The organism is Streptomyces sp. NPDC047525 (assembly GCF_040643025.1).
Classification (GTDB): domain Bacteria; phylum Actinomycetota; class Actinomycetes; order Streptomycetales; family Streptomycetaceae; genus Streptomyces; species Streptomyces durmitorensis.
This window is the reverse complement of the sequence record NZ_JBEYTL010000003.1, coordinates 285,303-341,606: the sequence shown is the minus strand read 5'-3', so window position 1 is coordinate 341,606 and position 56,304 is coordinate 285,303. Positions and strand designations below refer to the sequence as shown.

46 protein-coding genes and 1 pseudogene (2 of these 47 running past the window's edge) are annotated in these 56,304 nt (G+C 71.6%); 20 read left to right on the top strand and 27 right to left on the bottom strand.

Annotated elements, in window-relative coordinates; genetic code table 11:
- The 3 genes from ABZ833_RS10510 to ABZ833_RS10500 all read left to right on the top strand — a co-directional run.
- A protein-coding gene (locus ABZ833_RS10510) for a phosphocholine-specific phospholipase C (protein WP_361043881.1) crosses the window boundary here: on the top strand, positions 1-1,774 show its 3' portion. The gene continues 284 nt to the left of window position 1, outside the view; only the last 1,774 of its 2,058 coding nucleotides appear in the window; its start codon lies beyond the left edge, outside the window; the stop codon is at positions 1,772-1,774.
- 127 nt (positions 1,775-1,901) lie between these two features.
- Positions 1,902-4,472, top strand: a complete 2,571-nt coding sequence (gene valS / locus ABZ833_RS10505; RefSeq protein ID WP_361043878.1) for a valine--tRNA ligase — start codon at positions 1,902-1,904, stop codon at positions 4,470-4,472.
- Positions 4,473-4,537: 65 nt separating this feature from the next.
- On the top strand, positions 4,538-5,497 hold the full coding sequence (locus tag ABZ833_RS10500; protein ID WP_361043876.1) for a phospholipid scramblase-related protein: 960 nt from the start codon (positions 4,538-4,540) through the stop codon (positions 5,495-5,497).
- 135 nt (positions 5,498-5,632) lie between these two features.
- On the opposite strand, the gene ABZ833_RS10495 is transcribed toward ABZ833_RS10500, so the two are convergent.
- Both ABZ833_RS10495 and ABZ833_RS10490 read right to left on the bottom strand, forming a co-directional pair.
- Entirely contained in the window at positions 5,633-6,559 is a 927-nt protein-coding gene (locus ABZ833_RS10495) for a DMT family transporter (RefSeq protein ID WP_361043873.1), read from the bottom strand.
- Positions 6,556-7,368 (bottom strand): phosphatase PAP2 family protein, encoded by an 813-nt coding sequence (locus tag ABZ833_RS10490; RefSeq protein WP_361043871.1) that lies wholly within the window; start codon positions 7,366-7,368, stop codon positions 6,556-6,558. The genes ABZ833_RS10495 and ABZ833_RS10490 overlap by 4 nt, the downstream gene beginning before the upstream one ends.
- Before the next feature lie 153 nt (positions 7,369-7,521).
- On the opposite strand from ABZ833_RS10490, the gene ABZ833_RS10485 reads away from it, so the two are divergent.
- Complete coding sequence (locus ABZ833_RS10485; RefSeq protein WP_361043869.1) at positions 7,522-8,157, top strand: TetR/AcrR family transcriptional regulator C-terminal ligand-binding domain-containing protein; 636 nt, start codon at positions 7,522-7,524, stop codon at positions 8,155-8,157.
- Between the two features lie 164 nt (positions 8,158-8,321).
- On the opposite strand, the gene ABZ833_RS10480 is transcribed toward ABZ833_RS10485, so the two are convergent.
- Both ABZ833_RS10480 and ABZ833_RS10475 read right to left on the bottom strand, forming a co-directional pair.
- Positions 8,322-9,341, bottom strand: coding sequence for a DUF2510 domain-containing protein (locus ABZ833_RS10480; protein WP_361043866.1), 1,020 nt, complete (start codon positions 9,339-9,341; stop codon positions 8,322-8,324).
- 145 nt (positions 9,342-9,486) lie between these two features.
- Entirely contained in the window at positions 9,487-10,656 is a 1,170-nt protein-coding gene (locus tag ABZ833_RS10475) for an anhydro-N-acetylmuramic acid kinase (RefSeq protein ID WP_361043864.1), read from the bottom strand.
- Between the two features lie 120 nt (positions 10,657-10,776).
- Between ABZ833_RS10475 and ABZ833_RS10470 the strand changes: the two genes are divergently transcribed.
- Positions 10,777-11,763 carry a hypothetical protein gene (locus tag ABZ833_RS10470; protein WP_361043861.1) on the top strand — a complete coding sequence of 329 codons (987 nt, stop codon included), beginning with the start codon at positions 10,777-10,779 and terminating at the stop codon, positions 11,761-11,763.
- A gap of 67 nt (positions 11,764-11,830) precedes the next feature.
- Here the strand turns inward: ABZ833_RS10470 and ABZ833_RS10465 are convergent, their stop codons facing one another.
- Positions 11,831-12,829 (bottom strand): acyl-CoA dehydrogenase family protein, encoded by a 999-nt coding sequence (locus ABZ833_RS10465; protein WP_361043858.1) that lies wholly within the window; start codon positions 12,827-12,829, stop codon positions 11,831-11,833.
- Positions 12,829-13,983: an acyl-CoA dehydrogenase family protein gene (locus ABZ833_RS10460; RefSeq protein WP_361043855.1), complete on the bottom strand. Its 1,155-nt coding sequence runs from the start codon at positions 13,981-13,983 to the stop codon at positions 12,829-12,831. Before ABZ833_RS10460 ends, ABZ833_RS10465 begins: the two co-directional genes overlap by 1 nt.
- A 137-nt stretch (positions 13,984-14,120) precedes the next feature.
- On the opposite strand from ABZ833_RS10460, the gene ABZ833_RS10455 reads away from it, so the two are divergent.
- From ABZ833_RS10455 to ABZ833_RS10440, 4 genes are all read left to right on the top strand, one after another.
- Positions 14,121-14,903, top strand: a complete 783-nt coding sequence (locus ABZ833_RS10455) for an SDR family oxidoreductase (protein ID WP_361043853.1) — start codon at positions 14,121-14,123, stop codon at positions 14,901-14,903.
- A 99-nt stretch (positions 14,904-15,002) separates the two neighbouring features.
- The gene (locus ABZ833_RS10450; protein ID WP_361044767.1) at positions 15,003-15,590 is read left to right on the top strand and encodes a TetR/AcrR family transcriptional regulator; all 588 of its coding nucleotides are present in this window, start codon (positions 15,003-15,005) and stop codon (positions 15,588-15,590) included.
- A gap of 60 nt (positions 15,591-15,650) precedes the next feature.
- Positions 15,651-16,808, top strand: a complete 1,158-nt coding sequence (locus ABZ833_RS10445; protein ID WP_361043850.1) for an acetyl-CoA C-acetyltransferase — start codon at positions 15,651-15,653, stop codon at positions 16,806-16,808.
- 129 nt (positions 16,809-16,937) lie between these two features.
- Entirely contained in the window at positions 16,938-19,586 is a 2,649-nt protein-coding gene (locus ABZ833_RS10440; protein ID WP_361043848.1) for an AAA family ATPase, read from the top strand.
- Positions 19,587-20,070: 484 nt separating this feature from the next.
- Here ABZ833_RS10440 and ABZ833_RS10435 read toward each other — a convergent pair whose 3' ends face one another.
- From ABZ833_RS10435 to ABZ833_RS10420, 4 genes are read right to left on the bottom strand one after another with little or no spacing between them, the layout of a single operon-like run.
- Positions 20,071-21,117: a nitronate monooxygenase gene (locus ABZ833_RS10435; protein WP_361044764.1), complete on the bottom strand. Its 1,047-nt coding sequence runs from the start codon at positions 21,115-21,117 to the stop codon at positions 20,071-20,073.
- Between the two features lie 17 nt (positions 21,118-21,134).
- Positions 21,135-21,938, bottom strand: a complete 804-nt coding sequence (locus ABZ833_RS10430; RefSeq protein ID WP_361043845.1) for a CoA-transferase — start codon at positions 21,936-21,938, stop codon at positions 21,135-21,137.
- Positions 21,935-22,798 carry a CoA-transferase gene (locus tag ABZ833_RS10425; protein ID WP_361043843.1) on the bottom strand — a complete coding sequence of 288 codons (864 nt, stop codon included), beginning with the start codon at positions 22,796-22,798 and terminating at the stop codon, positions 21,935-21,937. The genes ABZ833_RS10430 and ABZ833_RS10425 overlap by 4 nt, the downstream gene beginning before the upstream one ends.
- On the bottom strand, positions 22,795-23,592 hold the full coding sequence (locus ABZ833_RS10420) for an enoyl-CoA hydratase family protein (protein WP_361043841.1): 798 nt from the start codon (positions 23,590-23,592) through the stop codon (positions 22,795-22,797). The genes ABZ833_RS10425 and ABZ833_RS10420 overlap by 4 nt, the downstream gene beginning before the upstream one ends.
- Positions 23,593-23,659: 67 nt before the next feature.
- Here ABZ833_RS10420 and ABZ833_RS10415 point away from each other — a divergent pair, with 67 nt between their 5' ends.
- Both ABZ833_RS10415 and ABZ833_RS10410 read left to right on the top strand, forming a co-directional pair.
- Positions 23,660-24,427 (top strand): SDR family oxidoreductase, encoded by a 768-nt coding sequence (locus ABZ833_RS10415; RefSeq protein WP_361043839.1) that lies wholly within the window; start codon positions 23,660-23,662, stop codon positions 24,425-24,427.
- Positions 24,428-24,465: 38 nt separating this feature from the next.
- On the top strand, positions 24,466-25,398 hold the full coding sequence (locus tag ABZ833_RS10410; RefSeq protein ID WP_361043837.1) for an SDR family oxidoreductase: 933 nt from the start codon (positions 24,466-24,468) through the stop codon (positions 25,396-25,398).
- Between the two features lie 64 nt (positions 25,399-25,462).
- On the opposite strand, the gene ABZ833_RS10405 is transcribed toward ABZ833_RS10410, so the two are convergent.
- Together ABZ833_RS10405 and ABZ833_RS10400 are read right to left on the bottom strand one after the other, a co-directional pair.
- A complete protein-coding gene (locus ABZ833_RS10405; RefSeq protein ID WP_361043834.1) occupies positions 25,463-26,965 on the bottom strand; it encodes a SulP family inorganic anion transporter in 1,503 nt (500 codons plus the stop codon).
- A 121-nt stretch (positions 26,966-27,086) separates the two neighbouring features.
- Complete coding sequence (locus ABZ833_RS10400; RefSeq protein ID WP_361043832.1) at positions 27,087-27,461, bottom strand: hypothetical protein; 375 nt, start codon at positions 27,459-27,461, stop codon at positions 27,087-27,089.
- Between the two features lie 267 nt (positions 27,462-27,728).
- On the opposite strand from ABZ833_RS10400, the gene ABZ833_RS10395 reads away from it, so the two are divergent.
- Positions 27,729-28,745, top strand: a complete 1,017-nt coding sequence (locus ABZ833_RS10395; protein ID WP_361043828.1) for an alpha/beta fold hydrolase — start codon at positions 27,729-27,731, stop codon at positions 28,743-28,745.
- Positions 28,746-28,761: 16 nt separating this feature from the next.
- On the opposite strand, the gene ABZ833_RS10390 is transcribed toward ABZ833_RS10395, so the two are convergent.
- The 8 genes from ABZ833_RS10390 to ABZ833_RS10355 form a co-directional block, all read right to left on the bottom strand.
- Entirely contained in the window at positions 28,762-30,447 is a 1,686-nt protein-coding gene (locus ABZ833_RS10390; protein WP_361043825.1) for a serine/threonine-protein kinase, read from the bottom strand.
- A 67-nt stretch (positions 30,448-30,514) separates the two neighbouring features.
- Positions 30,515-31,627 (bottom strand): 3-oxoadipate enol-lactonase, encoded by a 1,113-nt coding sequence (gene pcaD, locus ABZ833_RS10385; RefSeq protein ID WP_361043822.1) that lies wholly within the window; start codon positions 31,625-31,627, stop codon positions 30,515-30,517.
- Positions 31,624-33,120 carry an adenylosuccinate lyase family protein gene (locus ABZ833_RS10380; protein ID WP_361043819.1) on the bottom strand — a complete coding sequence of 499 codons (1,497 nt, stop codon included), beginning with the start codon at positions 33,118-33,120 and terminating at the stop codon, positions 31,624-31,626. The genes pcaD and ABZ833_RS10380 overlap by 4 nt, the downstream gene beginning before the upstream one ends.
- Positions 33,117-33,671: a protocatechuate 3,4-dioxygenase subunit alpha gene (gene pcaG, locus ABZ833_RS10375; RefSeq protein WP_361043816.1), complete on the bottom strand. Its 555-nt coding sequence runs from the start codon at positions 33,669-33,671 to the stop codon at positions 33,117-33,119. Before pcaG ends, ABZ833_RS10380 begins: the two co-directional genes overlap by 4 nt.
- Positions 33,671-34,441: a protocatechuate 3,4-dioxygenase subunit beta gene (pcaH, locus tag ABZ833_RS10370; RefSeq protein WP_361043814.1), complete on the bottom strand. Its 771-nt coding sequence runs from the start codon at positions 34,439-34,441 to the stop codon at positions 33,671-33,673. Before pcaH ends, pcaG begins: the two co-directional genes overlap by 1 nt.
- A gap of 55 nt (positions 34,442-34,496) precedes the next feature.
- Positions 34,497-35,699 (bottom strand): thiolase family protein, encoded by a 1,203-nt coding sequence (locus ABZ833_RS10365; protein ID WP_361044761.1) that lies wholly within the window; start codon positions 35,697-35,699, stop codon positions 34,497-34,499.
- A gap of 2 nt (positions 35,700-35,701) precedes the next feature.
- Positions 35,702-36,373, bottom strand: a complete 672-nt coding sequence (locus ABZ833_RS10360) for a CoA transferase subunit B (RefSeq protein WP_361043811.1) — start codon at positions 36,371-36,373, stop codon at positions 35,702-35,704.
- Positions 36,373-37,155, bottom strand: coding sequence for a CoA transferase subunit A (locus ABZ833_RS10355; RefSeq protein ID WP_361043809.1), 783 nt, complete (start codon positions 37,153-37,155; stop codon positions 36,373-36,375). Before ABZ833_RS10355 ends, ABZ833_RS10360 begins: the two co-directional genes overlap by 1 nt.
- Before the next feature lie 178 nt (positions 37,156-37,333).
- On the opposite strand from ABZ833_RS10355, the gene ABZ833_RS10350 reads away from it, so the two are divergent.
- Positions 37,334-37,801, top strand: a complete 468-nt coding sequence (locus ABZ833_RS10350) for a MarR family transcriptional regulator (protein ID WP_361043806.1) — start codon at positions 37,334-37,336, stop codon at positions 37,799-37,801.
- A 38-nt stretch (positions 37,802-37,839) separates the two neighbouring features.
- Here the strand turns inward: ABZ833_RS10350 and ABZ833_RS10345 are convergent, their stop codons facing one another.
- Both ABZ833_RS10345 and ABZ833_RS10340 read right to left on the bottom strand, forming a co-directional pair.
- On the bottom strand, positions 37,840-38,787 hold the full coding sequence (locus ABZ833_RS10345; protein ID WP_361043803.1) for a DUF3048 domain-containing protein: 948 nt from the start codon (positions 38,785-38,787) through the stop codon (positions 37,840-37,842).
- Positions 38,788-38,858: 71 nt separating this feature from the next.
- Positions 38,859-40,652 (bottom strand): FAD-dependent oxidoreductase, encoded by a 1,794-nt coding sequence (locus tag ABZ833_RS10340; protein WP_361043800.1) that lies wholly within the window; start codon positions 40,650-40,652, stop codon positions 38,859-38,861.
- Positions 40,653-41,052: 400 nt separating this feature from the next.
- Here ABZ833_RS10340 and ABZ833_RS10335 point away from each other — a divergent pair, with 400 nt between their 5' ends.
- The 4 genes and pseudogenes from ABZ833_RS10335 to ABZ833_RS10320 all read left to right on the top strand — a co-directional run bounded on the left by ABZ833_RS10335 (position 41,053) and on the right by ABZ833_RS10320 (position 45,330).
- Positions 41,053-42,117: an ABC transporter substrate-binding protein gene (locus tag ABZ833_RS10335; protein ID WP_361043797.1), complete on the top strand. Its 1,065-nt coding sequence runs from the start codon at positions 41,053-41,055 to the stop codon at positions 42,115-42,117.
- Positions 42,114-42,968: an ABC transporter permease gene (locus ABZ833_RS10330; RefSeq protein WP_361043794.1), complete on the top strand. Its 855-nt coding sequence runs from the start codon at positions 42,114-42,116 to the stop codon at positions 42,966-42,968. The genes ABZ833_RS10335 and ABZ833_RS10330 overlap by 4 nt, the downstream gene beginning before the upstream one ends.
- A pseudogene (locus ABZ833_RS10325) lies at positions 42,944-43,666 on the top strand (ABC transporter ATP-binding protein); the annotation flags it as partial. The gene ABZ833_RS10330 and the pseudogene ABZ833_RS10325, both read left to right, overlap by 25 nt.
- Before the next feature lie 329 nt (positions 43,667-43,995).
- Positions 43,996-45,330: an LLM class flavin-dependent oxidoreductase gene (locus ABZ833_RS10320; protein ID WP_361043792.1), complete on the top strand. Its 1,335-nt coding sequence runs from the start codon at positions 43,996-43,998 to the stop codon at positions 45,328-45,330.
- Positions 45,331-45,334: 4 nt separating this feature from the next.
- On the opposite strand, the gene ABZ833_RS10315 is transcribed toward ABZ833_RS10320, so the two are convergent.
- On the bottom strand, positions 45,335-46,396 hold the full coding sequence (locus ABZ833_RS10315) for an ATP-dependent DNA ligase (RefSeq protein ID WP_361043789.1): 1,062 nt from the start codon (positions 46,394-46,396) through the stop codon (positions 45,335-45,337).
- A 73-nt stretch (positions 46,397-46,469) separates the two neighbouring features.
- On the opposite strand from ABZ833_RS10315, the gene ligD reads away from it, so the two are divergent.
- Together ligD and ABZ833_RS10305 are read left to right on the top strand one after the other, a co-directional pair.
- Entirely contained in the window at positions 46,470-47,483 is a 1,014-nt protein-coding gene (ligD, locus tag ABZ833_RS10310; protein ID WP_361043785.1) for a non-homologous end-joining DNA ligase, read from the top strand.
- Between the two features lie 59 nt (positions 47,484-47,542).
- Positions 47,543-48,478, top strand: coding sequence for a DUF6183 family protein (locus tag ABZ833_RS10305; protein WP_361043782.1), 936 nt, complete (start codon positions 47,543-47,545; stop codon positions 48,476-48,478).
- Positions 48,479-48,574: 96 nt separating this feature from the next.
- On the opposite strand, the gene ABZ833_RS10300 is transcribed toward ABZ833_RS10305, so the two are convergent.
- Positions 48,575-50,782 carry a family 16 glycoside hydrolase gene (locus ABZ833_RS10300; RefSeq protein ID WP_361043779.1) on the bottom strand — a complete coding sequence of 736 codons (2,208 nt, stop codon included), beginning with the start codon at positions 50,780-50,782 and terminating at the stop codon, positions 48,575-48,577.
- A complete protein-coding gene (locus tag ABZ833_RS10295) occupies positions 50,779-53,193 on the bottom strand; it encodes a ThuA domain-containing protein (protein WP_361044758.1) in 2,415 nt (804 codons plus the stop codon). Before ABZ833_RS10295 ends, ABZ833_RS10300 begins: the two co-directional genes overlap by 4 nt.
- A 356-nt stretch (positions 53,194-53,549) precedes the next feature.
- On the opposite strand from ABZ833_RS10295, the gene ABZ833_RS10290 reads away from it, so the two are divergent.
- Entirely contained in the window at positions 53,550-54,617 is a 1,068-nt protein-coding gene (locus ABZ833_RS10290; RefSeq protein WP_361043777.1) for a multicopper oxidase domain-containing protein, read from the top strand.
- Here the strand turns inward: ABZ833_RS10290 and ABZ833_RS10285 are convergent.
- Positions 54,614-56,170: a HEAT repeat domain-containing protein gene (locus tag ABZ833_RS10285; RefSeq protein ID WP_361043774.1), complete on the bottom strand. Its 1,557-nt coding sequence runs from the start codon at positions 56,168-56,170 to the stop codon at positions 54,614-54,616. The two genes, ABZ833_RS10290 and ABZ833_RS10285, sit on opposite strands and share 4 nt — an antisense overlap.
- A gap of 82 nt (positions 56,171-56,252) precedes the next feature.
- On the bottom strand, positions 56,253-56,304 hold the final stretch of the coding sequence (locus ABZ833_RS10280) for a hypothetical protein (RefSeq protein ID WP_361043771.1). It continues 908 nt past the right edge of the window; only the last 52 of its 960 coding nucleotides appear in the window; the start codon falls outside the window, past its right edge; it ends in the stop codon at positions 56,253-56,255.

Here is a 56,304-nt window from a genome sequence, read left to right as displayed (position 1 = left end):
GCCCTTCCACCCGGACGCCGAGGACCTCGGCATGCAGTTCATCGCGGGTCTCGACCACGACTGGGCGGGCGGCCACAGCGCCTTCGCAGGCGGCAAGTACGACAACTGGATCGCCGCCAAGTCCGAGCGGACGATGGCGTACCTGACGCGCGACGACATTCCCTTCCACTACGCCCTCGCCGACGCGTTCACCGTCTGCGACGACTACCACTGTTCGTTCATGGGGGCCACCGACCCCAACCGCTACTACATGCTGACGGGCCACGTCGGCAACGACGGCAAGGGCGGCGGCCCGGTCCTCGGCAACCAGGAGGCGGGCTACGACTGGACGACGTACGCCGAGCGCCTGGAGCAGGCCGGGGTCTCCTGGAAGGTCTACCAGGACATCGGCGACGGCCTGGACGCCGCAGGACACTGGGGCTGGATCGACGACGCCTACCGCGGGAACTACGGCGACAACTCGCTGCTCTACTTCAACAAGTACCGCAACGCCAAGCCCGGCGACCCCCTCTACGACAAGGCACGCACCGGCACCAACGCGAAGGCGGGCGACGGCTACTTCGACCTACTCAAGGCCGACGTCAAGGCCGACAAGCTCCCGCAGGTCTCCTACATCGCCGCGCCCGAGGCCTTCTGCGAGCACCCCAACTGGCCCGTGAACTACGGCGCCTGGTACATCGCGCAGGTCCTGGACGCCCTCACCTCCAACCCCGACGTGTGGGCCAAGACGGCGCTGTTCATCACCTACGACGAGAACGACGGCTACTTCGACCACGTCGTCCCGCCGTACACCCCGAAGGACGCGAACCAGGGCAAGTCGACGGTCGACACAGCGCTCGACTACTTCCCGGGCAACGCCTCCTACGCCGCGGGACACTACGGCCTGGGCCAGCGCGTCCCGATGGTCGTCGTCTCGCCGTGGAGCACCGGCGGATACGTGAACTCCGAGGTCTTCGACCACACGTCGATCATCCGGTTCATGGAGACGCGCTTCGGCGTCAAGGAGCCGAACATCTCGCCGTGGCGGCGCGCCATCTGCGGTGACCTCACCTCCGCCTTCGACTTCGGCGGCAAGGACACCGACCCCGCGCAGCTGCCCGACACCGGCGCCTACGAGCCGCCGGACCACGAGCGTCACCCCGACTACGTGCCCAAGGCGCCCGCGAAGGCGAACCTGCCCAAGCAGGAGTCCGGCTCCAGGCCCGCGCGCCCGCTGCCGTACGCCCCGCTGGTGGACGGCTCGGCAGCGCCCGCCGACGGCAAGTTCACGCTGACCTTCAGCGGCGGCGACACGGCGGGTGTCTGCTTCCACGTCCGCTCCGGCAACCGCACGGACGGCCCCTGGACCTACACCACGGAGGCCGGCAAGAAGATCTCCGACACCTGGAACTCGGCGTACTCGAAGGACGCGTACGACCTGTCGGTGTTCGGCCCGAACGGCTTCCTGCGCGTCTTCAAGGGACCCGGCAAGACCGCGGGACCCGAGGTCACCGCCCGCCACGACAAGGCGACGGGCAACCTCAAGCTCACCCTGAAGAACGCGGGCGGCGCCGACGTGAACCTCAGCGTCTCCAACGCCTACGGCGGCGCGGCCCAGACGTTCAAGGTGAAGGCGGGCGGCACCGTCGAGCACACCGTCGACCTGCGGTCGAGCAAGCGCTGGTACGACGTGACGGTGAAGTCCGACGCGGACGGCACCTTCCTGCGGCGCCTGGCCGGGCACGTGGAGAACGGCCAGGCCGGGGTCAGCGACCCCGCGATCGTCTCCGCCTGACCCACCCGGCGACCTCGGGCGGTCAGGATCTCTGAGGGGCCGCCGCCGGACCACAGCTCCGGCGGCGGCCCTCGGCGACCGAAATCCGGAGGCCGTCACATCCCGCCTGCGCCTAGCATGCGGATGCATGACCTTCCCCCATCGCACGAGCGCGGACGGCGTCCCCGGCAAGCCTGTTCTCGACGGGCTCGAAGAGAAGTGGTCGCGGCGATGGGACGAGACGGGCGTATACGCCTTCGACCGCTCCAGGACGCGTGAGGAGATCTTCTCCGTCGACACCCCGCCGCCCACGGTCAGCGGCTCCTTGCACGTCGGACACGTCTTCTCGTACACGCACACCGACACCGTCGCCCGCTATCAGCGCATGCGCGGCAAGGAAGTCTTCTATCCGATGGGCTGGGACGACAACGGCCTGCCGACCGAACGCCGCGTCCAGATGCACTTCGGGGTGCGGTGCGATCCGGCGCTGCCGTACGACCCGTCGTTCGAGCCGCCCGCGAAGCCGGGGAAGCAGCAACTCCCCATCTCCCGGCGGAACTTCATCGAGCTGTGCGAGCGCCTCACCGTCGAGGACGAGAAGGCCTTCGAGGAGCTGTGGCGGCTGCTCGGTCTCTCCGTCGACTGGTCGCGTACGTACCGCACGATCGGCACCGAGGCGCGCGCCACCGCGCAGCTCGCCTTCCTCAACAACCTGGCGCGCGGCGAGGCCTACATCGCCGAGGCACCCACCCTGTGGGACATCACCTACCGCACGGCCGTCGCGCAGGCCGAACTGGAGGACAGGGAGCGCCCCGGCGCCTACCACCGGCTCACCTTCCACGGTCCGGAAGGACGGCCGGTCGCGATCGACACGACCCGGCCCGAACTGCTCCCGGCCTGCGTCGCCCTGGTCGTGCACCCCGACGACGAGCGCCATCGGCAGCTGGTCGGAGCGACGGTCCGCACCCCGCTCTTCGGCGTCGACGTGCCCGTCGTGGCACACCGCGCGGCGGTCCCGGAGAAGGGCACGGGGATCGCGATGATCTGCACGTTCGGCGACACGGCCGACGTCACCTGGTGGCGTGAGCTGCGGCTCGCCACGCGCCCGGTGATCGGCTGGGACGGCCGTTTCCTCGCGCAGCCGCCGAGCGGTGTCGAATCGGCGGCGGCCGTCGCGGCGTACGCGAAGCTGGCGGGCGCCACGGCGCACACCGCGCGGGAGCGTGTCGTGGAACTGCTGCGGGCGAGCGGTGAACTGGAGGGCGAGCCGCGGCCCGTCACGCACGCCGTGAAGTTCTACGAGAAGGGCGACCGGCCCCTGGAGATCGTCACCACCCGGCAGTGGTACCTGCGCAACGGCGGCCGTGACGAGCCCTTGCGGGACGAACTCATGGCGCGCGGCGGCGAGTTGACCTGGCATCCGCCGCACATGCGGGTGCGCTACGAGAACTGGGTCGGCGGCCTCAACGGCGACTGGCTGGTCAGCCGTCAGCGCTTCTTCGGCGTGCCGATCCCGGTCTGGTACCCGCTGGACGGCCACGGCGAGCCCGACCACGGCCGCCCGATCGTCCCGGACGCGTCCGCCCTGCCCGTCGACCCGAGCGCGGAGGCGCCGCCCGGATACGAGGAGGCCCTGCGCGGCGTGCCGCACGGCTTCACCGGCGACCCGGACGTCATGGACACCTGGGCCACCTCCTCGCTCACCCCGCAGATCGCGGGCGGGTGGCGCTCGGACCCCGATCTGTTCGCGCGGGTCTTCCCGATGGACGTCCGGCCGCAGGCGCACGAGATCATCCGTACCTGGCTGTTCTCGACGGTGGTGCGCGCGCACGCCGAGCAGGGGGAACTGCCGTGGCGTCATGCCGCGATCTCCGGCTGGATCCTCGACCCCGACCGCAAGAAGATGTCGAAGACCAAGTCGAACACGGTCACGCCCGGGGACCTGCTCGTGAAGCACGGCTCGGACGCGGTCCGCTACTGGGCGGCGAGCGGGCGGCCCGGCACGGACACGGCGTTCGACGTCGGCCAGATGAAGGTCGGCCGCCGCCTCGCGACGAAGGTCCTGAACGTCGGCAAGTTCGTGCTGAGCCTCGGTGCGGCGGACGGATCGGACCTGACTCCGGTCACCGAGCCGCTGGACCGCGCGCTGCTCGCCGAACTCGCCGCGACGGTCGAGGAGGCCACCGCGGCCTTCGACGACTTCGACTACGCGCGGGCGTTGGAGCGTACGGAGCGGTTCTTCTGGCGCTTCTGCGACGACTACGTGGAGCTGGTCAAGGCGCGGGCGTACGGCGACCAGGGGGAAGGCGCAGGGACGGAGTCGGCGCGGGTGACGCTGCGGGCCGCCCTCGACGCGCTGCTGCGCCTTTTCGCGCCGGTCCTTCCCTTCGTGACGGAGGAGGTGTGGTCCTGGTACGCGACCGGCTCGGTCCACCGTGCGGCGTGGCCCACCCCGGAGGTCCCTGCCGGAGCGGACGCCTCGGTCCTGGCGACGGCCTCGGAGGTGATCGCGGCGATCCGCAGGGCGAAGTCGGAGGGGCGGCTCTCCATGCGGGCGGAGGTCGCGGGAGTGGTGGTTTCCGGCCCGCGCGCGAGCCTGGACCGCTTCGCGCTCGCACAGGCGGACGTCCGGGCCGCGGGACGGGTCGGGGCGGTGGAACTCAGGGAGGGCGAGGCGCCGCTGAGGGTCGAGGTCGACGTCGAGAACGCGCCACGGTGAGGCCGACGTCACAGGGGCCGCGCAGGGCTGGCGGACCGCCCCCGCCTGCGGGGTAGTGTGCCCGGGTGACGACGCATTCGAACACTCCTGCAGGCTGGTATTCGGACCCCCAGGGCGCGGCCCAGCTGCTGCGCTGGTGGGACGGTTCCCAGTGGACCCAGCACACCAGCCCCAACCAGCAGGCCGGCGGTCAGCCCGCGCAGGCGCAGCAGGTGCCGCAGCAGGCCCAGCAGCAGTCGGCTCAGCAGCAGCAGGCTCAATACGGCCAGCAGCAAGGGCAGTTCGGCGGTCAGCAGGTGCATCAGCAGCCTCCGCAGCAGGCCCAGTACGGTCACCCCCAGCAGGCGGTCCCGCAGGCCGACCCCGCCAAGGTGCAGCGTCAGGTCCAGCAGCAGGCGGGCGTCGCCCCCTCGTCGCAGGGCGGCGGCACGCTCTTCACCGAGCCGGTCCTGGTGGTGAACCAGAAGGCCAAGCTCATCGAGCTGACGAACGAGTACAGCGTCATGGACCAGTCGGGCAACGTGCTCGGCTCGGTCGTCCAGGTCGGTCAGAGCACGCTGAAGAAGGTCGCGCGCTTCGTCTCCAGCATCGACCAGTTCATGACCCACAAGCTCGAGATCCGCGACGCGTACGGCCAGCCGGTGATGCAGCTGACGCGGCCCCGCAAGTTCATGAAGTCGCGGGTCGTCGTCGAGCGGGCCGACGGCCAGCCGATCGGTGAGATCGTCCAGCAGAACATGATCGGGAAGATCAACTTCGCGATCATGGTCAACGGCCAGCAGGCCGGCGCGATCAAGGCCGAGAACTGGCGCGCCTGGAACTTCTCGATCGTCGACCACGCGGACAACGAGGTCGCCCGGATCACGAAGACCTGGGAAGGCCTCGCCAAGACGATGTTCACGACCGCGGACAACTACGTCCTGCAGATCCACTACCAGCTGCCCGAGCCGCTCCTGAGCCTCGTCGTGGCGACGGCCCTGACGGTCGACACGGCCCTGAAGCAGGACTCCCGCGGCTTCGGGTGAGGTTGTTCCTCTCGGAAACGGCATCGGCGGCGCCCTGGATCCGGGGGCGCCGCCGATGCCATCTCTGTTTCTGCGTCTGCGGGTGCGTCGTGGCTTGTCGCGCAGTTCCCCGCGCCCCTTACGGGGCGCCCCCGTTCAGGGGCTCGAGAGGTGTAGGGCGGCGGGTTCCGGTTGGCCGGGGATGGCGGGCATGAAGTCCTCCGAAGACAGCTCCGAAGGTGCCTTCGCGTGCACCTCGTCCCTGGGTGACCGGGTGAGCACCACCACGCCGTACGCCGCGATCGCCGCGCCCCCGGCCGCCAGGAACAGCCCGGCCACGCCGCCCTGAAGCCGCTCCCCGAGCAGCAGCAGGCCGATGGCGGCGGCGGCCACCGGATTGGCCAGGGTGACGACGGCGAGCGGCGCGCCGAGGCCCCCGCGGTAAGCGGTCTGGGACAGGAAGAGGCCGCCCACGGCGAACGTGGCGACGAGCAGCGCCACGACGATCACCTGCGGGCTCAGGAGCGGACCCGAGCGGTCCGTCGCGGCGACCGTCACGGTCTGGGTGAGCGCGGACGCGACGCCCGAAGCGAACCCGGAAGCCGTCGCGTGACGCAGCCCCGGCCGCGCACCCGGACGGGAGAGGACGCCGATCACGGCCATCGTGAGGCCCGCGACGGCCAGCGCCTCCGTCAGGGTCAGCGTGTCGTCGGGCGCGGGCCCCGACGCGGTGAGGAGCAGGGCGCCGAGGCCGATCAGGGTGAGCCCCGTGCCACGCCACTCCAGCGGGGTGACCGACCGGCCCGCGATCCGCGCGCCCAGCGGCACGGCGGCGACCAGGGTGAGCGCGCCCAGCGGCTGGACCAGGGTGAGCGGACCGTACTTCAGGGCCGCCACGTGCAGCAGCGCCGCGCACGCGTTGAGCCCGACGGACGACCACCAGGCCCCGCTGCCGAGCAGCCGCAGGAAGCCGTCGCCGGTGCCCGTGATGCGGGCGGCGAGGCGTTCCTGGGCCACGGCGGCACTGGCGTACGCGGCGGCCGACACCAGCGAGAGCGCGACGGCGAGGAGGGTGGCGTTCACCGTCGTACCCCCGGGGCCGCGAGCTCGGGCGCGGGCGTGTGCCGCCGCACGACGCGCGAGCGCGCGGGATCCGGCAGCTTGATCACGGCGAGCGCGATGCCGAGCAGCACGGTCACCGCGATGGCGTCGAGCCAGTAGTGATTGGCGGTCCCGACCACCACGAGCAGGGTGATCAGCGGATGCAGCAGCCACAGCCAGCGCCAGCGCGACGAGGTCGCCGCGATGAGACCGACGGCGAGCATCAGCGCCCACCCGAAGTGCAGGGACGGCATCGCGGCGAACTGGTTGGCCATCGAGTCCGTCTGCGGGGATGCGCCGTAGACCGTCGGCCCGTACACCTGCCCGGTGTCCACGAGCCCCGCCGCCTCCAGCATCCGGGGCGGTGCCAGCGGGAACGTCAGGTGCAGCACGAGGGCGGCGGCGGTGAGAGCGGCGAGCACCCGGCGGCTCCACACGTAGTGCCGGGGCCGGCGCAGATAGAGCCAGATCAGGAACAGCGCGGTGGCCGGGAAGTGCACGGTCGCGTAGTAGGTGTTCGCGATGTGCACCAGGGTGTCGCTGCTGAGCAGCGCGTCCTGCACGGCGCCCTCGCCCGGCAGGTGGAGGGTGCGTTCGGCGTCCCACACGTGGTGGGCGTTGCGGAAGGCCTCACCGGTGTGACCGTTGGCCAGCTGCCTGCCGAATTTGTAGACGAGAAAGAGTCCTACGACGAGGAGGAGCTCGCGGACGAGGGGCGGTCGGGCAGATGTGTCCGGCTCCCGGACGGCTATGTCCGGTTCCCTTTCGGCAGGCTCGGTTCGGGATTCCATCCCCCGGCCCCTTTACGTGATGACTGGGTGGTGCGGGTAGTGAGTGGGGGAGCGCCCCGCTCATCGATACGCCAGTGTACCGATACGGAGGCGTACCGGTACACTGGCGTATCGATAGGGTCGGTCGAAGCCGCCGCACCGAGGAGAAGAGTCATGACGTCGCCGGATCAGGCAGCAGACGCAGGCACAGCGGACCCCGTGGGTTCGTCGCGCCGATCCAAGATCACGCCCGAGCGTGAGCAGGAGTTCTACGACGCCGTCCTCGACCAGCTCCGCGAGTGCGGGTACGACGCCGTGACCATGGAGGGCGTGGCCTCGACCACCCGGTGCAGCAAGTCCACGCTCTACCGCCAGTGGAAGACGAAGCCCCAGTTCGTCGCGGCCGCGCTGCGCGCCAACCGCTGCGTGCGCTTCGCGGGCATCGACACCGGCACGCTCGCCGGGGATCTGCGCGAGGCGGCGCGGGCCGCGGGGGAGTGGTCGACCCAGGACAGCATGCTGGTCCAGGCGCTCAGCCACGCGGTCCTGCAGGACGAGGACCTGCGCAGCGCGCTGCGCGAGGCGCTGGTGGAGCCGGAGACCCGGGCGCTCGACGAGCTGGTCGCGCGGGGAGTGGCCCGGGGCGAGATCACCGCGGACCATCCGGCCACGAGGTTCATCACGGCCCAGCTCATGGGCGTGGTCCGGGCCCGCCCGGTCCTGGAGGGCAAGCACGCGGACGAGGAGTACCTGTCCGACTTCGTGGAGGCGTGTCTGCTGCCTGCACTGGGTCTGACCAGACCCACCTGATCGTGGACCGGGGCCCGATGGATGACGGGCCCCGATCTGCCTGAGCCGCGCCGCACCGTGGGGACGGGGGTGGCGTGGCCGCCCTTGGCCGGGCGGGCCGGAACCCCCGTGGTTCCGGCCCGCCCGGCTCTGACGTTCTGGGGACCCGTCCGTTCCCGTCCCGGTCAGACTTCCTGGCCGTTGCCGCCCCCGCCGCCCGCCGCGGCCTTGATCCCCTTGGTGATCTCGTCCATGACGGACAGCTTCGGGGACTTGTCGTTGACGTCGATGCCGAAGCGGACGATGACGAGCTCGGACTTCACGGTGGGAGAGGGGAAGGCGAGCGACTGGACGTAGCCGTCGTCGCTCTTCTCGGTGACGGCCTTCCAGCGCACGAGGTAGCCCTTCTGGCCCGCGACGGTGACCGCCTTGGACTCCAGCTCCTTGTGCGAGGTGATCTTGCCGTAGGTCTTGCCGCCGTAGGACTCCTTGGCGTTGACGGCGATGTCCGCCTTGGCGGCCGCCTCGGCCGTCTTGGCGTCGACCTTGAATCTTTCGGCGGGCCCCGAGTACGCGCCGCCGCGGGTGCATGTCTTGGAGGCTTCCCTGGGGCAGGGGTAGGGCCCGGTCGTCACCGAGGCACCGCCGCCGGCGGCCTCGCCGGTCCAGCCGTCGGGCACGGGAAGGCTGATGCCGCTGAAGATGTCGGTGGCGTAACCCTCTTCGCTGGGCGGCGGGGCGGACGGTCCGCTCGGGGGCTCCGACGACTCCGGGGCCTGCGGCTCCTGGGGCGCGCCGGGCTGCGACGGGGCGGAGGACGAGGGGGCCTTGGCGGCGCTGTCGCCGTCCCCGTCGTCGTCGGCGGTCAGGAAGTAGACGCCGCCGCCTATCCCGGCGAGCACCACGAGGGCCACGCCCACGGCTATGCCTGTGCGCAGGCCGCGCCGCGGGGCGGTGGGCTGTCCCGGGTAGGAGGGATAGGCGGGGTGCGCGCCCGGTGCGGCGACGGTCGGAGCGCCTGCCGGGGGCGCGGGCGGATGGGCCGGGGGAGCCGCAGGGGCGGAGCCACCCCACCCGGCGGCGGCGGAACCCACCGCGCGGACCTGGTCCGTCCATACGTTCCCGTCCCACCAGCGCTCGGTGCGGGGGCCGTCAGTTGTCTGGCCGGGGTCGGGGTACCAGCCGGGAGGGGTTACCTGGGTCATGGCGTCAGCGTATGAGCATTCGGTGAAAACGGGATGAGAGGGGGTCGGTACGAGGCCACCGTTCGGCAGCTCTCTTCGCCCCGGGGGGAGGCGAGTTCGCCTTTCCTGCCCAGGGCTTACCTCCCCCCCGACTAGTGCGGCGGCTTCACCCCTCCCGCCCGTCCACCACAAGCCGCACCGGTCCGCCGCCCTCGGGCGCGGGCACCCGCACCCCCGCCCGACCCGGCGTGATCGACCCCAGCACGCTCGCATGCCGCGCCCCCGTGCTCTCCGGCACCGTCCCCGGCAGCCCGTGTGCCGTCAGGAAGCCGAGCACCGCGAAGGCGTACGCCTCCTTCGCGGCGGACGGCAGGCCGAGCTCGTCGGACGTGCGCACCGGGACCTTGCCGCCCAACTCGGCCCGCAGGAACGCCATCAGCGTCGGATTGCGTGTGCCGCCGCCCGAGGCGATGACCTCGGAGGCGTGGACCGCCCTGATGGCGTCGGCGACCGTGCGTGCGGTCAGCCGGGTGAGGGTGGCGACGACGTCGTGCGGGGCCAGGTCCTCGTACCCGGTGAGTGCCGCCCGCAGATAGGGCAGGTGGAAGAGCTCCTTGCCAGTGGTCTTCGGCGCCGGCCGCGCGTAGTACGGCTCGCCGAGCAGGACGGCGAGCAGCCCCTCGTCGACCGTGCCGCGCGCGGCCATCTCGCCGTCGATGTCGTACGTGAGCCGCTCCCGCGTCAGCTCGCGCACGGCGGCGTCGATGAGGGCGTTGGCGGGGCCTGTGTCGAAGGCGGTGCCGTCCGGGGCGGTGATGTTGGCGATCCCGCCGAGGTTCAGCGCGGCGGGTGCGCCGGGCCTGCCGCGCAGCCACATCCGGTCGACGATGCTGACCAGGGGCGCGCCCTGGCCACCCGCGGCGATGTCACGGGGACGGAAGTCGGCGACCACCGGAAGCCCTGTCCGCTCGGCGATCCACGCGGGCTGCCCGATCTGCAGCGTGCCGTGCACCTGACCGTCCTCCACCCAGTGGTAGACGGTCTGCCCGTGCGACGCGACCAACTCCGCCCGTCCGTCGCACAGTTCACGGTCCGCCTCGGCCGCCGCCGCGGCGAAGGCCTGGCCGATGCGGGTGTCGAGGCGGCAGACCTCCGCAAGCGTGGTGGCGGCGGGCGGCAGCGCGGCGCCGAGTGCGGTCCGCAGCGCCTCGTCGTACCCGCGGGTGATGAGACCCAGCGGGGAGAGCAGCAGACGGTCGCCGTCGATCGTCAGGTCGGCCGCCGCGGCGTCGATGGCGTCGTACGAAGTCCCCGACATCAGCCCGATTACGCGCACGTGCTGCCCCTCTCGCTCTCCTCACCTGGTGTTTGATCATCGCAGCGATGACGGCGCGCGCGCACTCGCACGTACGATCCAGTTCAAGTCGTCGACGCAAGGGGAGGGGGCGACTTGACCATGTCCGCCACGGGGTCCGCCACGGGATCACCCGCTCCGCGCGCCGAGACGCGGCGCACGAACCTCACCCGAACCGACGGCACCTGGAGCGGCCTCCTCCTGGAGGTGCGCGCACGGCCACGGCCCGGACTGTGTCTGCGGACCGCCGAGAACCGCCTGCTCCTGGCGCAGGGAGCTGCCGCCGACCCGCTGCTGCTGGCCCTGGTGGACCCGCACCACGGCGGGGTCGACTTCCGCCGGACCGGCCGCTACCGCCCTCTCGTCCCACCCCTGCGCGCACACATGGCCCGCGCCTACGGCGGCTCCCCGCAGCGCTGGGCGCACCACTTCGCGACCCTGCTCGCCGCGTCACCCGACAGCCCTCTTCACGACGGGCGCTGGGTGCTGAACCCGGACCCGCCGCTGCGCGGGTGGAAGCATGCGGACGAGCGAGCGGGGGAGTACTGGCGCTCGCTGCTCATCGAGGGCGATCCCGACGGGTACATCGACTGGTGGGTCCACAACGGCTCGTGGGAGATCTTTCCGCTGCGGGCGATGCCGGACGCCGACGACCCCCGCGTCAAGGCGTACCGCAAACAGGCGAGGGACGGCACGCTGCCGCCCGTCCTGCTCTGGTGGGTGAGCGGCCTCGACAGCCATATCGTCCTGGACGGTCATGCCCGCCTCGCCGCGGCGATCGCCGAGTCCGTGGAACCGGCCGTCCTGGAACTCCAGCGGACCGCTTCCCAGGACGAGGTGGACACCGGCATGGAGCGGGCCGTGACGACGTACGAGGCGGAGCTGGCGAGGTTCACCGAGCTGCGTGCCGCGCAGGGCCCGCGCGTCCCCGACGGCGCCGAGTTCGCGGGCCCGGTCCTTGCCCGCCGCCTCGACGAGCTGCGTACCGGACACCGCCCCACGTGGGCCTGGCCGCTGCCGGGCGGTGTCCAGGAGTGGCACCGGATCGCCCGCGAGCAGGTGGGCGAGGGGGGATGGGAGTACGCATGAGGCAGGCGGCGCATGGAAGGAACCCAAGGAACCCAAGGAACCAGGGGGCCTTCGCTTGCGCCGCGCGTCAGCCGACCCCGCTCCCTCCGCCGGACAGCACCAGCCGTCGGCACTCCCCGGGGCTGCCCCACGCACTGCGCAGCGCTCGCGCCTTGGTCAGCCACAGTGACAGGTCGTACTCCGCGGTGTAGCCGATCGCTCCGTGGAGTTGCAGTGCCGCCCGCGCGGCGCCGTACGCCGCTTCGCTCGCCGCCGCTTTCGCCGCGGCCACATCTGGCGTCTCCAGGGTCAGAGCTGCCCCGTAGAGAAGGGGCCGGGCGAATTCGAGGGCTATCAGGACGTCCGCAAGCCGGTGCTTGACCGCCTGGAAGCCGCCGATCGGCGTGCCGAACTGGGTGCGCTGCTTCACGTACGCGACCGTCCTGTCCAGGAGCGCGAGTCCGACCCCCAGCGCCTGCGCCGCCGTCGCGAGCGAGGCCCAGTCGGCCGCGTACCGGGAAGCCTCCGTCACCGAGGGGCCCGAGGCGAGGAGTTCGCCGTCCGGCCGCAGGCGCGCCAGGCGCCGTACGGGGTCAAGGGACCGCTCCACGCGCGCGTGCCCGGAGGCCAGGCGCAGCTCACCTCCCGTGGCGGTCAGCCGCAGCGTCGCCGCGTCCGCGTCCAGCGCGAACGGACCCCCTTCGGGGAGAGCGAGCGTCGTGACGGCGTCCCCGGAGGCCAGCGACGGAAGAAGCCGCTTGGCCGGGGCCGCGTCGCCCAGCGCGGCGAGCCGGGAGAGCAGCGCGCCCGCCGCCACCGTCTCGACCACCGGTCCCGGCACCGCATGTCGCCCCAACTCCACAAAGGCGACGGCTGTTTCGACCGGGAGCAGCCCCATCCCCTCGTGCTCCTCGGGGACGGCGAGGGCGAACACGCCGGCATCCGCGAGGCGCCCCCACACGGCACGCCCCGGCGCGAAGTCCCCGGCGGCCCAGGCCCTCGCGGCCGCCGGGGTGTCGGCCGCCGTCAGCATCGCGTCGAGCGAGCGCGCGAACTCCCGCTGCTCGTCGTCGAGGAGGAACCTCATCAGCGGCGTCCTTTCGGCAGTCCGAGCAACCGCTCGGCGATGATGTCGCGCTGGATTTCGTTGGTGCCCGCGTAGATCGGCCCGGCGAGCGAGAAGACGTACCCCTCCGCCCAGTCGCCGCCGTCCGCCAACTCGCCCTCCGCGCCCAGGAGATCGAGCGCGGTCTCGTGCAGCGCGATGTCGTACTCGGACCAGAAGACCTTGTTCAGGCTCGACTCCGCGCCGATCGTCTCGCCCGCCGCGAAGCGCGAGGCGTTGGCCCAGGTGAACAGCTGATAGGCGCGGGCCCCGATCACCGCGTCGGCCACCCGGTCGCGCAGCGCGGTGTCCCCGGGGTCGCCGTGTGCGCGCCACTGGCGCACCAGGCGGTCGGCCGTGGCGACGAAGCGGCCGGGGGAGCGCAGCGTCAGACCGCGTTCGTTGCCCGTCGTCGACATGGCGATCCGCCAGCCCTGGCCCGGCTCGCCGATCACGTCGTCGTCCGGCACGAAGACGTCGTCGAGGAAGAGTTCGGCGAAGGCGGGCTTGCCGTCAAGGCGCCCGATGGGGCGGACGGTCACGCCGTCCGCGTCCAGCGGGAACATCAGGTACGTCAGGCCCCGGTGCGGCTTGGCGGAGTCGACGGCGGGGTCGCTGCGGAACAGGCCGAACGCGCGGTCGGCGAACGCGGCCCGCGACGACCAGGTCTTCTGCCCGCTGATCAGCCAACCGCCCTCCGTGCGGCAGGCGGTGGAGCGCAGCGACGCCAGGTCCGAGCCGGACTCCGGCTCGGACCAGGCCTGCGCCCAGATCACCTCGCCGCTCGCCATCGGGGGCAGGATCCGCGCCCGCTGCTCGTCGGTGCCGAAGTCGAAGAGGGTCGGCGCGAGGAGGTTGATGCCGTTCTGCGAGACGCGGCCGGGGCCGCCCGCAGCGAAGTACTCCTCCTCGAACACCAGCCACTTGACGATGTCGACGCCCTGCCCGCCGTACTCCTCGGGCCAGGACACCACCGACCAGCGGTCGGCCGCGAGCTCTCCCTCCCAGGCGCGGTGGGCCGCGAATCCCTCCCGGGTCTCCAGTGACGGCAGTGGCTCGCCCGGGACGTGCCCGGCCAGCCAGTCGCGCGCCCGCTGCCTGAACTCCCCTTCCCCGGCGGTGAAGTCGAGGTCCATCAGTGGCCCACCTCTTCGGTCGGTTCTTCTCCAGCGGTCTTCCGCGTTCCCGGCGGCCTTCCCTAACAAGTGTTTGGTAGATTACCCTGAGGTCGAGTCAGCCGTCGAGAGCGAGTCGACAGTCAAGGGGGTCGAGCATGGACGCACCCACGTACGTGCCGGGGCACGGTCTGCTCGCGGGCCGCACCGCCGTCATCACCGCGGCGGCCGGAGCGGGCATCGGCGGCGCCACGGCCCGCCGCTTCCTGGAGGAGGGCGCGCGCATCGTCATCGGCGACGCTCACCCGCGCCGCACGAAGGAGACGGTGGAGGCGCTGGCGGGGGAGTTCGGCGCCGACCGGGTCGACGGGACGCCGTGCGACGTCACGGACGAAGCCCAGGTGCAGGCTCTGTACGACCTGGCGGAGCGGCGCCACGGCGGCCTGGACGTCGTCGTGAACAACGCGGGACTCGGCGGCACCGCCGAGCTCACCGAGATGACCGACGAGCAGTGGGACCGGGTCATCGACGTGACACTGAACGGCACGTTCCGCTCCACCAGGGCCGCCCTGCGCCGCATGCGGGCCGCAGACCGGGGCGGCGTGATCGTGAACAACGCCTCGGTGCTCGGCTGGCGCGCCCAGGCGGGCCAGGCGCACTACGCAGCGGCGAAGGCCGGCGTCATGGCGCTCACGCGCTGCGCCGCCGTCGAAGCCGCGCCCCACGGCATACGGATCAACGCGGTGTCGCCCAGCCTCGCCATGCACCCGCACCTCGCGAAGGTCACATCGCCCGAGCTGCTCGAGGAGCTCACCGCCCGTGAGGCGTTCGGGCGGCACGCCGAGCCCTGGGAGATAGCCAACGTCATCGTCTTCCTGGCCAGCGAGTACTCCTCGTACATGACAGGGGAGACGGTCTCGGTCAGCAACCAGCACGCCTAGGCGGAGAATGACCGTGTGTCGAAACCGAAGCAGAGCAGCACCACGACAGAGCAGAGCGCGACGACAAAGCAGGGCAGCACCACAAAGAAGAAGCCCGCGGTGAGTCCCTCGCCCGAGCGCCGCAGCGAACTCCTCGCCATCGCGGCCGACGTCTTCGCCGAGCAGGGGTACAACGCGACCACGGTCCGCAAGATCGCGGACGCCGCTGGCATGCTCGCCGGCAGCCTCTACTACCACTTCGACTCCAAGGAGTCGATGCTCGAAGAGATCCTCTCCACCTTCCTCACCGAGCTGTGGGACGGGTACGACACCGTGCTCCAGTCGCAGCTCGGCCCCCGCGAGACCCTCGAGGCGCTCGTCACCGAGTCCTTCCGGGAGATCGACCGGCACCGCTCCGCCGTCGCCATCTACCAGAAGGAGTCCAGGCACCTGGTCGCGCAGGCGCGCTTCCAGTACCTGACCGACTCGCAGCAGCGCTTCGAGAAGACATGGCTGACGACGCTGGAGCGCGGAGTCGAGGAGCGCGTCTTCCGCGACGACCTGGACATCCGGCTCGCCTACCGCTTCGTGCGCGACACCGTCTGGGTCGCCGCGTCCTGGTACCGCCCCGGGGGAGGCCACAGCCCCGAGGAGATCGCCCGCCAGTACCTCTCGATGGTCCTGGACGGCATCGCCGTACGCACGTAGAGAGCGCGTCGTCACCCCGGCGACCGCGCACCGCCCGAGGAGCACGAGGAGTACGCAGTCATGGCCGAGGCCTACATCGTCGAAGCGGTCCGCACCCCCGTCGGCAGGCGCAAGGGCGGCCTCTCGGCCGTCCACCCCGCCGACCTGGGAGCCCATGTCCTGAAGGCGCTCGTCGAGCGCACCGGGATCGACCCCGCCGCCGTCGAGGACGTCGTCTTCGGCTGCCTGGACACGGTCGGCCCACAGGCCGGGGACATCGCCCGCACCTCCTGGCTGGCGGCAGGACTGCCCGAAGAGGTGCCCGGCGTGACGATCGACCGGCAGTGCGGATCCTCGCAGCAGGCCGTGCACTTCGCGGCGCAGGGCGTCCTGTCCGGCACCCAGGACCTCGTCGTCGCGGGCGGCACACAGAACATGTCGATGATCCCCATCGCCTTCGCCTCCCGGCAGGCCGCCGAACCGCTCGGCCTCACCGAAGGCCCGTACGCGGGCAGCGAGGGCTGGCGCGCCCGCTATGGGGACCGGCCCGTCAACCAGTTCCACGGCGCACAGCTGATCGCCGAGAAGTGGGGCATCACCCGCCGTGACATGGAGGAGTTCGCGCTCCGCTCGCACCAGCGGGCCGTCCGTGCGATCGACGAGGGCCGCTTCGACCGCGAACTCACCGCGTACGCGGACGTGACCACCGACGAGGGCCCGCGCCGCGACACGACCCTGGAGAAGATGGCGGGCCTCAAGCCCGTCCTGGACGAGGGCACCATCACCGCCGCGTGCTCCTCGCAGGTCTCGGACGGCGCCGCCGCGCTGCTCGTCGCGAGCGAACGGGCCGTGCGGGAGCACGGGTTGACGCCCCGCGCCCGCATCCACCACCTCTCGGTGCGCGGCGAGGACCCGATCCGGATGCTGTCCGCGCCGATCCCCGCCACCGCGTACGCCCTCAAGAAGACCGGCATGAGCATCGGCGACATCGACCTCGTCGAGATCAACGAAGCGTTTGCGCCGGTCGTCCTCGCCTGGTTGAAGGAGACCGGGGCGGACCCGGAGAAGGTCAATGTCAACGGCGGTGCGATAGCACTCGGCCATCCCCTCGGCGCGACCGGCGTCAAGCTGATGACGACGCTCCTGCACGAACTGGAGCGCACAGGCGGCCGGTTCGGCCTCCAGACCATGTGCGAAGGTGGCGGTCAGGCGAACGTGACCATCATCGAGCGCCTCTGAACGCGTCCCGTTCCCGGCGCCTCCCTCACTCCTTGCGGGAGTTGCTGGCCGGACCCCGCACCGCGAGGCCCTCTCCCCAGCTAGTCTCGATGTCTGTACGTCGATTGAGCGACCTCGGGAGGTAGCGCGATGACGCAGGGACGGCCCGGAGGTGCCAACTGGGCCCCGCTGTGGGAGCGCGATGCGGAACTCGCCGCGGCCGCGCGGGCCGTTGACGAGCTGTGCTCCGACTCGACGACGGCGGGCGGGCTGCTCGTCTTCCAGGGCGAGGCGGGGATCGGCAAGACGGCGCTCCTGTCGGAGGTGCGCCGCATCGCACAAGGGCGGGCCATGGTGTGGTCCGCGCGAGGTGGCGAGACCGTCACCTCCGTCCCCTTCAACGTCGTACGCCAGCTGCTGCAGCCGGCTCTCGTCGCGCTCTCTCCCGAGGAGGCACGGGAGTATCTCGGCGACTGGTACGAGATCGCGGGCCCCGCGCTCGGCATAGCCGAGCCGACGGGACTCCAGGCCGACCCGCAGGGTGTGTGCGACGGTCTGGTCGAGGCCGTGGCGCGGCTTTCGGGGCTGCACTGGCCGCTCGTCCTGCTCATCGACGACGCGCACTGGGCCGACCAGGAGACCCTGCACTGGCTGGCCGCGTTCGCCCAGCGCCTCGACGAACTGCCCGTCCTCGTGGTGGTCGCCCACCGGCCGGACGACGCCATCGGCGAGAGCGCGCGCCACCTCGCGGCCGTCGGAGCGGCGGCCCGCCCCACGCCTCCGCTGCGCGCACTCACCCCGGACGCGGCGGCCGGACTCACCCGTGCCACGCTCGGCGAGCACGCGGACGCCCCGTTCTGCCGCGAGGTGTGGGCGGTCACCGGCGGCAATCCGTACGAATCCGTGGAACTGCTCGCCAAGGTGCAGGACAGCGAGCTCGATCCGGTGGAGAGCTCCGCCGCCGAACTGCGCGCCCTGAACCGCTCGGCGCGCGGCCGCGGTCTCGTCGCCCGTCTCGAAGGACTCGGCACGGACGTCACGCGGTTCGCGTGGGCGGCGGCGATCCTCGGCACCGCCATTCCGCTCGACCTTGCCGCCTCGCTCGCCGGGATGACCCGTGAGGCGGCCGAGCGGTGCGCGGAGCGGCTGCGCACCGCGCGCATCCTGCTCGGCGCCGACCAGGGCCTGGAATTCGTCCATCCGCTGATCGCGAGCACCGTGTACCGCTCGATCCCGCCCGCCACCCGCACCGCGATGCACGGCCAGGCCGCGTGGGCCGTCACGCTGTCGGGCCGTGGCGCGGCGGCCGCGTCGCGGCATCTCCTCGAGGTCCATCCGGACGACGACCCCGAGCTGGTCAAGCAGTTGCGCCAGGCGGCGGCCGAGCATCTGGCGGTCGGTGCGCCGGACGCGGCCCGCCGCTGCCTCGAACGCGCCCTGCGGGAACCGCCGCTGCCCGAGACCCACGCGCGCGTGCTCTACGAACTGGGCTGCGCCACGCTCCTCACCTCGCCCGTCACGACCATCGGCCACCTGCGCGAGGCGCTCAACACCCCGGGGCTCGACCGCGGGCTGCGCGTGGACGCCGTCTGCCGCCTCTCCCAAGCCCTGGTGCACAACGACCAGTTGGAGGAGGCCCTGCGTGTCGTGGACGCCGAGGCCGCCCGTCTCGAGAGCGGACCCGACCGGATGCGGTTGGAGGGGGTCCACTACATGTGGGAGGGCATCCACGCGCGCGAGGACGACGCGACGGGACGTTCGCGCCGCCTCGCCGCGCTCGCCGGACCACTGCCGGGACGTGACAACTCCGAGCGCGCCCTGCTGATCCTGCGCGCCTTCGACGCCATGACCCGCGGGGAGAACGCGGAGGAGATCGTCGAGCTCTGCGACCGCACCCTCGTCAACGGCCGCCTCGCGCCGGGCCTCGGCTGGACCGACACGGAGTGGGGCTTCGAGCTCCTGACGATGCTGGGCGGCGCCTACATCTTCACCGACCGCCTCGACCGTGCCGAGAGCGTCTTCGCCGAGGGGGTCCGTGCCTACGAGGCCGCGGGCTGGAGCGGCGGCCATCTGGCCGTGGCCAAGGCCTGGCTGGGTCTGGTGTACCGCAGGCGCGGACGTCTCGCCGAGGCGGAGGCCTCGCTGCGGGAGAGCCTGCGTCTCACCGACCGTGTCGGCAGCGGCCTCCCGATGCACTGGGACGCCGCGTGCAAGCTCATCGACACGCTGCTCGCCCGCGGCAAGGTCGACGAGGCCCAGGAGGCCGCCGAGCGCTACGGCATCGCGCCGCCCTTCCCCTCCACGATTCTTCTGCCCGACATCCACTCCGTGCGGGGCCGCCTGCTGATCACCACGGGGCAGCGGCCGGAGGGCATCAGCGAACTGGAGGTGGCGGCGAAGACGGCGAACGAACGCGGCTGCTACAACCCGGTGGTGAACCCCTGGGCGTACGACCTCGCCCGCGCGCTCGCCGTGGACGACCCGCGGCGCGCCGCCCAGCTGGTCGCGGACGCACGGGTCCAGGCGGAGCTCTTCGGCACGGACACGGCGATCGGCGAGGCGCTGCGGTGCGCGGCGTCCCTGGAGAGCGGGCAGCGAGCGGTCGCGCTGTACGCACGGGCGGTGGCCTGCCTGGAGGCGTCGCCGTGCGCCTATGAACACGCGGTCGCACGAGTCGAGTACGGGATCGCGGCAGGCTCCGCGAGCGAACTGGTACGGGGCCTGGCCCTGGCCGAATCCTGCGGAGCGGACGGGATGGCCGCACGGGCGCGGGCGTCTTTGGAGGTGGCGGGGGTCTGAGACGAGGGCCGGGCAGGGTCACGGCTCCCGTCCGCCTTGAAGCGAACGTGGCGGACGGCGCGGCTCGGTGGGCACGGCGGAGCCGTGGCAGAGGGCGCGCAAGAGCCTGACCGGCGGGAGCGGGCTTCCGGTACGGGGCGGGCTTCCGCAGTACGGGGCGGCGCGTGGCGGGACAGCGCAGCGGTCGCAGGTGGCCACTGAGCCCGCCGGAGGCAGCCGCCCGGCTCTGCCGCCCCCGCCCACTAGTTCAGCCGTAGCCGCCCCGCCACCTCAGCCGCCGCCATCCCTCGGAGGGGAGCCGCATTCCGGTGCGGGGCGGGGCGGAGGAGAGACCGGCGGAGCCCTCCGCTCAGCTCAGCCGTCCCCGCCCACCAGCTCAGCCCGCAGGCTTCCCGCGACCTCAGCTGTCTCCATCCTCGGGAGCCGAGCCGTATCCCGCCGCAGGGAGGGGCGAGCCGAGGCGAACCCGGCCGGAGGCCGCCGTTCAGCTCAGTCGTAGGCGTCCCACCACCTCAGCTGCCTCCAGCATCACCCGCGTGACCAGCTCCTCGCACGAGGGCAGGTCCTCTATTACGCCCGCTACCTGGCCGGAAGCCATGACCCCCGCTTCCGGTATTCCGTCCACCATCGTCGACTTCAGCATCATGGGCGTATTCGCGGCCAGCAGGACCTGGCTCCACGTCATCCCCTTCCCGTGCCGCATCGCGAGTCCGTCCCGGATCATTTCGCCCCACCCCATGCCGGACATCTTCCGGAACGCCGCCGCGTGCCGCACGGCCCGTGCGAGGGACGCCGCCCGCCCCGACTTCTCCAGCGAGGCGACAAGATCCGTCCGCAGCATCCGGTGCGGGAGACCATCCACCCGGGTGGTCACCGTGACGTCCTTGACCGACGCGGACAGATAGCGGGCCTTGACCGCGTCCGGCACCGTCGAGTCCGACGTCAGCAGAAAGCGTGTGCCCATCGCGACCCCCGCCGCGCCATAGGCGAGCGCGGCGACGAGCCCCCGGCCGTCGAAGAAGCCGCCCGCCGCGATCACCGGGATGTCCACCGCGTCCACGACCTGCGGCAACAGCACGGTCGTGGCGACCTCGCCGGTGTGTCCGCCGCCCTCGCCGCCCTGTACGACGACCGCGTCCGCGCCCCACGCCGCGACCTTCTCCGCATGCCGTCGCGCCCCGATGGACGGGATGACGACCACCCCGGCGTCCTTCAGCTCCGCGATGAGCTCCTTCGAGGGGGCGAGCGCGAAGGACGCGACCCGCACTCCCTCGTCGACGATGACCCGCACCCGGTCCCGCGCGTCGCCCGCGTCGGCGCGCAGGTTGACCCCGAAGGGCTCGTCCGTACGGGACTTGACCTCCCGGACGGCCGAGCGCAGCTGGTCGACGGTCATCGTCGCGGAGGCGAGGATGCCGAGGGCGCCCGCGTTCGCCGTCGCGGACACCAGTCGAGGGCCCGCCACCCAGCCCATGCCGGTCTGCACGATGGGGTACCGCACACCGACCAGTTTGGTCAGCGCCGTCTCCATGCCCGGCGGAGCCGACGTCACGAGCGCACCTCGCGCTCGCGCAGACCGCGCGGGTCCACCACGTCCCGGATCAGCCGCAGCTCCTTTGCCGTCGGCTCGCGGGTGCACGGCACGTCATCCGCCTCCGCGAGCCTGAAGCCGGTCGACTCACGCACCTGCTCGACCGTCACGCCCGGGTGCAGGGAGACCAGGCGCATCGCGTGGTCCGCCGCCCCGAAGTCGAAGACGCCGAGGTCCGACACGACCCGGCGCAGGTCGTGGAAGCGGGTGGCGGAAGGACCGGCCGCCGCCGCGCTGTCGTAACCGACGCCGCTGATCATGTCGACCTTCTCGACGAAGACGCGCTTCGAGTGCCGGGGGATCCAGTAACTCACGGGGTTGTTGAGGGTGTTGACCGGAGCACCGCGCACCCCGAGCAGCTGGCGCCTGGGCCGCTCCCAGTCGCCGATGCAGGAGATGTTCTGGTTCCCGAAGCGGTCGATCTGGCTCGCGCCCATCATCACGTGGCGCCTGCCGCCCATGGCCATCGTCAGATGCCTGCGGTACGGCAACCAGCCCTCCGTCACCGCCGACGGCGCCCCCACGGCGGGCACATCGCCGATCAGCAGCGCCTCGCCGTCCGTGAGCAGCAGGTCCGGCGAGAACGTCAGCTTGGCCAGGCGCGCGGCGATCGCCGGGACCGTGCCCATCGGCGATGCGAGGATCTCCCCCGCGCCCCGCCAGGCCTCCGCGCAGGCGATCACGCAGTACTCGGCGCGGGTGACGGAGGAGGCGGTCGCCTCAGATGCGCCGGCCGCCGCGGTCGGGTCGGTCTGCGTCATCGCTGCTCCTTGTGCCAGGCCTGGACGGCCGCTTGGTAGTCCTGCTCGGTGCCGGTCAGGAAGCGGTCCTCGAATTTCTTCCAGGCGTCGGGGTCGCCCGCGGCGGTGGCGTACGCCTTCTGGAAGGGCTCGTCCCGGCCGTAGTCCGGCACGCACGACGTGAAGTGCGCGCCCTTGGGTGTCTCGGTCACGCCCGTCACCGCGTGCCGGGAGACCAGCATCGTCTGCGGCGCCGCCCGCTCGGTGAGCTCGCTCGACTCGACGATCCGCTCGCACGACACGTACGCCGTGTCGGATGCCTCGCAGAACAGGTCGTCGAAGTACGGATCCGGGCCCAGATACTGGGCGTTGCCCAGGCGGTCGGCGCGGTTGAGATGGACCAGCGCCGCGTCCATCCGCAGGGCGGGCACGGCGACCAGCTCCTCCCCGTCCTCGTACGGCGAAGTGACCGTACGCAGCTGGGGGTTGACCCGCAGGACGTCCGAACCGAGGCCCGCGCGGATCGGCAGGAACGGCAGCCGCTGGGCACCGGCCGTCAGGCCCTGCATGAACATCGCCTCGTCCAGCTCGACCAGTTCGAAGGCGCCGCGCTCGCGCGCCGCGCGGAAATGCGGCTCCAGGGGGATCGAGTCGAGGGTCGTGAACGCCGTGACCAGCTTGCGGATCTTCCCCGCCGCGGCGAGCAGGCCGACGTCCGGGCCGCCGTACGCCACGACGGTGAGGTCCGTGATCCCGGACCGCAGCAGAGCCCGCACCAGCGCCATGGGCTTGCGGCGCGAACCCCAGCCGCCGATGCCGAGCGTCATCCCGCTCCGCAGCCGCCCCACGATCGCGTCGGGCGTCATGGTCTTGTCCGTCATGCCCTCCCCTCCTCCTTCTTTCCGGAACCTGTCTTTCCAGAGGCTGTCTTTCCGGAGCCTGTGCCGAAGTTCTCGCGGACGCGGTCCGCCAGGCCGCTCAAGTTCGCCTCGAAGGTGAAGCCCTGCTCGAAGCGGTAGCTGCGGTGCACGTCGACGGGGTCGATGCCGTTGATCGCGGCCTTGGCGAACCGCAGCAGTGTGCCGTCCTTCTGCGCGATCTCGCGCGCCAACTCCAGTGCCGCATCGCGCAGTTCATCGCGCGGCACGACCCGCCACACGGAGCCGTGCGCGTGCAGCTCGGCCGCGGTGGCCGTGCGCGAGGTGTAGTACAGGGCGCGCATCAGGTGCTGCGGGACCAGGCGGGCGAGATGCGTCGCGGCGCCGAGCGCGCCCCGGTCCAGCTCGGGCAGGCCGAACGTCGCGTCCTCGCTCGCCACGATCGCGTCCGCGTTGCCCACGAGGCCGATGCCGCCGCCCAGGCAGAAGCCGTTCACCGCGGCCACGACCGGCACCTCGCATTCGTAGACCGCCGAAAACGCTTCATAGCACCCGCGGTTGGCGCCTATCAGCGCGCCGTGGCCGCTGTCGCGCTGCATCTCCTTGATGTCCACGCCCGCGTTGAAACCGCGGCCCTCGGCGGCAAGGACGACGCAGCGCGTCCCGGGGTCGCGGCCGGCCGCGCGCACAGCGGACGCCAGGTCGAACCACCCCTGCACGGGCAGGGCGTTGACGGGCGGGAAGTCGACCGTGACGACGGCGACGCCCTTGTCCGGGGTGGAGGTGGAGACAGACATCAGAGGATCCGCTACCTTTCATCCAGGCCCTTCAACCAAACATTTGTTAGTTAGGAAGGTAGCAGCGATGACTGACACCCGACAGGTGGTGGTCGTCACCGGCGGCACCCGAGGCGTCGGAGCCGGTATCGCCCGCAGCTTCCTCGTCGCCGGTGCGCGAGTCGTCGTCTGCGCCCGCAGACCGCCGGAGCGCCCGGTCGAAGCGGCGGGCTCCGCTGCCGAGTTCAGACCGCTCGACCTGCGCGACGCACAAGCGGCGCACACGTTCTTCGCCGATGTGGCCGCTGACCACGGCAGGTTGGACGCCCTGGTGAACAACGCGGGCGGCACACCCTTCGGGCTGCTCGCCGAATCGGCCCCCGCCCGCCAGGCCAAGATCGTTGAACTCAACCTGCTGGCCCCGCTGTACGCATCCCTGGCGGCGTACGAGGTGATGCGCGGCCAGGAGCCCGGCGGGGGCAGCATCACCATGATCGGGAGCGTGAGCGGCTCCCGTCCCTCACCCGGCAGCGGTGCCTATGGCGCGGCCAAGGCGGGCCTGGAGAACCTCGCGCGCACGATGGCCGTCGAGTGGGCCCCGAAGGTGCGCGTGAACACCGTCGTGCTCGGCCTCGCCCGCACCGAGAGCGCCCATCTGCACTACGGCGACGAGGAAGGCATCGCGCAGGTCGCCCGCACCGTCCCGCTCGGACGCCTCGCCGATCCGTCGGACGTGGGGGACGCGTGCGTCTTCCTCGCCTCCGACAGCGCGCGCTACATCAGCGGCGCCGCACTGCACCTGCACGGCGGCGGCGAACGCCCCGCGTTCCTGGACGCCGCGTCCGTCAACCACTGAACGTATCCGAGGAGTTCCGCATGACCGAGGAGTTCCGAATGACCTCAGCCGACAAGCCGGGCCCCGGCATCTGCGAGGGCCGCGTCGTGATCGTCACCGGCGCGGGCCGTGGCCTCGGCCGAGCGCACGCGCGCGCGTACGCCGCCGAGGGCGCCAAGGTCGTCGTGAACGACCTCGGTGTGGGGGCCGACGGCTCCGGGGCGTCCGGCGGGCCCGCGCACGACGTCGTCGCGGAGATCCGCGCGGCGGGCGGCGATGCCGTCGCGCACGGCGGTGACATCGCCACGCCCGAGGGGGCCGCGTCCCTGGTGCGGGCGGCGCTCGACACGTACGGACAGCTCGACACCCTCGTCAACAACGCGGGATTCCTGCGGGACCGGATGCTGGTCAACCTCGACGAGGACGACTGGGAAGCGGTGATGCGGGTGCATCTGAAGGGGCACTTCCTGCCGCTGAAGCACGCGGCCGCGTACTGGCGCGGCGAGGCGAAGGCGGGGCGCGCGCGGCACGCGTGCGTGGTCAACACCAGCTCGGGTGCCGGGCTGTTGGGGAGCGTGGGGCAGGGGAACTACAGCGCGGCCAAGGCCGGGATTCTCGGGCTCACGATGGTCGCATCGGCCGAATTCGCTTCCTACGGAGTGCGGGTCAACGCGATCGCGCCCGCCGCGCGGACGCGGATGACGGAGCAGACCTTCGCACAGACCATGGCCGCACCCGAAGGGGATGGCTTCGACGCGATGGCTCCGGAGAACGTGTCGCCGGTCGTGGTGTGGCTCGGCTCGGAGGCATCCGCCGGAGTCACCGGCCGCGTCTTCGAGGCCGAGGCGGGACGCATCACCGTCATGGAGGGCTGGCGGCCGGGACCGACGGCCGACAAGGGGGCCCGCTGGACGCCGGCGGAGGCAGGCGACGCGACGCTGAAGCTGCTCGCCGGGGCACAGGCGCCCCAGCCGGTGTACGGGGCGAGGTGAGCAGGGGCGGAGTACCGCCGGACGGGCTCTGCCCGAGCCCGTCCGGCGCAGGACGGTGACACCCTCAGGCCCCGGACGCCACCCGCACCGGATCAGTGCCCTCCGCACTGTGCCGCTCCGCCCAGCTCTCCAGCGACGTACGGCACGCGTGGTCCAGATGCCGCAGGTCCGTGAGGTCGAGGTCGATCGGTCGGTCCTGGGGCAGTGCCTCCAGCGCGTCGAGGAGCTTGGGGAGGCGCAGGAACGTGGCGTTGCCCGTCAGATGGACGCGGATCGGTCCCGCGCCCTTGTCGACGACCTCCACGTGCACGTGCGAGGTCTCCCACGCGGTCTTCATGACGGCGAGGGCGAGACCGATGAGGACACCCTCGAACATGTTCACCGTGACGATCGCCGCGGCCGTCACGGCCAGGACGACCGCCTCACCGCGGTGTTCGCGCCACAGCTCCGCCAACTGCCGTACGGGGACGAGCTTGCAGCCCGCGTGCACGAGGACGCCCGCGAGCGCCGCGACCGGGATGAGGGCGAGCGCGGCGGGCAGCAGCGCCGCGAAGAGGAGCAGCCAGACGCCGTGCAGGACGCGGGACGCCTTCGTCCGCGCGCCCGCCCGCACGTTGGCCGAGCTGCGGACGATGACGGCGGTCATCGGCAGGGCGCCGAGCAGCCCGCACACGGTGTTGCCCGCGCCCTGCGCGATCAGTTCCTTGTCGTACGACGTTCGCGGGCCGTCGTGCAGTCGGTCCACCGCGGCCGCGCTGAACAGGCTCTCCGCCGACGCGATCAGGGCGAACGCGAGCACGGTGCCGATGGCGCCGAGACTCAGCAGGTCCCCGAAGGCGGCGCCGTCCGGCATCCGCACCGCCTCGACGAGCCCCCGCACCTCGACCGTGGCCACCGGCAGGGAGAAGAGCAGCGTGGCACCCGTGGCGAGCGCCACGGCGGCGAGCTGGGCGGGCACCACGCGCAGCTTCGCGGGGAGCCGGTGCCAGAACACGAGCACGGCGATGGTGCCGAGGCCGAGCCCGAAGGCGGTCAGGGCGCGCTCCGAGCCGATGATCCCGGTGAGCATCCCCGGCAGCCCTGCGATCTTGTCGAGGCCGCTCGCGGGAGCCTCTCGGTCCGCCATGGCGTACAACTGCCCGGCGATCAGGACGAGTCCGATGCCGGCGAGCATGCCCTCGACGACGGCCACGGAGATGGCGCGGAAGAAGCGGCCGAGCCGGAGGGCGCCCATGGCCAGCTGGAGGATCCCGGCGACGAGCACGAGGGCGCCGAGTGCCGCGAGACCGTACTCCCGCACGGCTTCGTACACGAGGACGGTGAGTCCCGCGGCGGGACCGCTGACCTGGAGGCTGCTGCCGGGCAGCAGCCCGGTGACGAGACCGCCGACGATGCCGGTGATCAGGCCGAGTTCGGCGGGCACTCCGGAGGCGACGGCCACGCCCACGCACAGGGGCAGGGCGACGAGGAAGACGACCACGGAGGCGGCGACGTCGTGCCGCGCGCTGTCGGGTGCCCTGAGCAGGGAGCGGGCGCGGTCGAGTACGGAGGCAGGGGAAGGCTGCATGTCGGTTGACTCCTGAGCGCCGTGGGGGGCGCATCGGTGTGACGTGGACCGGTGTTCGGGTCCGGCCGGCGGACGCGTCGGACGCGTGTGCCTGGCGGCATGGCCGTGCCGGAGGAACCGATCAGCAGCGGAAGACCTGGAGCAGGGCCGGAAGCTCGCGGCCCGCTGGTCTCGTCTCGTGGTGGGCGGCGGCGACGGGCCGCCGCGCGGGCGTGCCGTCGTCCGCGGGAGCGACCGCGTGGGCCTGGAGACGCGGGGTCGTGTCGGGGGTGAGGTCGCGGCAGAGAGGGCGGCCGCGCGCCCGGAAGCGCTCGGAGGTCTCCTCCGGGTGCGTGTCGTCGCCGCAGTGCGCGTACGGTGCCGTGGCCGGTGGGATGCGGGATTCCGCGCCGTGAGTGGGTTCGTTGACCCCGTGCGCGAAGAACTGGACGGTCACCAGGAGCACGGCGAGCAGCGCCGCGGGCAGCACCCGCCTGCGCACTCCGGCTCCCGTCACAGTGGCAAATTCCTTACGTGGCCGCGTAACTCGCATGGTCACCAAGTAACTTAACCCGCCAGATGTGTCACCTGGGTGACCGGCGGTGACATGGCGCGACAGCCACCCTTCGATCAGGCGTACGTGACGTGTTTGCGCGGGCAGAGCGTGCGGGCACTGGGGTGCTACGCCGCCACGTGGCTTCCGCGGACGGATCGGCGCCCCTATTGCGCCACCCGAAACCCCGCCGAAACCACCCCAACGCACCGCACACCTACACTCCGGCCCATGGCGCGGATCCTGCCCTTCCAGCCCAGGCGGCTTCCCACCGGCGACGAGAGCGGGGCCCTGCTGCAGTTCCGAACGGTGCACGGCTACCGGCGCGCGTACCGCGTCGCCGGTGAGGGACCGGCGATTCTGCTGATCCACGGCATCGGCGACTCATCGGCGACCTGGTCCCCGCTGATCCCCCAACTGGCCCGCAGCCACACGGTCATCGCCCCCGACCTGCTCGGCCACGGCGCCTCCGAGAAGCCACGGGCCGACTACTCGGTGGCCGCGTACGCCAACGGAGTGCGGGACCTGCTCGGCGTGCTCGGCGTCGATCGGGTCACCCTCGTCGGGCACTCGTTCGGCGGCGGTGTCGCGATGCAGTTCGCCTACCAGTTCCCCGAGCGCGTGGACCGGCTCGTCCTGGTGAGCACGGGAGGCGTCGGCCCGCAGGTCACCCCCGTGCTGCGGGGCGTCTCGCTGCCCGGCGCCGCGCTGCTGCTCTCCCTGCTCGGACTGCCCGGCGCCGACGTGCCGGTGCGGGCGGTGGTCGCGCTGCTCAGGCTGCTCGACACCGGTCTCGGGCGGGACGCCCCCGAGTTGATGGGTCTGGTCGACGCGCTGCCGGACGTGTGGGCGCGGGCCGCGTTCATCCGTACCCTGCGGTCCGTCGTCGACTGGCGCGGCCAGGTGGTCACCATGCTGGACCGCTGCTACCTCGCCCAGGGCATGCCCACGCTCCTCGTCTGGGGCGACCGGGACGGCGTCCTGCCGGTCGACCACGCGTTCACCGCGCACGAGGCGATGCCCGGCAGCCGCCTCGAAATCTTCCCGGACGCCGGGCACTTCCCCTTTCACGCCGACCCCGCGCGCTTCCTCTCGCTCGTCGAGGAGTTCATCGGGGCGACGGAACCGGCCAATTGGAGCATCGATCAGTGGTGGCGCCTGCTGCGGGCGGGGCGGCCGGGCGACGACGCGTACATCGACGAGATGGAGCGGCGCTATCGCGAGGCGAGCGAGCGGAGCGCCACCTAGCCGCTCCCCGTCGGTGCTACGAGGCCCGATCCCGCCAGACCGTCATGTCCGCGCTCAAGAAGCTGAACCCGCCGTTCGGCAGCGCGGTCGACTTCACCTGGACCACGAGCAGGGCGATGTCTCCGGCAGGATTCTTCACGCAGATCTCGCTGCCGGCCGCCACCGCGGCCAGCGGGAGGTCGTGGCTGTCGGCGCCCGTGAGGGCGGTACGGCACGAGTCGAGGGTGGCCCCCGGCTTGCTGTACAGCAAGGTGATCACGCTCTTGTCGCTCTCCAGCGCGCAGCTGGTCTCCCCGCAGACGAAGCGGATGTCGCCCTTGCGGTCCTTGCGGTCGACCGGCTCCCTGAGGCTCACGGAGTTCTTCTCGTCGAACCACTCCTGGGGGTACGCGACGGCTTGCGGAGGGGCGGTAGCGGTCGACGAAGAGCCGGAGGAGGGGCGCGACGCGCCTGCCGCGCCGTCGCTCTTGTCGCCGGTGCCCGAGCCCTCGCCGGTCGCCGCCCTCTCGCCGTCCCCCGAAGACCCACCGGCTGCCGACCCGGACGCCGCGCCGGATCCCGACGACCGTTCGGACGCCGACGAACCGGACTTCGCGGACGTGTCCCGATGGCGCAGCAGATCCGTCGCGTCCATCACCGTCCACGTCAGGCCGAGCACCAGCAGCGCACCCCCCGTCACGATGCCCGTGATGAGCGCGTTGCGTCTTCGGCGGGCCCTCCGCTCGTCCTGCCCCATGGGCACGGTCGGCCGCGGCGGCGCGAACAACGGCTGCGTGTGCATCCGCGTGGGATGGGGGACCGGCGCCGGAACCGACACCTCAGGACCGGTGACCTCCCGCCAGACGGTAGGCCCCGCGCCCGCGTCGGCACCCGGGCCGAGCCGCTGCCTGCACCAGTCGACGATCTCCGCCAGGGTGGCCCGCTCCGCCGGATCGGCGGCCAGGCACCGGGCGAACAGCGGCCGCAACTGCGCGGGCAGCAGGGAGAGATCGGGCTCCGAGTGCACGATCCGGTACAGCACGCTGACCGAGGGCCCGTCCCCGTACAACGGCTCGCCCAGTGCCGCGAACGCCGCTGTCTGGCCGAGTGCGAAGACGTCGGTGGCCGCGGTGACCTCGCCCACGGACGCCTGCTCGGGAGCCATGAACTGGGGCGTGCCGACGGCGCTGCCCGTCGCGGTGTGCGGGGATGTGGCGCCCGAGGCCAGCGAGATGCCGAAGTCGATCACGCGCGGCCCGTCGGCGGCGAGGAGCACGTTCGAGGGCTTCAGGTCCCGGTGCACGATCCCCGCGCCATGGATGGCCTGCAGCGCCTCGGCGACCCCCGCCATCAGCCACAGCACCGCGGGTACCGGCAGCGGTCCGCTGCGGGCGACCGCATCCGACAGAGAGGGACCCGGCACGTACAGCGTGGCCAGCCAGGGCGGCACGCCGTCCGCGTCGGCGTCGATCAGCTCGGCCGTGTAGGCGCCCCGGACCCGCTGGGCCGCCTTGATCTCCCGGCTGAACCGCCGCCGGAAGGCCGGGTCGTCGGCCAGCTCGGGCCGTACCACCTTGATCGCCAGCGGTCGGCCGCCCTGCGTGTGCGACAGGTAGACCCGGCCCATGCCTCCCGCGCCGATCCGGGCGGCGAGACGGTAACCGGCCACCACGGGCGGATCGTCCGCCTGCAACGGCTGGAACACCTCAGTCGCATCGTTCATCGCCACGTGCCCCCCTGCTCTCCCCTGACCCCCTGATCAGCAGCAGCCTAAAGGGTGCCCATGACCGCTACTCCTCCGCCAGGACCCGCTGCGCCACCGCGAACGCCGAATTGGCCGCCGGGACGCCGCAGTAGACGGCCGTCTGCAGCAGTACCGCCCCGATCTCCTCGGGGGTGAGCCCATTGCGGCGGGCCGCACGGACATGCATGGCCAGCTCGTCGTAGTGCCCGTGCGCGACCAGGGCCGTCATGGTGATCATGCTGCGCTCGCGGTGCGCGAGGGTGGGGTCGGTCCAGATCTCGCCCCAGGCGTAGCGCGAGATGAAGTCCTGGAAGCGAGCCGTGAAGGGCGTGGTGTTGCCCTGCGCGCGGTCCACGTGCGCGTCACCCAGGACCGCTCGCCGCACGGCCGTCCCGCTCGCGGGCGCTCCCGTCAAGTGCGTGCGCAGCGCGGCGACCACGGCCTCCGGTCGCTCGGCCGGCGCCAGATGCGAGGCGCCCGCCAGCTCGGTGAGGGAGGCGCCCGGCACCGCGTCGGCGATCTCGCGGGCGTGGGCGGGTGGCGTCGCCGGGTCCTCGCGGCCCGCGACGACGAGCGTGGGCGCGGTGATCGCCGCCAGCGCCTCCCTGATGTCGTACGCGGCCAGGGCGTCGCAGCACGCGGCGTACGCGTCGGGGTCGGTGCCGCGGTGGTCGTCCACCAGGCGGGGGACCGTGAACCCGGGCGTGAACCAGCGGTCCGGCGCGCTCCGGGCGAGGTCGGCGAGGCCTTCGCGGCGTACGAGTGCCGCGCGCTCCTCCCAGCGGGCGCTGCCGCCGAAGTGCGCCGACGAGCAGATGACGGCGAGGCTCTCCACCCGCTCCGGATGGTGCGCGGCCAGGTGCAGGCCGACGGCGCCGCCGAGAGAGACACCCGCGTACGCGAAGCGGTCGATGCCGAGGGAGTCGGCGAGCGCGAGGACGAGTGCGGCCAGGTCGGCGACGGTGGCTCCCGGGCCGATCAGGTCGGCGGGGGACTTGCCGTGGCCGGGCAGGTCCCAGCGCACGACCCGGTGGGTGGTGGAGAGTTCGGGTGCCACGGCGTCCCACAGGGCGGTGGACGTGCCGACGGAGGAGCCGAGGAGGAGAGCGGGCGCGGCCGGGGCGCCCTCGGTGGTGTGGTGCGGCAGCTTGCCGGTCATCGTCGCTCCAGGGCTCGGTCCGTGAGGGCTCCGGCGGAGCCGGTGTAACGGGTGGGGTCGGTGAGTTCGGTGAGGTCGACGGCCGAGAGGCCGGGCTCTTCGGCGAGGACGTCCGCGAGGGACCTGCCCTCGTCCCGGGTGCGCAGGGCCGCCGAGGTGAGGAGTTCCTTCGCGCGGGCCCTGCCCAGGAGCGGGGTCAGCTCCGCCGTGAGGCGTTCGGAGACGATCAACCCGTGGGTGAGGCCGAGGTGTTCGCGCATCGCGTCCGGGTGGACCCGGAGGTTCTCGGTGAGCTCTGCCGCGTGGCGGCTCGCGCCGCCGACCGTGCGCAGGAGGTCGCGCAGGGGTTCCCACTCCGCGTGCCAGGCGCCCGCCGGGCGTTCGTCCTCGGCGGCCATCGACGCGTGGAGCGCCGCTGCCAGGCCGGGGGAGCGCCGCGCGGCGGCCGCGATGAGGGTGGAGCGGACGGGATTCGCCTTGTGCGGCATGGCGGATGAGCCGCCACCCGCTCCTTCGGAGAGCTCGGCCAGCTCCGTGCGGCTGAGGGTGAGGATGTCCGTGGCCGCCTTGCCCAAGCCTCCGGCGGTGAAGGCGAGAGCCGCGGCGAGATCGGCGACCGGGGTGCGGAGCGTGTGCCAGGGGAGGGTGGGTTCGGCCAGTTGGAGATGGCGGGCGTAGGCCGCGACGAGGCTCTCCCCGAGCCCGCCCGCGTCCGGGGTCGCCTCCGACGGCGAGCCGCCCGCGTCCGGGACCGCCTCCGATGGCGAGTCGCCCGCGTCCGGGACCGCCTCCGATGGCGAGTCGCCCGCGTCCGGGACCGCCTCCGATGGCGAGTCGCCCGCGTCCGGAAACACCCCCGGCGACGAGTCGCCCGCGTACGCCCCGAACGCGGCCAATGTGCCTGCCGCACCCCCCAGTTGAGCAGGAAGCGCGTCGCGCACCGCCCGCGCCCTGTCCCGCGCGTCGAGCACCAGCGCGCGCCAGCCCGCCGCCTTGAGGCCGAACGTCGTCGGGACCGCGTGCTGCGTCAGGGTGCGACCGGCCATCACCGTGTCCCGGTGTTCCGCGGCGAGGAGGGCGAGTGCCGCCTCCGTGCGGGTCAGGTCCGCCAGGATCAGGTCCAGCGTGCGCCGCGCGACCAGCATCATCGCCGTGTCCATGATGTCCTGGCTGGTCGCTCCCCGGTGGACGTACGGCGCCGCGTCCGCGGGCACCGCCGCCGTCAGGTCCGCGACCAGCGGGATCACGGGATTGCCGCAGGACCGCGCGCGCAACGCGATGTCGCGTACGTCGAAGCGGTCGGCGCGGGCCGCTTCGGCGACGGCCGTGGCAGCCTTCGCCGGGGCCAGGCCCACCGTCGCCTGGGCCCGCGTCAGAGCGGCCTCCGCGTCCAGCATCGCCTGCAGAAAGGCGGTGTCGCCCGTCGCCGCCTCGGCCGGGGAGCCCGCTCGCCCGGGGGCGAGCAGACCGGCATCGGTACCTTCAAGACTCACTGGAACTCCAGGAACACCGTTTCGCCCTCGCCCTGAAGGCGGATGTCGAAACGGTACGTGTGGCTCGCCTCGGGGCGGGCGATCAGCGTCGTGCGCCGCGCCGGGGCAAGGGAGCCGAGGAGCGTGTCGCCCGGCTCGTCGACCAGGTAGGCGCGCGTGTACAGGTGGTGGAGCAGACCGCGCGCGAAGACCGCGACCGCGATGTACGAGACGCCGCCCGGCGGCAGCGTACGGACCGTGAAGTGGCCGTCCGCGTCGGTCGGGACGCGGCCGAACCCGGTGAACGCGAGCCCGTCACGGCCGATGACCTCACCCGTGACCGGGTCGTGCCGCAGCGATCCCGGCGCGCCCGTGCGGGAGCCGTCGGGCGCGGGCTGCCAGGTCTCGATGAGGGCGTCGGGCACGGGGTTTCCCGCGCCGTCGTACACGTACCCGTGCAGGGTGATCGTGTCCGGGTGGCCGGTCGGTGCGACCTCGCCGCCCCGCGGGAAGGGCAGCGCGTAGCCGTAGAAGGGGCCGACCGTCTGGGAGGGAGTCGGAGCGTACGACATCAGTGGTGGTCGCCTTCCTCGAAGAGCGTCGCGGAGGGGCCGTCGAGGACGATGTCCCAGCGGTAGCCGAGCGCCCACTCGGGGGTGGAGAGATCGTGGTCGTAGGCGGAGACCAGGCGCTGTCGCGCCGACTCGTCGGTGACCGAGCGCAGGACCGGGTCGTAGGCGAACAGCGGGTCGCCGGGGAAGTACATCTGCGTCACCAGGCGCTGTGTGAACGCCGTGCCGAAGAGCGAGAAGTGGATGTGCGCGGGGCGCCACGCGTTGACGTGGTTGCGCCACGGGTAGGCGCCCGGCTTGACCGTCGTGAAGGAGTACGTTCCCTCGTCGTCGGTCAGGCAGCGGCCGAAGCCCGTGAAGTTCGGGTCGAGCGGCGCCGGGTGCTGGTCGAGCTGGTGGGCGTAGCGGCCGGACGCGTTGGCCTGCCACAGCTCGACCAGCTGGCCGCGCACGGGCCGTCCTTCGCGGTCGAGGACCCGGCCGGACACGGTGATCCGCTCGCCGAGCGGCTCGCCCGGGTGCTGGCGGGTCAGGTCCCGGTCGAGCGCCGTGATGTCGGTGACGCCGAACGTGGGGCCGCTCAGTTCCACCGCCTCCGGGTCGCGCAGCGGTATCAGCGGCTGCTTGGGGTGCCGGAAGTGGCTGCTGCGGTACGGGGGATAGTCGCGCGGCGGGTGATCGGCGGGCGCCGCCGCGGCTTGCGCCTTGGCGACCTCCGTGTCGATCTCCCGCTGGCTGAGCCCGTCGGGCAGGGGTTCGGTGAGGGTCATGTCTCTCGGCTCCGTGAGGTACGGCGTGGTGGCGACGGTGGTGGTGGGCGACGGCTCAGCGTTCGAGGACCAGGGCAAGGCCCTGGCCGACGCCGATGCAGAGGGTGGCGACGCCCGTGCCCGCGCCGCGCCGGGCGAGCTGGTGGGCGACGGTTCCGGCCAGTCGCGCGCCGGACGCGCCGAGCGGGTGGCCGAGCGCGATGGCGCCGCCCTGCGGGTTCAGGACGTCCGGGTCGAGGTCGGGCCATTCGGCCACGCACCCCAACACCTGTGCCGCAAAGGCTTCGTTGAGCTCCAGCGTGCTCAGATCCCCGAACGACCTGCCCGCCTTCGCGAGGGCCCGGTTGACGGCCTCGACCGGCGCGAGCCCGAAGTAATGCGGCTCGATCGCGGACACGGCGGACGCCGAGACGCGGGCCAGCGGCTCGCGGCCCGTCGCCTTGAGACCCTCGTCGTCGACCAGGAGCAGCGCGGCGGCGCCGTCGTTGAGCGGCGACGCGTTGCCGGGCGTGACCGTGCCGTCGGGGGTGCGGAAGGACGGCTTGAGGCGGGCCATCGCCTCCAGGGACGCGTCGGCGCGTACGCACTCGTCGTGCTCGAAGAGGACGGGATCGCCCTTGCGCTGCGGGATGGCGACCGGCGCGATCTCGGCGTCGAACAGGCCGTCCTTCCGGGCCTGGGCCGCCTTGCGGTGCGAGGCGAGTGCGTACGTGTCCTGCTGCTCGCGCGTGATCCGGTGCTTGTCCGCGACGAGTTCGGCGCTCTCGCCCAGCGGGACCGTCCACTGCGGCTCCATCCTCGGGTTGACCATGCGCCAGCCCAGCGTGGTGGAGTACAGCTCCGTGTGCCCGGCGGGGAACGGCCGGTCGTTCTTCGGCAGGACGTAGGGCGCGCGCGTCATCGACTCGACCCCGCCGGCCAGGGCGACGGAGACGTCGCCGAGCGCGATGGCCCGCGCGGCCTGGATGACGGCTTCGAGCCCGGAGGCGCAGAGCCGGTTGACGGTCACGCCGGGCACCGTCACGGGCAGGCCCGCGAGCAGGGCGGCCATGCGGCCGACGTTGCGGTTCTCCTCGCCCGCGCCGTTGGCGTTGCCGAAGTAGACGTCGCCGATCCGGGCGGGATCCAAGTCCGGTGTGCGGGCGAGGAGTTCGCGGATGGCGTGGGCGCCGAGGTCGTCGGGGCGGACGCCCGCGAGCGCGCCGTTGTACTTGCCGACGGGGGTGCGTACGGCGTCGACGATGTAGACGTCACGCAGGCTCATGACGGGGTTCCTTCGGGGGCGGCGGCAGAGACGGCTTCGGGGACGTGCACCTTGGCGGCGGTCTTGGCGATGACCTCGTCCGCCGTGACCCCGGGGGCCAACTCGACCAGTTCCAGGCCGGTTTCGGTGATGTCGAGGACGCCGAGGTCGGTGATGATCCGGTTCACGCAGGCCCGGCCGGTCAGCGGCAGCGCGCACTCCTGAAGGATCTTGGGCGAGCCGTCCTTGGCGGTGTGCGTCATCGCCACGATCACCGTGCGCGCCCCGTGCACCAGGTCCATCGCCCCGCCGATCCCCGTGATCATCTTGCCGGGGATCGCCCAGTTGGCCAGGTCCCCGCGCGCGGAGACCTGCATGGCTCCGAGCACGGCGACGTCGATGTGGCCGCCGCGGATCATCCCGAAGGACAGCGCGGAGTCGAAGTAGGAGGCTCCGGGCCGGACGGTGACCGTCTCCTTGCCCGCGTTGATCAGGTCCGGGTCGACCTCGGCGTCCGTGGGGTAGGGGCCCACGCCGAGGATGCCGTTCTCGGACTCCAGGACCACCTCGACGCCCTCGGGGAGGTAGTTGGGGATCAGCGTGGGCAGTCCGATGCCCAGGTTCACGTACTGACCGTCGCGCAGCTCGCGTGCGGCGCGTGCGGCCATCTGCTCACGGGTCCAGGCCATCAGCTGTCCACCGTCCCTCGTGCGCCGGGCGCGGAGACCGTGCGCCGCTCGATGCCCTTGTCCGCTGCCTGCTCCGGGGTCAGCTCGACGACCCGCTGTACGTAGATCCCCGGCAGATGCACCGCGTCGGGGTCGATCTCGCCCGGCTCCACCAGCTCCTCCACCTCGGCGATCGTGACCCGCCCGGCCATCGCGGCGAGGGGGTTGAAGTTGCGGGTGGACTTGTTGAACACGAGGTTCCCGTGCCGGTCACCCCTGGCGGCCCGCACCAGCGCGAAGTCGGTCCTGATGCCGCGCTCCAGGACGTACTCCTGACCGTCGAACTCCCGCACCTCCTTGGCCGGCGAGGCGAGCGCCACCCCGCCCGAGCCGTCGTAGCGCCACGGCAGCCCGCCGTCGGCGACCTGCGTGCCCACCCCGGCCGGCGTGAAGAACGCGGGGATCCCGCACCCTCCGGCGCGCAGCCGCTCGGCGAGCGTGCCCTGCGGGATCATCTCGACCTCCAGCTCGCCGCCCAGGTACTGACGGGCGAACTCCTTGTTGGCGCCGATGTACGACCCGGTGACCCGCGCGATCCGGCCCGCCGAGAGCAGCACCGCGAGCCCCGACTCCATCGCCCCGCAGTTGTTGGACACCACCCGCAGGCCCGAAACCCCGGCCTCGTACAGCGCCCCGATCAGTACGCCCGGCACGCCGCTGAGACCGAATCCGCCCACCGCGAGCGACGCGCCGCCCGGCACGTCCGCCACCGCGTCGGCGGCAGAGGCCACCACCTTGTCCATCCGTCGAGCCCCATCTCTTCCAGGCCTTCGATGCCCATCCATGCCTCGCACATTAATCAGGGCACTGACTATTTCTGCGAGGTTGAACTTACGCTGCCACTCGTTCCCTAGGTCGTCAAGGGCGAGTACTGTTCAGTGCACCAACGGAAAATCCCGTGCACAAGGCAGTGGAGGACTCATGGCGGCGGTGGACCTGACCACCCACCCCGGGCACCTGGCCCGGCGTCTCCAGCAGGCGCACTATCTGCTGTGGAACACGATGGTCTCCGAGGAGATCACCTCGCCGCAGTTCGCCGTCCTGAACGCGCTCGTCGCCGAGCCCGGTCTTGATCAGCGCACCGTCGGCGAGCGGGTCGGCCTCGACCGGTCCACCATCGCGGAGGTCATCAGCCGCCTGATGCGCCGCGAGCTGCTCGACAAGGTGCGCGACCCGCAGGACGGCCGCCGGTATCTGCTGCACCTCACGGACGAGGGCAAGCGCACGCACCGCAAGCTGACGGTGCGCACGGCCCGGATGAACCAGGTCTTCCTCGGGCCGCTCTCCGAGGAGGAGCAGACCCTGTTCTTCGACCTGATCCAGCGGGTCTCGGACGCGGCGGAGAACCTCCGCAACCCCGCCGAGCACCTCGCCGCCCCCCGGGCCTGAGTACGCGGAGGCCGCGGAGAATGCGGAGGCCGCGGCCCTCACGCCTTCGCGTACACCACCCACACCTGGCCCTTGGCGAACGGCAGCCGCTCGCCGCCGTCCGCCGCCGTGAACTCCGTGCCGCCTCGCGCGGACGGCCGGTCCCAGCGCGCTTCGTAGGCGCGGCCGTCCCGCAGGACCCGTGCCTTCCCCGAGCCGACGGTCTCGGTGAACGGCGTGTTGTTCCCCGAGCGGTCGTGGAAGCGGGACTCGCGCACCTTCACGTACTGCACGACGACCGTCGACGCGGCCAGCTGCTTGCCGTCGGCCGTGCGCGCCCGCGTGCCGTCCATGGAGACCAGCCAGCGATCTTGCGCTGCCGACCAGGTGAAGGTGAACCGTGCCGCCGGGAAGCGGATCGTGCGCTCACGTTCCGGGGTGCCGCCCTTGGGGCGCGGACCGAACCGGAAGCCCGTGCTCTCCAGGCCTCCCTTGCCCAGGTCGGCGTCCAGCGCCTTCGGGCGTACGAAGAGGTTGTGCGGGGCCGGCTTCGCGCCGCTGCGGAAGTAGGCGTCGCCCGGCGCCTTGCCGGGCGTGAGCGGTCGCAGGGGAGCCGCCGAGATCAGCGGCAGGAGCTTCGACTGCGCCCCCGAGAAGGCGAGAGCCGGATCGTCGAACTGCCGCAGCAGCTCCAGATCCGTCTCCCGCGCGCTGCGCACCGGTCCGATCACGGACGGCAGCCGCCCCGCGTACACCGCCATCAGGCGGCTCAGCCCCGCCTCGACCTGTTCCGCGTACACGACGTCGGCCGCGTCCAGGCCCGTCTGCGGGCGGGCCGGGCCCACGTTGTCGATCTTCACGGCGAGCACGCGCCCGCCGGAGTCCGCCTTCCCGTCGGCTCCCCTGGTGTCGCTCAGGGTGCAGCCGGGCACCAGGCCCAGGGCGGCGACGGCCGCCACCGCCGCCACCGTCATGCGTCGTGTCCGCTTTCCTGCTCCCGTTCCCATACTGGCTCTCTACCCCGTCTGCCCCAGCTCTCCCGTCCCTCGGCGCCTCGGTCTCCCTGCCCTTCTGCCCTTCAGCCCAGGTCGAGGGCGTTGCGCAGGCCGAGCCGGTAGCGGGTGCGGTCATGGCGCTTGAGGAGCTCGATCGCGGGGGCGCGGAACAAGGAGGCGACCGTGCACGGTGCGGCGTCCGAACCGACCCTCTCCAGGAGAGCGTTCACCGCCTGGCGCGCCGATGTGTTGGCGCCCTCCATGGTCGCGAGGTCGATCGGCACGGCCACGTAGTCGCCCGCCAGGTAGAGGTTGGGGATCTTCGTGGCGGCCGACGGGCGGTTGTGGAGCGTGCCGACCGGGTGGATGAGCAGCTCGTCCTCGTTGGTCGGGTTCGGCGTCCCGATGCCGTCGACGCCCGGGTCCAGGAACCACGAGTGCAGCTTGCTGTCGCTCAGGACCACCTTGCCGGTGTCGTTGAGCGCGGCCTTGAGCTGCGCCCACACCTCCTTGGCGACCTCGTCGCGCGTGCACTGCTTGGCCGTCTTGCCGTAGAGGATCCCCGGCTTGTCCCACTCCGAGATGTCCACCGAGAGGCACTCGACCGCGACGCCGTCCCCGTACTCCGCGGGGAAGTCACGGTCCGGCCAGTGGCCCGCCTGCGCGATGCCGGTGAGCGACCAGGGCGAGTCGATGCAGTTGAAGTGGCCCTTCACCACGGGCGGGCGCTCCGTCAGATAGAACTGGATGCCCGTCATCCAGTCCGTCTCCAGCTTGTCGCAGCGCGCCAACTGCGGGTCAGCAGCCTTGAGTTCAGCGCTCCACGTCCTGCGCGCGTGCTCCACCGGCATGGCCTGGATGTAGTGGTCGGCGGTGACGTCGCGGCGTACGCCGTCGGGATCCTCGATGACGGCCTTCGTGATCCGGCCACCGGCGAAGCCCAGCTGCCGCACGTTCCAGCCCATGCGGAACTCCACGCCGAGCGACTTCAGATGGGTCACCCAGGGATCGATCCACGCCTCGTTCGTCGGCGCGTTGAGCAGCCGGTCCGGCGGGCCGTCGGCGCCCTGGCCGAGCGCGTTGAAGACGAAGGCCTCGCCGAGCGTGCCGACGGTGCGGGTGCTCGCCTCCTCGGCCTTGGTGGCGACGATGTTGCGGGTGACGCCGATCGCGAGGATGCGCTGGTAGTCCTTCGACATCTTCGCGGCGCGCACGAACTCCCACCAGGGCATCGCCTCCCAGGTGTCGTCGCGGCGCTCGTCGCAGCTGGTGAGGAAGACCAGGGCGCGGTTCACGAAGTACGCGACCTCGTGCGCGGGGAGGTTGAATGCGGTGTCCAGGAGTGCGGTGAGCGCCCGCGCCAGATCGTCGAGGGTGAGCTTCTCCGGCTCGCTGCCCTGCCACGGGATCGGCATCCGGATGTCCTCGCGCCCGGTGCGCGCGAACGACATCTCGCGCGGCGCCGCGAGGTTGTCCCAGACGCCGTTCGCGTTGCCGGGGAAGGGGATGCGGCGCATCGTGTCCGGGAGGTTGTGGTAGATCCCCGGGATGAAGCGGAAGCCGTGCTCACCGGGCAGCGGCCTGCGGTTGCCCTTCGCACTGTTCGGTACGTCCATGCTGCGGGCCTTGCCGCCGAGCGCCCTGCGCTCGTAGACCGTGACGGCGAAGCCGCGCTCGGCCAGTTCATGGGCCGCGGTGAGACCGGCGACGCCGCCGCCGAGCACGGCCACGGACTGCTTTGCCGGATCCGCCCGCGGGGCGCGGTCGTCGGCAGCCGCCGGCAGCGCCCCCGCCCCCAGGGCCGCCACGCCGCCCGCCGCGGCAGCCCCCGCGACGAACGTCCGCCTCGTGCTGCCCGCAGCTCCCGAGTACCCCATGACCCGTCCCCCTTACCGTAAGTAACACCCGTATCAGGCGAGGGAGCTTACGGTCGGCGCCCGTGACGGGGAAGCGGCGCGAGGCCGCGCGGCCGCACATTGGCGTGAATGCGTTCCCGGCAGGGGCGTCGGGCGGTGGTGTGACGTGCGTATGGCCGGAGTGCGAAGGCTGCGTTTCCGGAAAGCCGGGGCGCGTGAGATGACTTGACCCTCTCTTGGCGCCGTGGCTAGTTTCGACGCCATGCGAATATCCCGGCGGTTCAAGCAGCGGCGCGCTGTTGATCTGATGCGCGTCGCCACCGCTCTGTGTAGCTGACGCTCGGAACGTTTCTTGCAGGAAGCCTCGGGAATTCCAGGCTTCTCCTTCTTCCGTGCTGTCCGCACTCCCGGGAAAGAGCCCATGCCCACACACATACGGGCGGCGCTCGGCGCTGCCCTCGTCGCCCCGCTGCTCCTGGCGGGGTGCGCCGACACCACCTCGTCGACCACGACGGTCGACGCCAAGCAGGTCTCCGCCAAGATCCCGGAGAAAGTGGATCCGGGCACCACCATCACCGTCGGCGCGCCGGACGCCCAGGTCGCCCTGAAACTCTCCGGACAGCTCGACAAGCTGCCCTTCAAGGTGAAATGGGCCAACATCAGCGGTGGCCCCCAGTGCTCCGAGGCATTCAGGGCGCATTCTCTCGACGTGTGCTCGGCCGCTGAAATCCCGTCCATTCACGCGCATTGGACGGGGCTCGACACAAAACTGGTGGCCGCCAAATTCCGCAAGGACCCGCTGAAGCACCCCACGTACGAAATCGGCATCGCACCCGGCGCGGACATCGACACCCTGAAGGACCTGCGCGGCAAGAAGATCGCCTACAGCCCGGGGCAGGCGCAGGGCGCCCTCGTCCTGCGCATCCTCGCCAAGGCAGGACTCGCCAAGGACGACGTGGAACTCGTCGAACTGCCGAGCACCGGCGACGTCTACCCGTCCGCGCTCGGCAACGGCCAGGTCGACGCGGCGCCGCTCGGCGGGGTCAACATCAAGCGCTATCCCGCGAAGTACGGCAAGGACGGCGCGAAGACGATCCAGCACGGCCTGCGGGACGACCCGGGCCACCTGTGGGTGCCGACCGAGTCGGTGGAGGATCCCCAGAAGGCCGCGGCCATCAGGGAGTTCGTGAAGTACTGGGCGCGGGCCGCCGAATGGGCCGACCAGCACCCCGACAAGTGGATCGACGGGTACTACGTCAAGGACCAGGGCCTGACCCGCGCGGACGGCGAGTACCTCGTCAAGGGGATCGGTCACCCCGACATACCCGCCGACTGGACCGCCGCCATCGCGCGCCAGCAGAAGACCGTCGATCTGCTGGCGAAGGAGACCGGCAAGGAGTCCTTCGACGCGGAGGTCCTCTTCGACCGGCGGTACGAGTCGGTCGCCGCGGATGCCGTCAAGTCCGGTGAGGGGGAGGGCACATGAGCGCCGAAGCTCCCGCTCTGACCAAGGCCGTCACCCGTGCCGAGCCCGTGGCCCCGGCGCGCCGCCGGCCCCGGCGCCGCAGGCTCGGCCCCGGACGCCCCGTCCCCTACGGCTGGGCGATCGGCCCCCTGCTGCTCCTCGCGCTCTGGTCGGCGGGGTCGGCCGCCGGGTTCATCGACGCCCGCAACCTCTCCGCGCCCTGGACCGTGGTGAGCACCGCGGGTGACCTGATCGCGGAAGGGCGGCTCCAGTCGAACCTCGCCACCTCCGCCGAACGCGCCCTGCTCGGGCTGCTCTTCGGCACGGCGGCCGGGCTCGCCCTCGCGATCGCCGCGGGGCTCAGCAGGATCGGGGAGGGCATCATCGACGGACCCGTGCAGATCAAACGGGCCATCCCGTCGCTCGCGCTGATCCCGCTGCTCATCCTCTGGTTCGGCATCGGCGAGTCGATGAAGGTCATCACCATCGCGCTCGGCGTGTTCGTCCCCGTCTACATCCACACCCACAACGGTCTTCGGACCATCGACGGCCGATACGCCGAACTCGCCGAAACCGTAGGGCTTTCGCGCACCGGGTTCGTGCGGCACGTCGTCCTGCCGGGGGCGCTGCCGGGCTTCCTGCTCGGCATGCGGTTCGCGGTCACCGCGGCGTGGCTCTCGCTCGTCGTGGTCGAGCAGGTCAACGCCACGAGTGGCATCGGCTACATGATGGAGCTCGCCCGCACCTACGGGCAGACCGACATCATCATCGTCGGCCTCGTGGTGTACGGCCTCCTCGGTCTCATCTCGGACGCACTCGTCCGGCTCGTGGAGAGGAAGGCGCTGTCATGGCGACGCACACTGGCGGGCTGACGGACGAGGGCGCGGCCGTCCGCACCGACGCGACCATCCGCACCGACGCGACCGCCCGCACCGACGCAGCCGTCCGCATCGAGGGGCTCGTCCGCTCCTTCGGCGACCGGAAGATCCTGGACGGTCTCGAACTCGCCATCAGAGACGGCGAGTTCGTGGCCCTCCTGGGCCGAAGCGGCTCAGGGAAGTCCACGCTCCTGCGGGCCCTCGCGGGGCTCGACCATGAGGTCGAGGGCAGCGGAGAACTGTCCGCGCCCGGCGATGTCTCGGTGGTCTTCCAGGACGCACGGCTGCTGCCCTGGAAGCGGGTCCTGGACAACGTCGTCCTCGGTCTGACGGGCACGGGAGCCAGGGAGCGCGGCCGCGCGGCGCTCGCCGAGGTGGGCCTGGCGGGCCGCGAGGACGCCTGGCCCGCGGACCTGTCCGGCGGCGAACAGCAGCGGGTCTCGCTCGCCCGCTCCCTGGTGCGCGAGCCTCAACTCCTGCTCGCGGACGAGCCGTTCGGTGCGCTGGACGCGCTCACGCGCATCCGTATGCACGCCCTGCTGCGACGCCTCTGCGAGGCGCACCGCCCGGCCGTGCTTCTGGTCACCCACGACGTCGACGAGGCGATCGCACTCGCCGACCGGGTGGTCGTCCTGGACGCGGGGCGGATCGCGGCCGACGTACGGGTGGAGCTTCCCGCTCCACGAGGCCAGGGGAGTCCCGCGTACGCGGCGCTGCGGGGGCGGTTGCTGCGGCAGCTGGGGGTCGAGGCGGACGGCGACGAGCCGGTCGGCAGCGAACCAGCCCGGCACGGTGCTGCCCCTGCGCAGGATGACGGCCCGGCGGAACGCGCCGACCGGACGGACGGGGATCGCGGGGCGGCGGGCGGTCCCGCCGACACGGTGGCCGTCGGCACGGTGGCCGTCGGCACGGCGGGCGCCGAGGCCGCGGGCGATGCCCGGGCATTCGTGGCCCCGGCGGACGGCAGCCCCGTCGGCGACGCACCCGCCCTTGGCGGGCGAGCCGCGGAGGTGAGCCGCGCATGAGCCGCCGCGAGCTGCACCTCAATCTCTTCGTCTACCCCGGCGGGCACCACGAGGCCGCCTGGCGCCACCACGGCTCCGATCCCGCGCGGATCCTGGACGTCGAGTTCTACCAGGACCTCGCACGGCGCGCGGAGGCCGCGACCTTCGACGGGATCTTCTTCGCCGACGGCCCGGCCCTCGCCGACAACGTCCGCTACGCGAGCCGCTTCCGCCTGGAGCCCTTCACCTGGCTCTCGGCGATCGCCGCCGTCACGCGGCGCATCGGCCTCATCGCGACCGCGTCCACCACCTACAGCGAGCCGTACAACCTGGCCCGCCTCTTCGCCTCGCTCGACCACCTCAGCCGTGGCCGTGCGGGCTGGAACATCGTCACCACCGGAGCACCGCAGGCCGCCCTGAACTTCGGCCTCGACGCGCACCCGGTGCACGCCGAACGGTACGACCGGGCACGGGAGTTCCTCGACGTCGTCACCAAGCTCTGGGACAGCTGGGAGGACGAGGCGCTCGTCGCCGACCAGAAGACCGGGCTCTTCGCCGACACCGACCGCATCCACGCCATCGACCACGAAGGGCCGCACCTGAAGGTGCGCGGCCCGCTCAACACCCCGCGCACACCGCAGGGCCGCCCCGTCTACGTACAGGCGGGCTCGTCGGAGGACGGCCGTGCCTTCGCCGCGCGGTACGCGGAGGCGGTGTTCACCGCGCACCAGACGCTCGGCAACGGCCAGGACTTCTACGCCGACCTCAAGAAGCGGGTGGCGGGGATCGGGCGCGACCCGGACAAGGTGCTCGTCCTTCCCGGCATCAGCCCCTTCATCGGCTCCACGGAGGCCGAGGCGCGCGCCCTGCACGACGAGTACAACGAACTCACCCAGCCCGAGTACTCCTTGCAGCTCCTGCACCGCATGCTCGGCCTGCGTCTCACCGCCGAGCAGCTGGACGGTCCCGTGCCCCGCGAGCTCATCGAGACTGGTGGCGAGCGGGGCAACGGCAGCCGCTTCCAGGTGATCCTCGACATCATCGAACGCGAACAGCCCACCGTGCGCGGCCTGTTGCACCGCCTGGCCGGGGCCCGCGGGCACCGGGTCATCGCGGGCACGCCCGAGCAGGTCGCCGACCAGATCCAGGAGTGGTTCGAGCAGGGGGCCGCCGACGGATTCAACGTCATGCCACCAGGGCTGCCCGGCGGCTTCGACCTCTTCGCCGACCAGGTCGTGCCGATCCTGCGCGCCCGCGGCCTGTTCCGCACCGAGTACACGGGCACGACGCTGCGCGACCACTACGGGTTGGAACGCCCGGAGAGCCAGTACGCGCGGGCGGTGAATGCGTGACCCGCTAGCGCAGCACATCCGCCAGGTCGTACCGGACCGGCTCCTCCAGCTGGGCGAACGTACAGCTGTCAGGGGCCCGGTCCGGTCGCCAGGTGCGGAACCGCGCCGTGTGCCGGAAGCGCTGCCCGTTCTCCATGTGGTCGTAACTCACCTCGCACACGCGCTCGGGGCGCAGCGGCACCCAGGACAGGTCCTTCTTGCCCGACCAGCGGCTCGGCGCGCCCGGCATCCGGGACGTCTCGTGCGCCGCCTCGTCCGCCCAGGCCGCCCAGGGGTGCCCTGCGGCCGACTCCATCCGCAGCTCTTCGAGCTCGTCCACCAGCTCCGCACGCCGCTGCATCGAGAACGCGGCGCAGACCCCGACGTGCTGCAGGGTGCCGCCGTCGTCGTACAGGCCGAGGAGGATCGAGCCGATGATGGGGCCGCTCTTGTGGAAGCGGTAGCCCGCGACCACGCAGTCCGCCGTGCGCTCGTGCTTGATCTTGAACATGAGGCGTTCGTTCTGGCGATAGCGCAGGTCGAGCGGTTTGGCGATGACGCCGTCAAGGCCCGCGCCCTCGAACTGCTCGAACCACGTCCGGGCCAGCTCCGGGTCCATCGTGGCGGGAGCGAGGTGGACGGGGGCGCTCACGCCCTCCAGGGCCGCGGACAGCTGTGTGCGCCGGTCGGCGAGGGGCGTGTCGACGAGGGCCTCGTCACCCAGGGCGAGCAGGTCGAAGGCCACGAACGAGGCCGGAGTCCGCTCGGCGAGCGTCCGCACCCGGGACGCGGCGGGGTGGATGCGCTCCGTGAGGGCGTCGAAGTCGAGCCGCCCGTCCCTGGCGATCACGATCTCGCCGTCCAGGACGCAGCGGGCGGGAAGGCGCTCCAGCAGCGCCTCGGCCAGCTCGGGGAAGTACCGGGTCAGCGGCTTGCCCGTACGGCTGCCGATCTCCAGATCGGCGCCGTCCCGGAAGACGATCGCACGGAAGCCGTCCCACTTGGCCTCGTACTGCATGCCCGGCGGGATCTTCGCCACGGGTTTGGCGAGCATGGGCTTGACGGGGGGCATGACCGGCAGATCCATGCATCGATTCTGTCCCCATACGTCACTCCTCGCCCGGTATGCGACTTGTCTCCTTTACGCCTAGCGTGGCCGCATGGGTGGAAAAGCGGTCGAGCTCGACGCGGGCGGGCGGGCGGTGCGGCTCTCCAGCCCGGACAAGGTCGTCTTTCCGGAGCCTGGCTTCACCAAGCTGGACGTCGCCCGCTACTTCCTCGCCGTCGGCGACGGGATCGTCCGCGCCCTGCGCGACCGCCCCACGACGCTCCAGCGCTTCCCGGACGGGGTCACCGGCGACTTCTTCTACCAGAAGCGCATCCCCAAGACCCACCCCGACTGGATCCCCACGGCCACCATCGCCTTCCCCAGCGGCCGCACGGCCGAGGAGATGTGCCCCACGGAGGTCGCGGCGGTCATCTGGGCCGCCCAGTTCAACACCCTCACCTTTCACCCCTGGCCGGTACGGCGCGAGGACACCGACCACCCCGACGAGCTCCGCATCGACCTGGACCCGCAGCCCGGCACGGACTACGGCGACGCGGTGCGCGCCGCGCAAGAACTCCGCGCGGTCCTGGACGAGTTCGGCCTCCGGGGCTGGCCCAAGACGTCCGGCGGACGCGGCATCCACGTCTTCGTACCGATCGAACCCCGGTGGGACTTCACCGGTGTACGGCGGGCCGCGATCGCCTGCGGACGCGAGCTGGAGCGCCGCATGCCGGACGCCGTCACGACCGCGTGGTGGAAGGAGGAGCGCGGCGAGCGGATCTTCGTCGACTACAACCAGACCGCCCGCGACCGCACCATCGCCTCCGCCTACTCCGTGCGGCCCCGCCCGAACGCCCCGGTCTCCGCGCCCTTGCGCTGGGACGAGGTCGACGACGCGGTGCCCGAGGACTTCGACATCGGGACGATGCCGGAGCGGTTCGCCCAGGTCGGCGACGTACACGCGGACATGGAGCAGCACGCCTTCTCCCTGGAGGCACTCCTCGATCTCGCCGCCCGCGACGAACGGGACCACGACCTCGGTGACCTGCCCTATCCGCCCGAGTACCCGAAGATGCCGGGCGAGCCGAAGCGGGTGCAGCCGAGCCGGGCCAAACACGAGGAGTGAAGGGCCGGGGGAGACGCCGAGGGACATCCGGTGACCGCACCGGCTCGTAGGCTCCCGGTGTGAGCGATGACCAGGCGGCCCTGCCCGACCCCGCGGAGCTGAAGAGTCTTGCCGCATCCCGTCCGGATCAACTGCGGGGAATCGCCGCAGCGTTGGCCAAGGGGCGGCGGCTCCCGGAGCTTGAACCGCTCTTCGCCGAGCCGCCTCGGAGCGTCGATGACCCGGAGGCCGAGCTGCGGGCCTGCTTGCTGGGCGAACTGGCACTGATGGGAGTCTCCTGGCGCGGGTGGCCGGGGACGGAGGCGTACGCGGAGCGGCTGCGGGAGCTGGGGCACCCACTGTCCTGGCTGCCGGCGGCGCGGCTCGACCTGGAGCACCGCTTCGGGGTGCGGGTCCGGGGCGCAGGGCCGGTGAAGTCGGCCGGGCAGTTGCGGGCGCGCTTCCCCGAGATCCCGGCCACGCAGGGCGGCGCGGCGGCCGGGCGCACGGCGCGGGAGGTGCGGGACGCGGAGCGTGCCCGGGAGGCCGCGGGAGCGTTCACCGCAGGGGGCTGGGCGCGCGAACCCGAAGCGCGGTTCTTCACGCTGCCGGGGCTGCTGGACGACGACGACTTCGGCATGGCCTTTCTCCAGGGGCTGCCGCTGGACTGCCTGGCCGGGGAGATGGGGCGGGGCGGGGCCCTGGCCTGTCTGACGGCGGCGGACGACGTGGCGAACGCGCTGTACTCGGCTTCGTTCGACGGAGGTGTCGACGGGCGTCCCCAGCACGGGGCCTACGCACGTCTCCACGCCTGGCGCGGGCTGTACGCGCTGCTCGGCTTGCCCGCCGCCACGCCGTTTCTCGACGCCGTGCGGTACGCGGCCGACTGCCGGTGGCTGCGCTTCATGGCGTTCACGCGGTGGTTCCACCACGACACGGCCGATGTGGGCCTCGCGGTGCTCGATCCCTCCCGGACGCGGGTGGCGGTGCTCGCGGCCACCGATACCGCCGGCTGAACCGTCCCTCTCGCCACCGACAACGGCCCCCGCTCCCCGGATCGGGGTGCGGGGGCCGAAGAAGGGCCGATCGGAGCAGGGGTGATCAGGGGGTGACTACAGCTCCTTGACCCTGATGTCCCGGTACGAGATCACGTCCGTGACCCCGTGGACCTGCACCCCGACATAGCCGGACGAGTACCGCCGTCCGTCCGTGCCCGGGTCGTCCCCACGCGGCGGCGTGAACTCCTGACCGCCCGTGTTGTCGAACTCGTTGATCAGGACGCCGTTGCGGTAGATCGAGTAGTGCTGGTCCACCACCCGGATCTCGTAGTCGTTCCACGTGCCCTTCGGGGTGACGCCGGCGCCGGCGAGACCCACCCGGTCGAAGCCGTAGACCGACCCCGTCTTGTACATGTCGCCGTCAGGCCTGTCGAGCGCCTGGATCTCGTGCCCGTACTTGATGGCGACCCACTCCGGACGAGACTCCTCCGGGTGGTCGTGGACCTGCGGGAAGCGCACGAAGACACCGCCGTTGGCGTTGCCGTTGCCCGGCGCGTCGTCCCGCCACTGGAGCTTCAGCGAGAAGTCGCCGAACTTGCGCTGCGGGAACCACAGCATGCCCATGCCCTCGACGGTGGTGCTGCTGGTGATCGAACCGTCCGCGTTCAGGCCGAACTTGCCGCCGCCCACCTGCTCCCACTTGTTCAGGGAGGCCTGGGTGCCGTCGAAGATCTTGCTGTAGCCCTCGGTCTGGCCGGGCTTGCCGATGCCGGACTGCTTGGCGGCCTTGTTGATCTTGTTGTACTCGCGCTGGTCGATCTCACCGGCCTTCAGGAGCTTGTCCGTGACGCTCTTGACGTGCTTCAGGAAGAGCGCGTGCGAGGTCCACTCCTTCTCGTCCTCGATCATCTCGTTGATGCGGCACCGGTTGTTGGTGACCCGGTTCGGGATGCCCGTGTCGATCGTGCCGACGATGACCGTCAACCGCTCGTCGTACTCCGCGCAGTTGGGGGACGGGACCCCGCCGCCCTCCGCGACGGTGAACGAGACGTCCTTGGCCGCCGAGGTGTTGCCCGCCTTGTCGCTCGCGCGGTACGCCACCGTGTGCCGGCCCACGCGGTCGACGACGACCGGGTCGGCGTAGGCGAGATACGGACCGCCGTCGAGGGAGTACTCGACCTTGTCGACACCGGAGTCGGCGTCGGTCGCGGTGACGCTCACCTTCGCCTTGCCGACGTACGCGCCGTCCGAGTTCTTGTCGCCCTCGACCTTCGCGGTGGTCTCCGGCGGCGTCTTGTCCTCGACCGGCGGCGTGACCACGGTGAACTCGACGGCCTTCTCGGCCGCCTGGTTGCCCGCCTTGTCGGACGCGCGGTAGCGGATCTTGTGCGCGCCCGCCGCGTGGACCATGACCGGCGCGGTGTACGCCGTCCACTCGCCGCCGTCGCCGACCGCGTACTCGATCTTGTTGACGCCGGAACCGGTGTCGGACGCCGTCACGGTGACGGTCGCCATCCCGATGTACTCGCCCTTGTCGTTCTTCTCGCCGGTCACCGTGGCCGAGGTCTCCGGGGGCGTCTTGTCGTCGGTGTCCGGCGCGACCACCGTGAAGTCGACGGCTTTCTCCGCCGCCACGTTGCCCGCCTTGTCGCTCGCGCGATAGCGGATCTTGTGGGTGCCGACCTGGTCGACGACCACGGGCGCGGTGTACGGCTGCCAGGCGCCGTCCGCCCCGACCGCGTACTCCGTCTTGTCGACGCCCGAACCCGCGTCGGTCGCCGTCACCGCGACGGTGGCGGAACCGACGTACGCGCCATCGGAGTTGGTCTGCCCCTCGACCTTCGCGGCGGTCTCGGGAGCGGTGGTGTCCTCGCCGCCGCCCTCGGTCACCACGAGGATGCCCTGCATCGAGCCGTGGCCGGGGATCGTGCAGTGGTAGCGGTAACGGCCCGGCGAGAGGGTGACCTCCGCCGTGTGCTTGCCGCCCTGGTCGTCGTTCGGGTTGGCCAGGATGTTCAGCGGTACGTCGTTGTTGTACTCGGGGTCGGAGACGTCGAACGTCAGCGTGTGCGGCATGCCGGTGTCGTTGCCGGTCGCCTCACTGTTCTCGAAGACGATCGTCGTGGCGCCCGCGACCGCCGTGGCGGGCGCGGATGCGTACTTGTCGATCGCGTTGTTCGCCGTCCAGGTCAGCGTCTGTGCCGCCGCCCGGCCCGGGTTGTCGGGCTGGCTCGCCGCCGTCGACGTCAGGCCGAGCACCATCAGGAGCGACGCGAAGAGCGCCGTCCAGAGTCTTCGCTTGCGCACCGCGGGTATCGTCATCCCGCCCTCCTTGCCAGGTCCTTGGCGGCCGGTGTGGCCTCGCCGCCGGAGTAAGTGACGCGCCACAGCGCCGACTTGGAGTCCGAGGTGAAGAACCCGCGGCCGTAGTCGAGGACGTACAGCGACCCGTCGGGGGCGAACTTCCAGTCCATGAGGTTCTTGATGCCGTCGTTGCCGATCGGGATGATCTTCTTCAGGGACTCGGCATGCGTGGGCAGACCGCCGCTGCCGACCGTCTTCGGGTCCATGATCACCGCGTGCCGTGGCTGGTCGGCGTCGTAGAAGTCACCGACGAACCACTTGCCGTCCCAGTACGAAGGCCACTTGTCCGCACTGGTGTTGGCCGCGTCGAAGCGGTACACCGGGCCGTTCATCGTGGCCTGGCCGCCGCCCTTGAGCCACGGCAGGAGCGTCTTCTGCTCAGCCGTCTTGTAGCTCGGGACGCCGTTCGCGTCGCGCGGGTAGTCGACGCCGCCGCCCTGCGGCGAGTACCAGATGTTGTTCGGCTCGGCCGGCGGGATGTTCACCAGGCCGTCGTTGTTGGGCGACTCGTTCTTGAGCTTCTTGCAGTCGTACCAGCCGAGCGGCTTCGTCGGGTCCGGCAGATTGCGGTCGCGGTAGGGCTGGTTGTTGCCCATGCAGTACGGCCAGCCGCGGTTGGAGGCGTGGGTGATCGCGGCGAACGTGTCGTACTTCGCCGGGCCCCACGTCGTCGACGGCTCACCGGCGTCAGGCCCGACCCAGCCCGCGTAGAGGGTGTCGGTCTTCTTGTCGACGGAGATGCGCGCCGGGTTCCTGACGCCCATCACATAGATCTCGCCGCGCGTCTTGCCGCCGCCCTCGTCCGGCTCCTTGCCGGTGAAGAGGTTGCCGTCGGGGAGCGTGTACGTCCCGTCGGCCTCCGGGTGGATGCGCAGGATCTTGCCGTTGAGGTTGTTGGTGTTGCCCGCGGTGCGGCGCGCGTCCGCGAAGGAGACGCCCTTGAAGTTGGGCTGCGGGTTGTTGCCCGAGTAACCGTTGCTGAAGCCCGAGGAGTTGTTGTCACCGGTCGCGATGTAGAGATTGCCCTTGGAGTCCCAGGCCATCCCGCCGCCCGCGTGGCAGCAACTGTGGATCTGGACCGGCCACTTGAGCAGGACCTTCTCGCTCGCGAGGTCCAGCTTGTTCGTGGTCTGGTCGAGCGTGAAGCGCGAGACGTAGCGCTCGGCCATGTGCGTCTCGCGGTTGATCTTCGAGTGGGGTGTGTAGTGCAGGTACACCCACCCGTTCTCCTCGAACTTCGGGTCCAGCTCGATGCCGAGCAGGCCCTCTTCGACCTTGATCAGCTCATCGCCGCCGCCCTTGTTGCCGAAGATGGTGAGCGCTCCGGCGAGCGTCGACTTCTTCGTCTTGGGGTCGTAGACGTGGATCTCGCCCTTGCCCTTGCCGATGTCCGGGTTGTTCCAGTCGGTGATGACCGGCTGCGAGGAGTCGGCGCCGCCGCGGCCGATGTAGAAGATCCGTCCGTCGGGCGCGGTGACCAGGCCGTGCGGCTCGCCGATCTGGTCGTTCTGGCCCGGCTGGTTGGCCTGGGTCAGGCGCTGCGCCTTGTAGTTGGCGGTGATGGTCGACTTGCAGTCGGCGCGCGAGATGCGGGTCGTCCAGTTCAGGGCGCCGCGCAGGTGCTGGCGGAAGTCGGTCTCGTCGTACGAGGCCGCCGTGCCGCCCATCCCGGTGTAGAAGGCGCGTCCGCCGTCGTAGTCACGGCACCAGGAGATCGGGTGGTCCGCGCCGTTCTTGCTCTCGCCCGGCTGGTACGTCGACTCGCGCACGCGGGCCACGGTGTGGACCTCGCCGGACGGGTTCTTGGTCCAGTTCAGCCACTGGTCGGGGCGCTTCCACTGGAGGGGAAGGTCCTTGGTGGCCGGATTCTCCCGGTCGCCGACCTCGACGGTGGCGCGCTGCACGTTCGTCGGGCTGGAGTCGGCCGGGCGAGCGCCGATCAGACCGGTGAACCAGGTCGAGTACGGCTCGGCGCGGGCCGCGTCATGGATGCCGAGGAAGCCGCCGCCCGCCTCCATATAGGCCTCGAGCCCCGCTTCCTGCTCGGGGTCGAGGACGTCGCCGCCGCCGGTCAGGAAGGCGACGGCGTTGAACTTGCCGAGCTTGGCCTCGTTCGTGAAGACCGCAGGGTCGTCGGTCGCCTCGATCTTGAACCGCTGGGCGGCCGGGCCTGATTGGCCGATCTTCTCGATGGCCTCGATTCCGGCGTTCACGACCGGTGACTCGTCACCGCCCGCGGCCGACCCGTGGAAGACAAGGACGCGCACGTTCGCCTGGCCGGGCGGCGACGGCAGGGACATCGTTGTCAACGGTGGCGTGGGATAGGGCCGCGCGGTGGCGGCCTGTGTGGAGAGCGCGCCGGTGACCATGGCTCCGGAGAGCAGGGCGGCGGCCCAGGCGCGGCGCGAGCCGACCCGGTTCCGGTTCTGGTTCTGGTTCGGGTTCTTGTCCTGGCGGTTCGGTCTGCGTCTGACTCTGCTCAACCCTCGTACAGCCAAGGGCTCTTGATGCGGTGTGAGCCGCATGAGTACACCCACCCCTCGTCGGTCACAGCAACAGGCGCGGATGAAGCTAGACCTCTTTTCGCCACTCGCCAATAGGTAAGACCGGAATACCGCGAACTTTGTCCTGCGTGTGGATAAACGAAGATCCCCCCAGTACCGTGTGGCCGTCTCGGGGGCCACCTGCGCCCCGTCAGTCTCCGTACCGCAGTGGGGAGTTCGGCATGGACCGACGCAGCTTCAACCGGCGGATGCTCGTGGGTGGGGTGGCCGCGACGGCCGGGGTGACATCGTTGTCGCTGGCCGCCGCGCCCGAGGCGAGCACAGCCGAAGGGCCGAAGACGGCGCCGGCCGGCGGCGAGGTGCGCCGCATCAAGATGTACGCCGAGAAGCTGGCGGACGGGCAGATGGGCTACGGCCTGGAGAAGGGCAAGGCGTCCATCCCCGGCCCGCTCATCGAGCTGAACGAGGGCGACACCCTGCACATCGAGTTCGAGAACACCATGGACGTCGACGCAAGCCTGCACGTCCACGGCATGGACTACGAGATATCCAGCGACGGCACCAGACACACCAAGAGCCACGTCGAGCCGGGCGGCAAGCGGACCTACACCTGGCGCACGCATGCGCCGGGCCGCCGCAAGGACGGCACCTGGCGGCCGGGCACGGCGGGCTACTGGCACTACCACGACCACGTCGTCGGCACCGATCACGGGACGGGCGGCGTGCGCAAGGGGCTCTACGGGGCGCTGATCGTGCGCCGCAAGGGCGATCTGCTGCCGGACAAGACCTTCACGATCGTCTTCAACGACATGACGATCAACAACAAGGCGGGTCACGACAGCCCCAACTTCGAGGCCACGGTGGGTGATCGGGTCGAGTTCGTCTCGATCACGCACGGCGAGTACTACCACACGTTCCACGTCCACGGTCACCGCTGGGCCGACAACCGCACGGGCCTCCTGACCGGCCCCGACGACCCGAGCCAGATCCTCGACGACAAGATCACCGGGCCCGGCGACTCGTTCGGCTTCCAGGTCATCGCGGGGGAGGGGGTGGGCGCGGGCGCCTGGATGTACCACTGCCATGTGCAGAGCCACTCCGACATGGGGATGGCGGGGCTCTTCCTGGTGAAGAAGGCGGACGGCACGATCCCGGACTACGAGCCGCATCATGCTTCCGGGGCCGCGAAGAAGTCCGCGGACTCAGGCGGGTCGAAGGAGTCGAAGGAGTCCAAGGAGCCGGGAGCTGACGGGGAGCCCGAGGCGTCCGGCCACGAGGGGCACGGCTAAAGGTCGTTCAGGGTCTCCAGGAGGGCGGCGAGCAACTCCGCCCGGTCGTCCGCGTTCGGGAACTCGACGGCCACGTCCCGCTCGGCCCAGCCCGTGGCGCGCAGTGCTTCGAGGCGTTCGATGAGCGCCTTGCGCACGGAGCGCGAGGGCAGGACGAATCCGGAGCCGAGGGGCACGTTCAGGAGCCCCGACAGCAACTGCCAGTGCGCGTCCGGGGATTCGAGCGCGAACAGCAGCCGGTCGTACGCGTCCGGGGCGCCCCGTCGCAGGGCGTCGGCGATGCTGTGCGCGCGGATCTCCGGGTCGGGCGAGTCCGCCTGGCGGGCCAGCGCGTCGGCGGCGATGCCCGCGTGGTGTTCCTCGCCGCACTTGAGCCACCTCAGTGCGATGGCGGCGTGCCGCCGGACATCGGTCTCGGGGTCGTGCTCCAGGAGGCCGACGAGACCTTCGACGGCACGGCCCTCCACGGGGGATCCCGTCACGATCGGGTCGAGACTCTCGGCGGCACCGGCGCGGACGACGGGGTCCGGGTGACGCAGCCCGTCCAGGAAGAGGCCAAGGGGCGGGTCCTCCAGGGGGAACGGCACGTGAAGGTGGCTGTAGCAGGCCAGGATCTGGCTCAGGAGGAAGGAGTCCTGACCGCCGTGTGACTCTGATCCTCCCTGCTCTTCATGCTCTCCCGGCTTCCCCTGTTCGCCTGGCTTCTCCGGATTCCCCTGTTCGCTCTGGGCGACGAGGCGGTCGAGTGTGTCGCGCACCCGGTCACGCCGGACGACCTCACGGAAGAGGATCTTGGCCAGGGTCTCCGTGCCCAGCGTCACCAAGTCCCGCTCCCCGCTCGTGCACAGGGCCAGCGCCTCGTCGGCGCGCAGGCCCGCACGCGCGCGGTCCGTCCAGTCCTCCACCGCCGGTATCCGTGTCAACGGGACCAGGATCTCGGTCCGTTCGTCACTTCCCGGGGCGTGGGGCAGGGCCTTCTTGAGCGCCGCGCGCATCTCGGCGCGGACCTGTTCCGCCTCGTCGTCCGGCACCGGTGTGTTCCTGCGCATCGCGAGGGAGGCCACGATGACCGCGACGTCGAAGGCCAGCTCGCGCACGAAGCTGTCCGGCCGGCCGACGCCGGCGATCCCCTCCGCCGTCCAGCCCCTGTCGCGCAGGTCGGGGAGGCGCGCTCGCAACTCGTCGCGCAGGTCGCCGTCGACGTCCCGCACGGCAGGGCCGCCGCCGAGCTCCTCCGTCAGCTCGGTCCACGCGCGCACGAGGCCTTCGGGGTCGTCCAGGTGCAGCGCGAAGACGCGCTCCGTGCGCTCGCGCACCGTCGGGTCGCGGCGCAGCACGGCGGCGAGGCTCTCCACCACGGTCGAGGAGAACTCCTCGGTCCACGGTTCGCGCTCCACGGCCCGCGTCAGCTCGCGCAGCGCCCACTCGAGGTCGCCGGTCGCGGCGGCGGAGACCGCCGCCTTCCGCCGGACCTCCGCGTCCGGATCCCGCAGCTCGGCGGTCAGCTTCTCCTGAAGTTCCGCCTGCTTGCGCGCTCTGCGCTTCTCGAACATCCCGACAGCCTAGGCGCCGTGCCCAGGAGGCCGGATGCGGGTCAGGCCACCGGGGGTGACCTGGGGCTTTCCCGTCGTCGCGTCACACGCCGGGCACGCTGATGTCCAGGACCGTCCAGGCGGTGTACGGCTCC

What these genes read in the sequence shown, in the direction of transcription:
- valS (WP_361043878.1), top strand. Translation starts at nt 1,902, where the DNA reads ATGACCTTCCCCCATCGCACGAGCGCGGACGGCGTCCCCGGCAAGCCT.
- ABZ833_RS10490 (WP_361043871.1), bottom strand. Translation starts at nt 7,368, where the DNA reads ATGGAATCCCGAACCGAGCCTGCCGAAAGGGAACCGGACATAGCCGTC.
- ABZ833_RS10485 (WP_361043869.1), top strand. Translation starts at nt 7,522, where the DNA reads ATGACGTCGCCGGATCAGGCAGCAGACGCAGGCACAGCGGACCCCGTG.
- ABZ833_RS10480 (WP_361043866.1), bottom strand. Translation starts at nt 9,341, where the DNA reads ATGACCCAGGTAACCCCTCCCGGCTGGTACCCCGACCCCGGCCAGACA.
- ABZ833_RS10470 (WP_361043861.1), top strand. Translation starts at nt 10,777, where the DNA reads ATGTCCGCCACGGGGTCCGCCACGGGATCACCCGCTCCGCGCGCCGAG.
- ABZ833_RS10465 (WP_361043858.1), bottom strand. Translation starts at nt 12,829, where the DNA reads ATGAGGTTCCTCCTCGACGACGAGCAGCGGGAGTTCGCGCGCTCGCTC.
- ABZ833_RS10460 (WP_361043855.1), bottom strand. Translation starts at nt 13,983, where the DNA reads ATGGACCTCGACTTCACCGCCGGGGAAGGGGAGTTCAGGCAGCGGGCG.
- ABZ833_RS10455 (WP_361043853.1), top strand. Translation starts at nt 14,121, where the DNA reads ATGGACGCACCCACGTACGTGCCGGGGCACGGTCTGCTCGCGGGCCGC.
- ABZ833_RS10445 (WP_361043850.1), top strand. Translation starts at nt 15,651, where the DNA reads ATGGCCGAGGCCTACATCGTCGAAGCGGTCCGCACCCCCGTCGGCAGG.
- ABZ833_RS10440 (WP_361043848.1), top strand. Translation starts at nt 16,938, where the DNA reads ATGACGCAGGGACGGCCCGGAGGTGCCAACTGGGCCCCGCTGTGGGAG.
- ABZ833_RS10435 (WP_361044764.1), bottom strand. Translation starts at nt 21,117, where the DNA reads ATGGAGACGGCGCTGACCAAACTGGTCGGTGTGCGGTACCCCATCGTG.
- ABZ833_RS10430 (WP_361043845.1), bottom strand. Translation starts at nt 21,938, where the DNA reads ATGACGCAGACCGACCCGACCGCGGCGGCCGGCGCATCTGAGGCGACC.
- ABZ833_RS10425 (WP_361043843.1), bottom strand. Translation starts at nt 22,798, where the DNA reads ATGACGGACAAGACCATGACGCCCGACGCGATCGTGGGGCGGCTGCGG.
- ABZ833_RS10420 (WP_361043841.1), bottom strand. Translation starts at nt 23,592, where the DNA reads ATGTCTGTCTCCACCTCCACCCCGGACAAGGGCGTCGCCGTCGTCACG.
- ABZ833_RS10415 (WP_361043839.1), top strand. Translation starts at nt 23,660, where the DNA reads ATGACTGACACCCGACAGGTGGTGGTCGTCACCGGCGGCACCCGAGGC.
- ABZ833_RS10410 (WP_361043837.1), top strand. Translation starts at nt 24,466, where the DNA reads ATGACCTCAGCCGACAAGCCGGGCCCCGGCATCTGCGAGGGCCGCGTC.
- ABZ833_RS10405 (WP_361043834.1), bottom strand. Translation starts at nt 26,965, where the DNA reads ATGCAGCCTTCCCCTGCCTCCGTACTCGACCGCGCCCGCTCCCTGCTC.
- ABZ833_RS10395 (WP_361043828.1), top strand. Translation starts at nt 27,729, where the DNA reads ATGGCGCGGATCCTGCCCTTCCAGCCCAGGCGGCTTCCCACCGGCGAC.
- ABZ833_RS10390 (WP_361043825.1), bottom strand. Translation starts at nt 30,447, where the DNA reads ATGAACGATGCGACTGAGGTGTTCCAGCCGTTGCAGGCGGACGATCCG.
- pcaD (WP_361043822.1), bottom strand. Translation starts at nt 31,627, where the DNA reads ATGACCGGCAAGCTGCCGCACCACACCACCGAGGGCGCCCCGGCCGCG.
- pcaG (WP_361043816.1), bottom strand. Translation starts at nt 33,671, where the DNA reads ATGTCGTACGCTCCGACTCCCTCCCAGACGGTCGGCCCCTTCTACGGC.
- pcaH (WP_361043814.1), bottom strand. Translation starts at nt 34,441, where the DNA reads ATGACCCTCACCGAACCCCTGCCCGACGGGCTCAGCCAGCGGGAGATC.
- ABZ833_RS10360 (WP_361043811.1), bottom strand. Translation starts at nt 36,373, where the DNA reads ATGGCCTGGACCCGTGAGCAGATGGCCGCACGCGCCGCACGCGAGCTG.
- ABZ833_RS10355 (WP_361043809.1), bottom strand. Translation starts at nt 37,155, where the DNA reads ATGGACAAGGTGGTGGCCTCTGCCGCCGACGCGGTGGCGGACGTGCCG.
- ABZ833_RS10350 (WP_361043806.1), top strand. Translation starts at nt 37,334, where the DNA reads ATGGCGGCGGTGGACCTGACCACCCACCCCGGGCACCTGGCCCGGCGT.
- ABZ833_RS10345 (WP_361043803.1), bottom strand. Translation starts at nt 38,787, where the DNA reads ATGGGAACGGGAGCAGGAAAGCGGACACGACGCATGACGGTGGCGGCG.
- ABZ833_RS10340 (WP_361043800.1), bottom strand. Translation starts at nt 40,652, where the DNA reads ATGGGGTACTCGGGAGCTGCGGGCAGCACGAGGCGGACGTTCGTCGCG.
- ABZ833_RS10335 (WP_361043797.1), top strand. Translation starts at nt 41,053, where the DNA reads ATGCCCACACACATACGGGCGGCGCTCGGCGCTGCCCTCGTCGCCCCG.
- ABZ833_RS10330 (WP_361043794.1), top strand. Translation starts at nt 42,114, where the DNA reads ATGAGCGCCGAAGCTCCCGCTCTGACCAAGGCCGTCACCCGTGCCGAG.
- ABZ833_RS10320 (WP_361043792.1), top strand. Translation starts at nt 43,996, where the DNA reads ATGAGCCGCCGCGAGCTGCACCTCAATCTCTTCGTCTACCCCGGCGGG.
- ABZ833_RS10315 (WP_361043789.1), bottom strand. Translation starts at nt 46,396, where the DNA reads ATGGATCTGCCGGTCATGCCCCCCGTCAAGCCCATGCTCGCCAAACCC.
- ligD (WP_361043785.1), top strand. Translation starts at nt 46,470, where the DNA reads ATGGGTGGAAAAGCGGTCGAGCTCGACGCGGGCGGGCGGGCGGTGCGG.
- ABZ833_RS10300 (WP_361043779.1), bottom strand. Translation starts at nt 50,782, where the DNA reads ATGACGATACCCGCGGTGCGCAAGCGAAGACTCTGGACGGCGCTCTTC.
- ABZ833_RS10295 (WP_361044758.1), bottom strand. Translation starts at nt 53,193, where the DNA reads ATGGTCACCGGCGCGCTCTCCACACAGGCCGCCACCGCGCGGCCCTAT.
- ABZ833_RS10290 (WP_361043777.1), top strand. Translation starts at nt 53,550, where the DNA reads ATGGACCGACGCAGCTTCAACCGGCGGATGCTCGTGGGTGGGGTGGCC.
- ABZ833_RS10285 (WP_361043774.1), bottom strand. Translation starts at nt 56,170, where the DNA reads ATGTTCGAGAAGCGCAGAGCGCGCAAGCAGGCGGAACTTCAGGAGAAG.